The following is a 57,671-nucleotide window of genomic DNA, read 5'->3' as shown; positions in this document are numbered from 1 at the left end:
GGTATCAGCGATGACCAGTTGGCGGCAAGGATGAAGATGAACAGGCTGCCGATCAGCGCCCGGTATCGCTCCGGACTGCTCTGCATGGTGTCGCGAATCTGTCCGTCGAGGGTCTCGACCAGCAACTCGAGCAGGCTCTGCATCGCAGTGGGGCGAAGAGACAGGCGCCTGGTCAGCAGCCAGCTGCCGGTGGCCAGCACCAACATCAGCAGCCAGGTCACCGCCACAGCCGTGCTGACCCGCATCGGCCCGAGCTCAAACAGCAGTGCACTCTCCAGCGGGGATGATGGACTCATCGACTCTTACTCCAAGACTGATGCAGTGCCCGCTGCCGGGCCAGCACCACTCCGACGCCACCGGCGACCACCGCCCAAGCGCCGAGGCGCGCCAGAACGACCAGCACTGCCACCGTGGCGGCCAGGCGCGTCAGCTGCAGCAGCAGCGCCACTCCGGCGCGCCCCGAGAGAAACAGGCGCACGTTCAGCTCCAGCAGGCGGAAGTGCACAGCACCGGCAAAGGCGCCGGCCAGCAGACCACAGCCGATGTGCCAGAGCACTGTGAAAAGCGGCAAGCCGGTCATTGGCGGTGCATCCAGCGCCAGGCGGACCATAAACCAAGCGCCGCACCCAAGCAGAGCAGCGCTGCAGCAAAGGTCACGCCAGTGCCCAGCAGGCGGTCGACCCAGCGACCGATGAACAGCCCCAACAACAGCGGAAGCACGATGGCCCAACCCAGCACGCCTATCTGAGCCAGGCGCCGTGCCAGGGACGGTTCCGGATCCCGCTCGGCCTGCTCGGCGCGCTCAACCGCCCGCCGGGTCGCTTCGCGCAAGGCCTCACGCTGGTCTTTCATGCTGTCCTCCCAGCGGATCGAAGGGTGGTTCGATGCCCTGTGCCGGACGCAGATAGCGCACCAGCTGCCGCACCGCCTGGGTGTGCATGCGGACATGCTCCACGCGCGCCTGACGTCCGCTCTCGACCTGCGTTTGCTGCGCCCGGTGCACGCCCGCCTCAAGCTTTTCGAGCCGAGTGTCGACGATGCCGTCACGACAGGCTACACGCAGGACCTGCCGACTGAGACTGAGTACGCCACCCTGGACTGCGCAAAATCCCTGCTCGCCACTGGCTCGCCGCCAACGCAGCACCGTCGGCTGCAGCACGGTAAGAAAGTCCTCGTGACCGGCCAGCAGACCAAAGCACCCACTGGCATCCTCGCCGCGAAACGAGACCACGTCATCCAGCTCCAGCAGTAGCTGCTGTGGCGTGCTGATCTGCAGACGCAAGCACCGGGTCACGGTTTGCTCCCCGCGCCAAGACGCTCTTCCTTGGCTCTTGCCTGCTCCAAGCTGCCAACCATATAGAGCGAACTTTCCTGCCAGTGGTCGCACTCGCCGGCCAGGATCGCCCGGCAACCCGATAAGGTCTCGTCCAGTCTGACCGAGCAGCCTGGCATGCCGGTAAAGGCTTCGGTCACGGCAAAGGGTTGCGTCAGGAAGCGCTGCAGGCGCCGCGCTCGGCTGACGATCAGCCGGTCATCTACGCCCAACTCCTCGACGCCAAGCAGCGAAATTACGTCCTGCAGGCTGCGATAGTGCTCGATGCTGCGGCGTACCTCGATCGCGGTATCGACGTGCGCCTGACCAACGACCAGAGGATCGAGCATGATCGAAGACGAGGCGATTGGGTCCACTGCGGGGTACATGCCCTGAGCGGCCATGCTGCGTGAGAGGACGACCATGCTATCCATGTGCGCCGCCAGCGCGGTCACGGCGGGATCGGTGAAATCATCGGCGGGCACATACACCGCTTCGATGGCCGTCACCGCCACCCCGTTCACCGACACGATGCGCTCCTGCAGCGCCGCCACCTCATCGGCCAGGGTTGGTTGATAACCCACCCGCGACGGCAGACGCCCGAGCAACCCCGAGACCTCGGCGCCGGCCTGTACGAAGCGAAACACGTTATCCATCAGCAGCAGAACGTTCTGCCGGCGCTCGTCGCGGAAGTACTCGGCGATGCTCAGCGCAGTCAGCGGGACGCGCCAGCGCGCACCGGGTGGTTCGCTCATCTGCCCGTAAACCAAGACCGTCTGGTCGAGCACCCCGGAGTCGCGCATATCCTGCAGCAACTCGTGGCCTTCCCGGGAGCGTTCTCCGACGCCAGCGAATACCGAGATGCCCTGATAGCGCTCGGCCATGGCGTGAATCAGCTCCATTACCAGAACGGTCTTGCCGACGCCGGCGCCGCCGAACATCGCCGCTTTGCCGCCCTGCACCAGCGGTGTAAGCAGATCGATGACCTTGATGCCAGTGGCGAACAGTTCGCGGCCGACGCTTTGGGCTGCCAGCGGAGGCGGTGTGCGCAGGATCGGCCGACGGGGGACGTCGTCTGGCAGTGTTTCCCCCTTGTCACCGGGCCTCCCGCTGACGTCCAGCAGGCGCCCCAATACGGCCTGGCCCACCGGCACACTGAGCGGGCCCCCGCGCGACAGGACCCTGCCATCTCGCGGCAGCCCGGCGGTAGCGCCCAGTGCAATGCAGCGTACCGTGTGCTCGCTGAGGTGCGCCTGCACCTCAACCAACAGGGGCTCAGCGTCGTCCCGCATGACATCGAGCGCGTCGCCAATCGCGGGCAAGCCCGTGGTGAAAACCACGTCGATTACCGCTCCGCGCACTGTGCTGATCCGTCCCTCGAGCGACGCCGTCACATCGGTATCTCCGCAGCCATGCCTGTAACGGATGATTGCCAAGCCAGCCGGCAACCGCATCACTCTACTCGCTTGGTGCCTGCCCCGCCTGCCTAGGCATTTACTTTCCGGCGCCCCGTTTCGGTGCAGCGCGTTGGATCAGTGCCGGGACGGTCGCACGGCTCGCTCCTGGACCAGCACCCACGGCGCTACCACCACAGCCCATAACTGAGGATCGCGCGTCAGCCAGTCACGTGCCTGGCTTTCATCCAGCTTGGCCAGCTGGCCATTCGCCAGCCACTTGGCTACCGTGTCACGGTCGTCTTGAGTGACGGCCAGCGCCGCTTCGATGAGATCGGCCTCGCTGGCGACACGCAATAGCGCGCCACGAGCGAAGAACGGCTGCAGTTCCTGCCAGGTAATCGACGCGGTTTCGCCCAGTAGCTTGGCATAGAGAGTGCTTGAATCTTCGCTCATGAGACCCGCCCGTTCCCTTAAAGGGCGCAATGATAGCGCTCGGGTGAATCTCATCAACCGGATGGAAATCCTGACTGTGCAAACAGGTGCTGACGCTTCTACACTGTGCCGGTACAGTTGCCGTACCGTTTGGGGACGTTGAGCCCTTAACGACACTGCAGCCCGCAGGATCCAAACAATAATGATGCAAGTGGAGCACATATGAAGACCAAGCAGCGTCTTTCGAAACTATTCATGGCTATCGCTTTGACGGGTGCAGCGAGCTACACGCTGGCCGCCGACAACATCAAGATCGGCCTGGCCGGTCCGGTTACCGGGGCTGTCGCGCAGTACGGGGACATGCAGTTCATCGGTGCCCAGATGGCCATCGAGCAAATCAACAAGGAAGGGGGCGTCAACGGTCAGCAGCTTGAAGGTATCGTCTATGACGACGCCTGCGACCCCAAGCAGGCCGTAGCGGTTGCCAACAAGATCGTTAACGACGAGGTCAGCTTCGTCGTGGGTCACCTCTGCTCCAGCTCCACCCAGCCGGCGTCCGACATTTACGAAGACGAAGGCATTCTGATGATCACCGCGGCGTCGACCAGCCCGGACATCACGTCCCGTGGCTACGAGCTGGTTTTCCGTACCATCGGTCTGGACAGCCTGCAGGGTCCGACTGCCGGTAACTTCATCGCTGACACCGTCAAGCCGAAGAATGTGGCTGTCATCCATGACAAGCAGCAGTACGGCGAAGGGATCGCGACCGCGGTCAAGGAAACCCTGGAGAAGAAAGGCGTCAAGGTTGGCCTGTTCGAAGGCATTAACGCTGGCGACAAGGACTTCTCCTCGATGATTTCCAAGCTCAAGCAGGAGAATGTCGACTTCGTCTACTACGGCGGCTATCACCCAGAGCTGGGCCTGCTGCTGCGTCAAGCGAAGGAAAAGGGCCTGAATGTCCGCTTCATGGGCCCAGAAGGCGTAGGCAACAAGGAAATCTCCGCCATTGCCGGCCCGGCTTCCGAAGGCTTGCTGGTCACCCTGCCGAAGTCGTTCGATCAGGATCCGCGCAACCAGAAGCTGGTCGACGCATTCAAGGCAAAGAAGCAGGACCCGAGCGGCCCGTTCGTGTTCCCGGCCTACGCCGCTGTTCAAGTCATTGCCGAGGGTATCGAGAAAGCCGGCAGCACCGACACCGCCAAGGTGGCCGAAGCCCTGCGCAGCAACACCTTCGATACTCCGACCGGCAACCTTTCGTTCGACGAGAAGGGTGACCTGAAAGACTTCAACTTCGTGGTTTACGAATGGCACCAGGACGGCACCAAGACCGAAGCCAAGTGAACCTATAACCAACCGACCCAGAGCCCACGGCATCCGCCGTGGGCTTTGTTTTAGCTGATCGGAGCCAACCCGGCCACAAGCACGGGACGCCCAGCAACACTTTCAACCAAGCGAGTGGCCTGTAGAACTGGCCCGCCTCGACAGGTAGGTGCGTGATCCGCACCGAGTCCACGGCGCTGCATTCTCCCTGCAGCGTTTTCGAAGCAGGTCCGCATTGGCGGCAAGCACGGCTGCGGGTGTTCAGGAGAACGTAATGCCTGAGCTTTACCACTACTTCCAACAGCTGATCAACGGCCTGACCGTTGGCAGCACCTATGCCTTGATAGCCATCGGTTACACGATGGTCTACGGCATCATCGGCATGATCAACTTCGCCCACGGCGAGGTGTACATGATCGGGTCGTATGTCACCTTTATCGCCATCGTCGGGCTGACCATGATGGGGCTCGATTCGCTGCCAATCCTCATGATCGGCGCGTTCGCCGCCGCCATGATCGTCACCAGCGCCTATGGCTACAGCATCGAGCGGGTTGCTTATCGACCGCTACGGGGCAGCAACCGGCTGATCCCGTTGATCTCCGCGATCGGCATGTCGATCTTCCTGCAGAACGTCGTCCTGCTTTCCCAGGACTCCAAAGACAAGGCGATCCCCAACCTGATGCCCGGCAACTTCATCTTTGGTGAAAGCGCCATGAACGGGGTGGTGATTTCCTACATGCAGGTGCTGATCTTTGTCGTCACCATCATTGCCATGATGGGTCTGACGCTGTTCATCTCCCGCTCTCGCCTGGGCCGCGCCTGCCGTGCCTGCGCCGAAGATCTGAAGATGGCCAACCTGCTCGGCATCAACACCAACAGCATCATCGCCCTGACTTTCGTCATCGGCGCTGCGCTGGCGGCCGTTGCAGCCGTTCTGATCAGCATGCAATACGGCGTGATCAACCCGCACATCGGCTTCCTGGCCGGCATCAAAGCCTTTACTGCTGCGGTGCTTGGCGGTATCGGCAGCATCCCGGGCGCCATGCTCGGCGGTCTGGTGCTGGGTGTCGCCGAAGCGTTCGGCGCCGATATCTTTGGTGATCAATACAAGGATGTGGTCGCGTTCAGCCTGCTGGTACTGGTGCTGCTGTTCCGTCCGACCGGCATTCTCGGCCGTCCGGAGGTTGAAAAGGTATGACTCGCAATCTGCGCACCGCCTTTTTCAGCGCACTGCTGGTATTCGCTGTAGCGGTACCGGTGTTCGGCCTGAAACTCACCACCGTCGGCATTCGCCTCGAAGTTCATGGCAGCGACGCGACGACGTTCTGGATCATCGCGGCATGCGCCGTGGCCATGTTCTTCTGGCAGCTGTTCCGCCACCACGCGGCGGCCGGGTGGGCGGCGACCCCCAACCTGCCGAGCATACCGGCTGGTGCGGGCAACTTCCTGACCCTGCCATCGACCCAGCGCTACATCATCATCGGCCTGATTCTGCTGGCGCTGGTGTGGCCGTTCTTCGGTTCACGCGGCGCGGTGGATATCGCCACGCTGATCCTGATCTACGTGATGCTCGGCCTCGGCTTGAACATCGTGGTCGGCCTGGCCGGCTTGCTGGATCTTGGTTACGTCGGGTTCTATGCCGTTGGCGCTTATACCTATGCCCTCCTCTCGCATTATTACGGGATCGGGTTCTGGGTCGCGCTGCCGATTGCTGGTGCCATGGCCGCGCTGTTCGGTTTCCTGCTGGGCTTCCCAGTGCTGCGTCTGCGCGGGGATTACCTGGCGATCGTGACCCTCGGCTTCGGTGAGATCATCCGTCTGTTGCTGCGTAACATGACCGATCTCACCGGCGGTCCCAATGGCATCAGCGGCATCGACAAACCAACACTGTTCGGCCTCTCGTTCGACCGTCGCGCGGCCGAGGGCATGCAGACGTTCCACGAGTTCTTCGGCTTGGAATATCAGTCGATCAACAAGGTGATCTTCCTCTACCTGATTGCCGTGCTGCTGGTGCTGCTGACCCTGTTCGTCATTAACAGGCTGCTGCGTATGCCTATCGGCCGCGCCTGGGAAGCGTTGCGTGAAGATGAGATCGCCTGCCGTGCGCTGGGCATGAACCCCACCGTGATCAAGCTTTCCGCGTTTACCCTCGGTGCAACGTTTGCAGGCTTCGCCGGCAGCTTCTTCGCAGCACGCCAGGGACTGGTGTCACCGGAGTCGTTCACCTTCATCGAATCGGCCATCATCCTCGCCATCGTCGTTCTGGGCGGCATGGGTTCTCAGCTGGGGGTAATACTCGCCGCCATCGTGATGATCCTGCTGCCTGAACTGATGCGTGAGTTCAGCGAGTACCGCATGCTGATGTTCGGCGCCTTGATGGTGCTGATGATGATCTGGCGTCCGCAGGGGCTGCTGCCCATGCAACGCCCCCACATGGAGCTGAAGCGATGAGCCGCCCGATTCTCGAAGTAAGCGGCCTGACCATGCGCTTCGGCGGCCTTCTGGCCGTCAACGGGGTGGGCCTGACCGTACATGACAAACAAGTGGTCTCGATGATCGGCCCCAACGGCGCCGGCAAGACCACGGTATTCAACTGCCTGACCGGGTTCTACCAGCCCACCGACGGCAAGATCCTGCTCGACGGCGAAGCGATCCAGGGCCTGCCCGGCCACAAGATTGCCCGCAAGGGCGTGGTGAGGACATTCCAGAACGTTCGCCTGTTCAAGGACATGACCGCCATCGAAAACTTGTTGGTCGCCCAACACCGCCACCTGAACACCGGCTTTCTGTCCGGCCTGTTGAAGACCAAGGCGTTTCGCAAGAGCGAGCGCCAGGCAATGGATTTCGCCGCGCACTGGCTCGATCAGGTCAACCTGACCGACATTGCCAACCGCCCGGCCGGCACCCTTGCCTACGGCCAGCAGCGCCGTCTGGAAATCGCGCGCTGCATGATGACGCGTCCGCGCATCCTCATGCTCGACGAACCGGCGGCCGGCCTGAACCCGAAGGAAACCGAAGACCTGAAAGCGCTGATCGGCATGTTGCGTGACCAGCACAACGTGACGGTTCTGCTCATTGAGCACGACATGAAGCTGGTCATGAGCATTTCCGACCATATCGTGGTGATCAACCAGGGCTGTCCGCTGGCTGACGGCACGCCGGAGCAGATTCGTGACAATCCGGACGTGATCAAAGCCTATCTGGGAGAGGCGTAACCATGCTGTATTTCGAAAACGTCTCGACCTTTTACGGCAAGATCCAAGCGCTGCATAACGTCAACGTGGAAGTCCGCAAGGGCGAGATCGTCACCCTGATCGGCGCCAACGGCGCCGGCAAGTCGACCCTGCTGATGACGCTCTGCGGAACGCCCATGGCGTCCGAAGGCAGCATCCGCTTCGAGGGCGAGGAGCTGGTAGGCAAGCAAACCTTCGACATCATGCGCAAGGACATTGCCGTGGTACCCGAAGGGCGGCGCATCTTTGCTCGGCTGACGGTCGAGGAAAATCTGGCCATGGGTGGGTTCTTCACCAACAAGGCGGACTTCCAGGAGCAGTTGGACAAGGTGCTGTTGCTGTTCCCACGACTGAAGGAGCGTTTCCAGCAGCGTGGCGGCACCATGTCCGGAGGTGAGCAACAGATGCTCGCCATTGCCCGTGCGTTGATGAGCAAGCCCAAGTTGTTGCTGCTCGACGAGCCGTCGTTGGGGCTGGCACCGATCATCATTCAGCAGATCTTCGACATCATCGAACAGCTGCGCAAAGATGGCGTAACCATCTTCCTGGTCGAGCAGAACGCCAACCAGGCCCTGAAGCTGGCCGACCGGGCTTATGTGCTGGAGAACGGTCACATCGTCATGCAGGGCAGCGGTGAAGAGTTGCTGGTCAACCCCAAGGTTCGCGACGCCTACCTGGGCGGCTGAATCGAGGCAAACGAAGGAGCCGGGCAAATGCCCGGCTTTTTCATGCGCGCACGCAGGGGATGACAAGCGAGGGCCGAGCCTTTATCGTGCTCTGCGTCGCGTCTTTCCCGACACCCATCTGGGCGTCCCGACGAGACCCCTGGATCAGCAGACAGGGCATAACTGAGCTGGCTCATTTCTGAACTCAACTCAGGAGAAGCCGGCCATGACTGCCAGCCGTATCTGGATCAAGAACCCCCTCGCCCTCTACACCGCCAACGATCAGAAAGCCCCTGGCGGGCTGGTAATCGAGAGAGGCGTGATTGTCGAAATGCTCGACGCCGGGCAATCGCCCTCGACGCCTGTCGACAGCACCTTCGATGCCCGTGAGCACGTCGTGCTGCCAGGGCTGATCAACACGCACCACCACTTCTATCAGACCCTCACGCGAGCCTGGGGCCCCGTGGTCAATCAGCCCCTGTTCCCCTGGCTGAAGACGCTCTATCCGGTCTGGGCACGCCTGACGCCGGATCGTCTGGCGCTCGCCAGCAAGGTCGCGCTCGCCGAGCTGCTGCTTTCCGGCTGCACCACTGCCGCAGATCATCATTACCTGTTCCCGGATGGCTTAGAAAACGCCATTGACGTCCAGATCGACGTCGTTCGCGAGTTGGGCATGCGCGCCATGCTGACCCGCGGCTCCATGAGCCTGGGTGAAGCCGATGGCGGGCTGCCGCCGCAACACACCGTGCAGACGGCCGAAGCAATCCTTGAGGACAGCGAACGGTTGATCGGCCGCTATCACGAGCGCGGCGCCGGCGCGCAGATCCAGATCGGCCTTGCGCCCTGCTCGCCGTTTTCGGTTACACCGGAAATCATGCGCGCCAGCGCCGCTCTGGCTGAACACCACGACGTGCGCCTGCACACGCACCTGGCCGAAACCCTGGACGAAGAAGAGTTCTGCCTGCAGCGCTTCGGCCTGCGCACCGTGGACTACCTGGACAGCGTTGGCTGGCTGTCCAATCGCACCTGGTTGGCACATGGCATTCACTTCAACGAGGACGAAATTGCCCGCCTCGGCGCGGCCGGCACCGGCATCTGCCATTGCCCATGCTCCAACATGCGACTGGCCTCGGGCATCTGCCCAACCGTCGCGCTGGAAGCGGCAGGCGCGCCAATCGGGCTTGGCGTGGATGGTTCGGCCTCCAACGACGCCTCCAACATGATTCTTGAAGCCAGGCAGGCGCTATACATCCAGCGCCTGCGCTACGGTGCAGAAGAGATCACGCCTGAGCGGGCCTTGGGTTGGGCCACGCGCGGTTCAGCACGGCTGCTGGGTCGTCACGATGTGGGTGAATTGGCGGTGGGCAAGCAGGCCGATCTGGCTCTTTTCAAGCTCGACGAGCTGCGTTTTTCCGGTAGCCACGACCCGATCTCCGCGCTGCTGCTGTGCGGCGCTGACCGGGCCGACCGGGTGATGGTGGGTGGCCAGTGGCGGGTGGTCGACGGCCAGATCGAAGGCCTCGACGTGGCCGGACTGATCGCCAACCACAGCCAGGCCGCACGCGAACTGATCGCGGGCTAGTCCCAACGCCGAGGTTTCGCTCAAAGACTGGCGAGTCGTATGACCGGCGAGCAGCGACGCTCGCCGGCGTCCGGACGGAGCAGTCAGCTTCTCAGTTCTTCGATTCGCCAATCTTGAGCGCAAACACGCCCGTCAAAAGCAAACTGCCGCGCCAGGGCCGACGGCCAGTTTGCTCAGGCGCGACTAGGCATGCGGGGCTGGGCGCAGCGCCTTGGCCATGCATTGCAGAGCCTCACGCGGCCCACCGCAAATCAGCGTAGCGGGCACAGCCAGCATCAAGTTCACGGGCAGGTCGAACGCTTCCAGTTGCAGCCCATCGCAATCGAGACCGGACACGCCACAAAGCTGTGGATGCTGGCGCTGCAGACGCTCGGCATAGCTGCCCTCCCCGTCCAGATAGCCATAGATCGGCTTGCCCTGAGCGGTGGCATAACCGACTTCGAAACTGGTGCCGCTGTCCGGCTCACCACCGCGAAAGAAGTTCAGATCGGCAAGCACCGCATCGGCCTGACCGAGCAATTCCAGATTGGCCCGGTAGATCCAGGCCGCCTGCTCACGCGGCAACTCGATCTCGTTCGGCACCTGCTTATCCAGCGGATACAGACCGATGAAGCCGAACTCGGCACACAAGGCCTTGAGCCGCTCACCATGCTCAATGGCATCAGGCCGAAATACAGCGGGGCCAGCGAGATAGATGCGCAACGTCATTGAGGTTCCATCCTGCTGAGCGGGGTCACAGCCCGATCAGCGAAAGCATGATGAAGGTAGCGAACAGCACGAAGTGGGTCATGCCCTCGATCGCGTTGGTTTCGCCGTCGTTCAGGTTGATAGCCGCGACGATGATGGTGATCAACACCATGGTTGTCTGCACCGGCGTCATCGCCATCTGAAATGGCTGGCCACTATACAGCGCCATGGCCTCCATGATTGGGACCGTCAGGATCACCGTGGACAGCGAGGCGCCAAGCGCAATGTTGACCACTGCCTGCATACGGTTGGCCAACGCGGCGCGCAAGGCGGTCAGAATTTCCGGCGCGGCCGCGATAGCTGCCACCAACAGGGCTGCGAGCATAGGCGGTGCACCGGTTCCGACCAGGCTCACCTTCATCGTCTGCGACATCACCTCGGCCAGCGCGCCAATGATCACCACGCCGACACAGAGCATGGCGATCGATGGCCCGGCACTGCCTGACGCCTGGGTAGTTGCCGGGTGCTCGTTGCGGCGACGCTTCTTCTCCGGGTAGCTATAGCTGAAGAAGTAACTGTGCGCGCCAACCTGCATCCGCAGAAACACGCCGTACAGCAGCAGCATCGCGCCAATGGTAAAGGCCGAGTACAGACGCCAGTCTTCCTGCGGAATGAACTCAGGAACGACCATAGAGACGCCCATCGCGGTGAGGATCATCACGCTGTAGGTCCGCGCGGAATCGTCGTTGTAGGGTTGCTCGCCGTGCCGCAGCCCGCCCATCAGCGCAGCCAGCCCGAGAATGCCATTGAGGTCGAGCATTACCGCTGCGTAGATGGTGTCACGCACCAGGGTCGGTGAAGGCTCGTGCGACATCATGATGCCGAGGATGACGACCTCCACCAGCACGGCCGAAAGCGTGAGAATCATGGTTCCGTAGGGGTCACCGACCTTTTCGGCAAGCACTTCGGCATGGTGAGCGACGCGTACCGAGGCCAACACGATGACCAGCACAAGCACCGCCGTGCTGATCATCGCAATCGTGCGGCCACCGCGCAGAAGGCTCTCTTCAAACACGTACGCCAGCACTGCTACCAGGAGCGCGACGATGAGGTAGGTCTCGTCTTTGAGTCTCTGCAACATCTTGTAATTCTCTTGGGGCCTGAAGCTCCGACGCACCAAGCCCTGGCAAATATCCCCATCCGTGCGCCTAACCGGATCGGCGGCGACCAATACAGTTATTGAAGGCGGCCAGATTCTCAGGCAGCTTCGGTAGTTGTCCCATTGGTCAGCTTTTTGCATCCAATTTGGTGATGGTTGAACTTGGTGGCGTATGCGGCATAACGGAGGGCCGGTCGCAGCAGTCCATCCCAATAGCGCTCCCAGCTGCGCCGAATCCCACGCCTGTCGTCGCAAGCAGCAGGAGCAGCCAGCCTGAGCCACACTCTAGGCATGCTCGGCCCGGCTTTGTGGCGGCAATCGGGGTCAGTCAGGAACGGTCCATCGGACGCATTGACTTTTGAGTCAGTAATTTCTTGACCGAAAAGTCAGATAACGCTAATTTCCACCGCCAGAGCCCAGAACAAAAACGCCCCGGAGGCCCGCCTTGATCCAGTTTCTTCTCAATCGAGAACTGCGCCGTGAGCAGACACTCGATCCGAATACCACCGTGTTGGAATACCTGCGCGAATACCGCGGTAAATCCGGCACCAAAGAAGGCTGCGCTTCCGGAGACTGCGGTGCCTGCACCGTCGTGGTCGGAGAGCTGGACGGAGATCGCCTGCGCTACCGCACGCTCAATTCCTGCCTGACCTTCGTCTCCGCCTTGCACGGCAAGCAGCTGATCACCGTCGAAGACCTCAAGCACCAGGGCCAGCTGCACAGCGTCCAGCAAGCCATGGTCGATTGCCACGGCTCGCAGTGCGGCTTCTGCACGCCCGGCTTCGTCATGAGCCTGTTTGCCTTGCAAAAATCAGCGGATGGGTACGACAAGGCCGACACCCACGAAGCCCTGGCCGGCAACCTCTGCCGCTGCACCGGCTACCGCCCGATTCTGGAAGCCGCGGAGCAGGCCTGTTGCGGCAAGCAGCCGGACCAATTCGATGCGCGCGAAGCCGATACCATCGCCCAGCTGAAAACCATCGCACCCAGCGAAACCGCCGAGCTGAACAGCGGCGACAAGCGCTGTCTGTCGCCACTGACCGTAGGTGATCTGGCCGATATCTACAGCGCCAACCCGGACGCACGCCTGCTGGCCGGCGGCACCGACCTTGCGCTTGAAGTCACCCAGCTCCACCGCGAGCTGCCAGTGATGATTTACGTCGGCCACATTGCCGAGATGAAGAAAGTCGAGGTCACCGACAAGGGCATCGAGATCGGCGCAGCCACACCGCTGACCGATTGCTATGAAGTGCTGGCAGAGGAGTACCCCGACTTCGGCGAGCTGCTGCACCGCTTCGCCTCTTTGCAGATCCGCAATCAGGGCACCCTGGGCGGCAACATCGGTAACGCCTCGCCCATCGGCGATTCGCCACCCTTGCTGATCGCGCTGGGTGCGCAAGTAGTGCTGCGCAAAGGAGATAACAGCCGCACCCTGCTGTTGCAGGATTACTTCATCGACTACAAGGTCACCGCTCGCGAGCAAGGTGAATTCATCGAGAAAATCATCGTGCCACGCGCCCAGCCGAACCGAGTGTTCCGTGCCTACAAGGTGTCCAAGCGCCTGGACGATGACATCTCTGCCGTCTGTGCGGCCTTTGACCTGAAGCTCGAAGACGGCCTGATCGACGATGCCCGCGTCGCCTTTGGCGGTATGGCAGCCATTCCAAAACGCGCAGTGGCCTGCGAGCGCGCGCTGATCGGCGCGCCGTTCACCGCCGAGACCATCGAGCGGGCCTGTGAAGCGCTGGAGCAGGACTTCACGCCACTGACCGACTTCCGTGCCAGCCGCGAATACCGCCTGCTGGTCGCCCAGAACCTGCTGCGTAAATGCTTCCTTGAGCAACAAAGCCCGGAAGCCGAGACAAGGGTGACCGCATATGCATAAGCCCGGGGTCTGTCATCAGTTATTTCCCACGTTGCGACGGAGCCAGTTTGGACACAGAGCAAGGCGTGAGGAGAGAGGTTTGGTATTCCAAATGAACGACGAACAACGCAGCGCTGTGTCCAAACTGGCCCGTCCCTTCGGGTTGCGCCTGAAATCGCCCCAGCCGGCGTTGCAGCCTTCGATAAGGGAGTGGCCATTATCTTCAGGCTGCGCCTTGCCTGGGGCGATTTCAGACAGCAACGCAATCGGGGGAAATAACTGATGAAAGACCCTAAGTCCCAAGAAGAAATCGCCGCCCTGTTCAAGCAGGACCTGGTCACCGGCGTCGGCCGCAGCGTCAAACATGACAGCGCGCCCAAGCATGTCACTGGCGAGGCGGTGTACGTCGATGACCGTCTGGAATTCCCCAATCAGCTGCACATCTATGCCCGCATGAGCGACCGCGCCCATGCCCGAATCGTGCGCATCGACACGGCCCCTTGCTACGCCGTACCCGGTGTTGCGATCGCCATCACTGCGCAGGACGTGCCGGGTCAGCTGGACATTGGCGCAGTTATGCCCGGTGACCCGCTGCTGGCCGACGGTAAGGTCGAATATGTCGGCCAGCCGGTGATTGCCGTCGCTGCCGACAGCCTGGAAACCGCACGTAAAGCGGCCATGGCCGCGATCATTGAGTACGAAGATCTGGAACCGGTGATCGACGTCGTCGATGCCTTGCGCAAAAAGCACTTCGTACTCGACAGCCACACCCACAAGCGTGGCGATTCGACCAGCGCACTGGCGAGCGCCCCGCGTCGCCTGCAAGGCAGCTTGCACATCGGCGGGCAGGAACATTTCTACCTGGAAACCCAGGTCTCTTCGGTGATGCCCACCGAGGACGGCGGCATGATCGTCTACACCTCGACGCAGAACCCCACCGAGGTGCAGAAGCTGGTCTCCGAGGTGCTCGGCGTCTCGATGAACAAGATCGTAATCGACATGCGCCGCATGGGCGGCGGCTTCGGCGGCAAGGAGACCCAGGCCGCCGGCCCCGCGTGCATGTGCGCCGTGATCGCGCACCTCACCGGCCGGCCAACCAAGATGCGTCTGCCACGCATGGAAGACATGACCATGACCGGCAAGCGCCACCCCTTCTATGTCGAGTACGACGTCGGCTTCGATGATGACGGCCTGCTGCACGGCATCGAGATCGACCTGGCCGGCAACTGCGGCTACTCGCCGGACCTCTCCGGCTCCATCGTCGACCGCGCCATGTTCCACTCCGACAACGCCTATTACCTGGGCGACGCCACCATCAACGGCCATCGCTGCAAGACCAACCTGGCGTCGAACACCGCCTACCGCGGCTTCGGCGGCCCGCAAGGCATGGTCGCCATCGAAGAGATCATGGACACGGTCGCGCGGGAGCTGGGCAAGGACCCGCTCGATGTGCGCAAGCGCAACTACTACGGCAAGACCGAGCGCAACGTCACGCCTTACTACCAGACGGTCGAGCACAACATGCTCGAGGAAATGACCGCAGAGCTCGAGGCCAGCAGCGAGTATGCCAAGCGCCGCGAAGAGATCCGCACGTTCAATGCCAAGAGCCCGATCCTGAAGAAGGGTCTGTCACTGACCCCAGTGAAGTTCGGCATCAGCTTTACCGCCAGCTTCCTCAATCAGGGCGGCGCGCTGGTGCACGTTTACACCGATGGCAGCATCCACCTGAACCACGGCGGCACAGAGATGGGCCAGGGCCTGAACACCAAGGTCGCGCAGGTCGTGGCCGAAGTGTTCCAGGTCGACTTCGACCGTATCCAGATCACCGCCACCAATACCGACAAGGTGCCGAACACCTCGCCAACCGCTGCTTCCAGCGGCACCGATCTGAACGGCAAGGCGGCGCAAAATGCCGCGCAGACCATCAAGCAGCGGCTGATCGAGTTTGCCGCACGGCACTTCAAGGTCACTGAAGAAGATGTGGAGTTCAAGAACGGCCAGGTGCGCATCCGTGACCAGTACGTCTCCTTCGACGAGCTGATCCAGCAGGCGTATTTCGGCCAGGTCTCGCTGTCGTCCACCGGCTTCTACCGCACGCCGAAAATCTACTACGACCGCAGCCAGGCACGCGGCCGGCCGTTCTATTACTTCGCCTATGGCGCGGCGTGCTCGGAAGTGATCGTCGACACCCTGACCGGCGAGTACAAGATGCTGCGCAGCGACATCCTGCATGATGTCGGCGCCTCGCTGAACCCAGCCATCGATATCGGCCAGGTAGAAGGCGGCTTCGTCCAGGGCATGGGCTGGCTGACCATGGAAGAGCTGGTCTGGAACGACAAGGGCAAGCTGATGACCAGCGGCCCAGCCAGCTACAAAGTGCCAGCCGTGGCAGACATGCCGCTGGATCTGCGGGTCAAGCTGGTAGAGAACCGCAAGAATCCCGAAGACACGGTGTTCCATTCCAAGGCCGTCGGCGAGCCGCCGTTCATGCTCGGCATTTCGGTCTGGTGTGCGATCAAGGATGCCGTCGCCAGCCTGGCCGACTACAAGGCCCAACCGAAGATCGACGCGCCTGCGACGCCCGAGCGGGTGCTGTGGGGTGTGGAACAGATGCGCAAGTTGAAGCAGGCGACTGTCGCGGTCTCGACAACGGAAACCACGCCGGCCTGACGTAGGGTGGACACGCTTCGCTTGTCCACCTTCAGCGCAACATGATCGTTTCGGTGGAGCCGCTTTGCGGATCCACCTGGGAAGGACTGAACATGAGCAATACCGCCTGGATCGAAGCACTCGCCGACCTGCAGCAACAAGGCGAACCCTGCGTGCTGGTCACCATCATCGAAGAGCGCGGCTCGACGCCGCGCAATGCGGGCTCGAAGATGGTGGTCAGCCGCGAGCGCCTGTACGACACCATCGGCGGCGGCCATCTGGAATACAAGGCACAGGCAATTGCGCGGGAGATGCTTGAAAACCGCGTGCGTGATACGCGGCTGGAACGCTTTTCCCTGGGCGCGAGCCTCGGCCAGTGCTGTGGCGGCGCCACCGTGCTGCTGTTCGAACCCATGGGCCAACCGCAGGCGCATATTGCGGTGTTCGGTGCCGGCCACGTTGGCCGCGCACTGGTGCCGCTACTTGCCAGTCTGCCGTGCAAGGTGCGCTGGATCGATTCGCGCGAAAGCGAATTCCCGGCCCATATTCCTGCGGGCGTGGAGAAAGTGGTCAACGACGAGGTGGTCGACGAGGTGGCCGAGATGCCGGCAGGCAGCTACTTCATCGTTATGACGCACAACCATCAACTCGACCTGGAGCTGACCGCGGCCATCCTCGAACGCAACGATTTCACCTACTACGGGCTGATCGGCTCGAAGAGCAAGCGCGCCAAGTTCGAACACCGTCTGCGCGACCGCGGCTTCCAGCCCGACACCGTGCAACGCATGCGCTGCCCGATGGGTATTGCCGAGGTGAAGGGCAAGCTGCCGGTCGAAATTGCGGTATCCATCGCTGGCGAAGTGATCGCCACCTACAACGCCCATTTCGGTGAAAAGAGCGGTGAGAAAGCCGCGGACGGCGTGAAGCCGGTGCCCATGCTGGTGCCCGCCTCGCGCCGCTCGCAGAACGGCTGATCGTGCCGCGCCTTTTTTTGTGAGAAGCGCCCCCGCGTTTAGCCGAATACAGATCGGTTAAGCGCTCCGCCTCAATGCGGCCTTCCACATCGACGAATGTCCTCTACACAACGATTCCGAGACTCACCATGCCCCAAGCAAAAGCCTACCGTGCCGCCCTGCTCCACTGCCTCGCCGATCCGCGCGAGGTGGGTATCGAGCAATCTCACGAGTATTTCGAAGACGGCCTGTTGGTTGTCGAGGATGGAAAGATTGCTCAGATCGGCAGTGCTGCTGACCTGCTTCCAACCCTGAAAGCCGGCACCGAGGTGGTCGAATACCCGGACGCGCTGATCACTCCCGGTTTCATTGACACCCACATTCATTACCCGCAGGTCGGCGTCATCGGCTCCTATGGCGCGCAACTGCTGGACTGGCTGGAAACCTACACCTTCCCTAACGAAGGGCGTTTCAGTGACATGGAGCATGCTCGCCAACAGGCCGACCTGTTCCTCGGCGAGCTGCTGCGCAACGGCACCACCACCGCGCTGGTGTTCGGCACGGTGCACAAGCAGTCGGTGGATGCCTTCTTCGAAGCGGCAGAAAAACTCAATCTGCGGATGATTGCCGGCAAGGTGCTGATGGACCGCAACGCACCGGACTTTCTCACCGACACGGCCGAGTCCGGCTATGCCGACAGCAAAGCGCTGATCGAACGCTGGCATGGCAAGGGCCGCCTGCATTACGCCGTGACACCGCGTTTCGCCCCGACCAGCACGCCAGAACAGATGACGCTGGCCGGAAAGCTGTTTGCCGAATACCCCGACCTGTACATGCACACGCACATTTCCGAGAACAAGCAGGAAGTGGAGTGGGTCAAGGAGCTGTTCCCCGAGCGTAAGGGTTACCTGGACGTCTACGACCATCACGGTCTGATCGGCGCGCGCTCGGTCTTCGCCCACGGCATCCACCTCTGTGATGACGAATGCAAACGCCTCGGCGAGACCGGCTCGGCCGTGGCCTTCTGCCCCACGTCCAACCTGTTCCTCGGCAGCGGCCTGTTCGATCTGGCGAAGGTGGAAGGCTACGGCGTGAGGGTGGGTCTGGGCACGGACGTCGGCGGCGGCACCAGCTTCTCGCAACTGCAGAGCCTCAACGAGGCTTACAAGGTATTGCAGCTGCAGGGTCAGAAACTAGATGCGTTCAAGGCGTTGTATCTCGCCACACTTGGCGGGGCGCAAGCGCTGTATCTGGACGACAAGATCGGCAACCTGCAGCCCGGCAAAGATGCCGACTTCGTGGTGCTCGATTACAAGGCGACTCCCCTGATCGACTACCGCCTAAGCCAGGCCACGACGCTGCAGGAAAAACTTTTCGCCCTGATGATCCTCGGCGACGACCGCGCCGTGAAGGAAACCTACGCCGCCGGGGTTTCGGTACACCAAAAGGCATCGTGAACGGTAGATCACTGACGCGATGATCAATCGTCTCGCCAGCTACGCAACTGCGTGCTCTACCGCGTGGATCGATGAAGCGTGATCCACCCTACGGTCGAAGCCACCGCCGGCGCTCGTAGGGTGGATGTCGCTTTCTACATCCACCGACGGGATGGCGCGGGGCTAGATGAATACCGGATCGGTGACCTGTAATTCACCCCAAGGCTTGGAACCCACGCAGCTTTTCGTAGGGTGGATGTCGCTTTTTACATCCACCGCCGGGACGCTCAAGGCTTGATGAGCGTGCGGATCGGTGACCTGTAATACACCTCAAAGCTTGAAAGCCACGCAGCCATTCGTAGGGTCGATGTCGCTTTCTACATCCACCGCCACGTCGGCACCTAGCTCGATCAACGCGTGGATCGCGTGATCCACCCTACCGTTTCAGCGCTGCCATCAGGGTGCTGAGGTTGTGCTCGAACATGCCGAGATAGGTGCTGGCCGGCCCTTCGGTGGCGAGCGCATCGGAATAGAGGGTGCCGCCAACGGTGGCGCCGGCCTCTTCGGCGATTTGCTCGATCAAACGCGGGTCACGGATGTTCTCGACAAACACCGCTCGCACACCTTCGCTGCGTAGTTGACGGATTAACGCCGCCACCTCGGCCGCCGAAGGTTCGTCGTGGGTTGAAAGTCCCTGCGGCGCGATGAACTCCAGCTGCCAGGCTTGGCCTAGATAGCCGAACGCATCATGACTGGTCACGACCTTGCGCTGACTGGACGGCAAGCTCGCGATCTGATCATCGGCCCTCTTCAGCAAGGCATGCAGCCGGGCCAGGTAGGCGTCACGTCGCGCTTCATAGCCTTCGCGGTCATCCGGATCGAGTTGCACGAGCGCCTTGGTGATGTTGCGCACGTAGATCTCGACGTTGGTCAGGCTTTGCCACGCATGCGGGTCCGGTACTTTTTCGCCGTCTTCCTCCAGCATCAACGGAACGACACCCGCACTGGCGTTGATGCGTTTGCCAGCAGGCTCGCTGCTGGCCAGCAGCCGCTCCAACCAGGGTTCGAAACCGAGACCGTTGGCGACGATCAGGTCGGCCCGCAGCAGTGCTTTGGCGTCATCCGGGCTAGGTTCATAAACATGCGCATCGGCATCTGCGTCAACCAGGTTAGTCAGTTCAATCCGATCACCACCGACTTGCTGGGCAAGGTCAGCGAGAATGCTGAAGCTGGTGACGACATTGAGCTTTTCCTCGGCATGCAGTGAAAGCGGCAGCCACAGCGTGAGCACAAAAAACAGGTATCGCATGGTGAAACCTCAGACGGTGATGGGGAAAGCGCGCGAGCGCAGCAGGCCTTGAACAGGCCCAGCCACGACCGAAAATAGATAGAAGGCGCCGGCTAGCAGCACGATGCACGGCCCACTGGGCAGGCTGGCATAGAAGGAGAGCAGCAGCCCCAGCCATACGCACACGGCCCCAATCAGCGCGGCAAGCGGCAGCAGCACCGGCAACCGTCTGCTCCAGAAGCGCGCCGCAGCGGCAGGCAACATCATCAGCCCAACCACCATCAGCGCGCCGATGGCCTGGAAGCCAATGACCAGATTGAGCACAACCAGCGTGAGGAAGGCCGCGTGTGCCCACGGCCCGAAGCGGCTGACACTACGCAGAAACAGCGGATCCAGGCTGTCCAGCGCCAGCGCGCGGTAAGTCAGCGCAAGTACCAGCAGGCTGAACACAGCCGTGCCGAGCATGCCCACCAGTGTGGTCGTGTCGACCGCCAGTGCCGAGCCAAACAACAGGTGCAGCAGATCGAGCTTGCGACCCGCCAGTCCGAGCAGCAACACGCCACTGGCGAGCGAAATGGGATAGAGCGCAGCCAGACTGGCGTCTTCACGTAGGCCAGTTCGCCGACTGACCCAGGCCGCCGCGCCGGCCATTCCCAGCCCGGCGACGAGGCCACCGAGGGTCAGCGCCGGCAGACTCAAACCAAACAACCAGAACGCCAATGCCGCGCCGGGCAAGATGCCGTGGGCGATGGCATCTCCGATCAGGCTCATCCGCCGGAGGATGAGAAACACACCCAGTGGTCCGGCACTGCAGGCCAGCGCCACGCCACCGAACAAGGCGCGACGCATGAAGGCGAATTCAGCAAATGGCGACCACAACACATCGAGCGTCACGCGACCTGCCCGAGCCGTTGGCGGTCGGCCATGAACTGCTGGATGGGCGCGGCGATGCACTCATTGCGAGCGATCAGCAAGCCCTCGCAGCGCTTTTCGCTGAGACTTGTCAGGTTATGGCTAACCAAGATCTGCGTCCGGCCCTGAAGCCGCCAGCGCTCAATATGCTGCCAGAGCAACCGCAGCCCCACGTCATCTAGCGCCGCTTCTGGCTCATCCAGCAACAGCACCTGGGCGTCAGTCAGACTCAGACGCGCCAACAGCGCCCGCTGCAATTCCCCGCCGGACAAAGCGTGCAGGCCCTGGGTTTGCAAATCCAGCAGGCCCCAATCCGTCAACGCTTGTTTTAAGCGTGTCTGGCGTTCGGCACGACCGAGACGGCTACGCCAGAAACCGCCGCTGACCAGTTCGGCCAGGCGAATCGGAAATTGCCGGTCGACATGCTGCTGTTGAGGCAGATAAGACACTCCACCCAGAAGTGGCACGCCGATATCGACCCGCCCCGCAACCGGTCGATCAAGGCCGGCGATCACCTTGAGCAGACTGCTCTTACCGGAACCATTGCTACCGATCACAGCCGTCAGGCTTCCAGCCTTCAGCACCAGATCCAGCGGCGGCGTCAGCGCTCGCCCACCCGCGCCCCATTGCAAACCATGGAATTGAATCATCATCACCTCGGATATTCCGGCACCCGCAACACACCGTTCGACCGTACAAGCGGAAGCGCTTAATGTACTAGTTATAACATAACATTATGCGCATCGAGATCGTCCCGCACAACGGCGATATGCACCGCTAGAGATTGAGGCGCAGCTTGGCGAGCCCGGCAGCACTTAAAACTGGTAAACGGATAGCGGGCCGACCAGCAGCCTGCGCAGCCTCAAACAATCGAGGCAGAACTTGATGGGCTTTTGACTTAACGCTGGATGGCGGGACGGTTAGCGAAGCGCTGTCCGAAGGAGATGGAGCTCAGTGCAGAGCTGATAGAAAGGTGAGCGCGGACGCGAGAGCGGCGTCATCAGCGGCTCGGCCGCCAGAGACGCACCGAGCCAATTCCACTTGAAGCTGGACGGAACCTAGCGGACGGTACGCAGCTTTTTCTTGGCCAGGGCCAGGTGCGAAAACACCGCATGGAGATCATCCGACGCGCTGTCTTCATCGAGGTTGAGCTTGCTGTCGATGTGATCCATGTGATGCATCATCAGGCGCACCGCCTTTTCGCTGTCCCGGGCGGCGATGGCATCGATCAACTCGTTGTGCTCATCAAACGAGCAATGCGAGCGGTTGCCGCTTTCGTACTGCGCGATGATCAGCGAGGTCTGCGACACCAGGCTGCGTTGGAAGCTCACCAGCGGCGCGTTCTTCGCCGCTTCGGCCAGCTTCAGATGAAACTCCCCGGAAAGACGGATTCCAGCGCCGCGATCGCCGCGGGCGAAACAGTCCTGCTCGTCGGTCACCATTTGCCGTAGCTCGCTCAGCTGCTCAGCGCTGGCATGTTGCACGGCCAGCTCGGTAATCGCGCGTTCCACCATGCGCCGGGCAAAGAAGATCTGCCGCGCTTCATCGACGCTCGGGCTGGCAACTACCGCGCCGCGATTGGGCCGCAGCAGCACCACGCCTTCATGGGCCAGCCGTGACAAGGCGCGACGAATGATGGTGCGACTCACGCCGAAAATCTCGCCCAACGCCTCTTCGCTGAGCTTGGTGCCCGGCGCCAGGCGCTGCTCAAGGATTGCATCAAAGATATGGGCGTAAACGATGTCGTCCTGGGTCCCGGTACGGGCCTTGCCGCTTCGTGTCGGCTTTTTCAGAGGCTGCAACTGTTCGTTCATGGTGACTCGCGTCGGAATTGTCGGCAGATCGAACTTTACTGCCTTTCGTTACGCAGCTGGGAGTCGCCAACAGCGAAACAAGGAAATAAAGCGCATTTTATTGTGCACAATCAGTTAAGCCGAAAATATTCAAGAATTTCCATCAGACGCCCTACTGCGTGCTTTTTAACCTGAACATTGCCTGCCGTGAACAGCAGATACGCCAGTGTCACCGAAATGCCTGTTGCATTTCTTGTATACAAAAGCATAATCGCGCCAAGCCTTTCTGACCTTTCGGTCAACAAACCGAATGAAAGCGCCCCACCATCACCTGCCCTCGAGAGCACTGCTCTAGGTGATAGACAACAAGAACGATGAGGAACACCTTGTGGAAACCACCAAGCAGGAACAGCCGGCCCTCGGCCTGCAGCCGAAAAACCCCGGCTTGCTCGACCGATTCTTCAAACTCAGTGCTCACCGAACCACTATCAAGACAGAGTTGCTAGCCGGCCTGACGACCTTCGTCACCATGGCTTACATCATCTTTGTCAACCCGAACATCATGGCCGATGCGGGTATCGACCACGGCGCCGCATTCGTCGCCACCTGCATCGGGGCGGCCCTCGGTTGCCTCCTGATGGGCCTGTACGCCAACTGGCCGGTGGGCCTGGCACCGGGCATGGGCCTCAACGCGTTCTTCACCTATACCGTGGTCGGTGAGATGGGCTACAGCTGGGAGATCGCGCTTGGCGCGGTGTTCATCTCCGGCATCCTGTTCATGATCATGAGCCTCTCCCGCCTGCGCGAATGGTTGCTCAACAGCATTCCAATGAGCCTGCGCTTCGCCATGGGCGCCGGGGTCGGGTTGTTTCTCGGGCTGATTGGCCTCAAGACCGCAGGCATCGTTGTCGACAGCCCGGCCACCCTGCTGACCATGGGTTCGTTCGGCGAGCCCACTGCCCTGCTCGCGGCGGTGTGCTTCCTGATGATCGCAGTGCTCAGCCACCGCAACGTCTTCGGTGCCATCCTGCTGAGCATGCTGGTGGTGACCGGCATCGGCTGGGCAATGGGTCTGGTCGAGTACAACGGCGTGGTGTCGATGCCGCCCAGCCTGGCGCCGACCTGGCTGGCGATGGATATCGCCGGCGCGCTGAATGTCGCGATGGTCAGCGTGATTCTCGCGTTCCTCTTCGTGAACATGTTCGACACGGCCGGCACCCTGATGGGCGTCGCGCACCGTGCGCACCTGGTGGATGAGGACGGCAAGATCCAGAACCTCTCCCGCGCGCTGAAAGCCGACAGCACGTCCAGCGTCGTGGGTGCCTTCGTCGGCTGTCCGCCGGTGACCAGCTATGTGGAAAGCGCTTCAGGCGTTGCCGCGGGCGGACGCACCGGTTTGACTGCGGTGACCGTCGGCGCGCTGTTCCTTATCGCGATGTTCTTCGCGCCGCTGGCCGGCATGATCCCTGCCTATGCCACTGCGGGGGCGTTGATTTACGTCGCGATGCTGATGATGAGCGGTCTGGCCAATATCGACTGGAAGGATCACACCGACACCATTCCGGCTATCGTCACCGTGGTGATGATGCCGCTGACCTGCTCCATCGCTAATGGCATCGCGCTGGGGTTCCTGACCTATGCGACGCTCAAGCTGCTGACCGGACAGCGCGACAAGGTTTCGATCAGCCTGTACGTGTTGTGTGTGATCTTCATCGCCAAGTTCGCCTTTCTTTAATCAGGCGAACCAGTGGCCCCACCGTTCCGGCGGTGGGGCTTTTTGACGTTTTGAAGCCCGCGGATTGCGGTTGGAAGAACTGTAATGATGCAACCTGATCCACCCCCGCAGCCGCGTGGTAGCCCAATCCACGCTACCTATATTTTCTAATTGCTACCGAGGAGTGCCGAAATGAGCCTGGAAACCTGGTTGTTGTTTGCGAGCGCGGCGCTGGTGGTCATCCTGATCCCCGGCCCGCTGTCGCTGCTGATGATCAGCAACAGTCTCAACTACGGACTCCGCCGTTCCTGGCCGGCCTTCGTCGGCGGGGTCAGCGCCTCGATCTGCCTGCTCTGCGCCTCGGCGTTGGGGCTCGGGGCGCTGCTGCTGGCGTCGGAGCAGGTATTCAGCGTTCTGAAAATCATCGGCGCCTTCTACTTGTTCTATCTGGCCTGGCAGAGCTGGCAGGAATCGCGCCGCCCCGCCAACGCGCCCAGTGTGGCGACCGCTGAGGTCAGCCCGCGCTTTCGCCAGCTGTTCTGGCGCGCGTTTGGCCTGGGCGCCAGCAACCCGAAGGACATCCTGTTCTTTGCGGCCTTCCTGCCGCAATTCCTCAGTGCGGATCGTCCCTTCATGCCGCAGCTACTGGTGATGATCCTGACCTGGGCGGTGCTGGACCTCTGCTGCAAGCTGGCGTACGGGCTGGGGGCGCATGGCGCGGCGCGCTACCTGCGCACCGGGAAGGGGCAGGTTTGGTTCAACCGAACCAGCGCTGCGCTGTTTGGAGGCGCGGGCGCGGCTTCCTTGATGAGTCGATGAGGGTTCCATGAAGCGGTGGGTAAGCTTCGCGTTACCCACCCTGCCGGCTTGACCCAACAGCGGTCAGACACCACCGAACGCCCACCTCAAAAAAAACCCGCCATAGAGGCGGGTCGGGGACTCAGGGGAGTCAAGGTTTCACGCATGGGAGAGGTAACCGCCGTACCGATAACAGCACGGCAGGTGCCATCAGCTGCCTCGATAGGTCGAGTAGCTGTACGGCGAAATCAGTAGCGGCACGTGGTAATGATCCTGCTCGGCGCTGATGCCGAAGCGCAGTACCACCACATCGAGAAAAGCCGGCTCGGGCAGCGTTACGCCGCGTCCGCGGTAATAGTCGCCCGCCGAGAACTGCAGCTGATAGACGCCGGAACGATAGTCGTCACCGTCCAGCAGAGGTGAGTCGCAGCGGCCATCGCTGTTGGTCTGGCGCGTGGTCACCAGCTCCAGGCGTTCGCCTTCAACGCGATAGAGTTCAATGCGGATATTGCTGCCTGGGCAGCCGTGAGCGGCATCCAGTACATGAGTAGTCAAACGTCCCATAGATTCCAGCATCAGCGATTGGCCGCCAATGCCCGCCTCCTCTTGGTGTGTGAGTGGTGGAGTGAGTCGAGCATAGCATCCCGCAAGAAAAAACAAAGACAGTTTCTGCAAAAATTGTACACAATTTATAAATCCTCACCTTGGCTCAGTTCCTGCTGGTCAGCATCGGATGGCAAGGCTCTGGCCGGCAGAATATGCAATGAACGCTATGAGGTGAATGCCAAGACCCCAGGTTCAGACGGTCGGCTTGTCGAGATTTTTGATTTACAAACTGCAAAACGTTTTGTATACAATTGAGCCATGACGGTTGCCTGCACTTTACAGCGGCAACCCGCGGATCAAACAAGGAATAACAACAGTGAGCGCAGACTACCCTCGCGACCTCATCGGCTATGCCGAGAATCCACCCCATCCGCAATGGCCGGGCAATGCCCGTATCGCCCTGTCGTTCGTGCTCAACTACGAAGAAGGCGGCGAGCGTTGCGTGCTGCATGGCGACAAGGAATCCGAAGCCTTCCTGTCCGAGATGGTTTCAGCCCAGCCCCTGCAGGGCGTGCGCAACATGAGCATGGAGTCGCTCTACGAATACGGAAGCCGTGCCGGGGTGTGGCGCCTGCTCAAGCTGTTCCGCAAGAACGACATTCCGCTCACGATCTTCGCCGTAGCGATGGCCGCGCAGCGTCACCCGGACGTAATCAAGGCCATGGCCGCCGACGGGCACGAGATCTGCAGTCATGGCTATCGCTGGATCGACTACCAGTACATGGATGAAGCGCAAGAGCGCGAGCACATGCAGGAAGCCATCCGCATCCTTACCGACATCACTGGCGAGCGTCCGCTGGGCTGGTACACCGGCCGCACCGGGCCGAATACTCGCCGGCTGGTGCGCGAGGAAGGCGGCTTCCTCTATGACTCCGATACTTATGACGACGACCTGCCCTACTGGGACCCGGAATCGACGCCCGACAAGCCACACCTGGTGATCCCCTACACGCTGGACACCAACGACATGCGTTTCACCCAAGTGCAGGGCTTCAATACCGGTGACGACTTCTTCAATTACCTGAAGGATGCGTTCGACGTGCTCTATGCCGAAGGCTGTGAAGGCGCGCCGAAGATGCTGTCCATTGGCATGCACTGCCGCTTGCTGGGCCGTCCCGCACGTCTTGCCGCGCTGCAGCGCTTCATCGAGTACGCCAAGGGTCACGAGCAGGTGTGGTTCGCCCGCCGTGTCGACATAGCCCGCCACTGGCACTCGACTCACCCGCTTACTCAGGAACGCAGCCTATGACCCCGTTCAAGACCATCAAGCCGTCCACCCTGGACCGTGACGCCTTTATCTCGACCTTCGCTGATGTCTACGAGCACTCGCCGTGGGTCGCCGACACTGTTTATCAGGCCGGTGTGGACGAGACGCTGGACTACGTCGAGGTGATGCACACCCGCATGTCGCAGGCCATGTTGTCGGCTCACCACGACACCCAGCTGGCACTGATCAACGCTCACCCGGACCTCGCCGGCAAGGCAGCCGTACGCGGCGAACTGACCGCATCGAGCACCGCCGAACAGGCCGGTGCCGGGATTCATGAATGCACGGCTGAAGAGTTCGCCCGCTTTACCGAACTGAACGATGCCTACAAGGCCAAGTTCGGCTTCATCTTCATCATGGCCGTCAAGGGCAGTAACCGGCACCAGATCCTGGCAGCCTTCGAGGAGCGCATGAATAACTCCCCGGAACAGGAATTCGCCCGCGCCCTGGCCGAAATCAACAAGATCGCCCTGTTCCGTCTGCAGGCGATGTAAGCAAGCACCATCAGACGACACGAAGAGAAGAACAACGTATGAAAAGCTACGCCGTACCTTTCGAAAAATACGTCAACCTGGCCGACGCCCGCCTGGGCACCAAGGCCATCTCCGTCACCGACGACTGGTTCGCCGACGTCAACCGGCTGTTCCAGCCGACGCCGGCCGTATGGAAGGAGGGCGTTTTCGATGACAACGGCAAGTGGATGGACGGCTGGGAGTCGCGCCGCAAGCGCTTCGAAGGCTACGACCACGCGGTCATTCGCCTCGGCGTGCCCGGCTCGATCAAGGGCGTCGACATCGACACCAGCTTCTTCACCGGTAACTTCCCGCCGTCCGCCTCACTGGAAGCCTGCTTCCTCGCCGAAGGCGACCCGGACGACACCACCCAGTGGACTGAAATCCTTCCCGCGGTAGAGCTGCAAGGCAACAGCCATCACTACCACGAGATCGCGTTCGACAAGCCGGTCAGCCACCTGCGCTTCAATATCTACCCGGACGGCGGCGTCGCCCGTCTGCGCGTGCACGGCATTCCGTACCGCGACTGGAGCACGGTTGGCGACAACGAGCAGCTCGACCTGGCCTCGGCACTCAATGGCGGCCGCGCACTGGCCTGCTCCGATGAGCATTTCGGTCGCATGAGCAACATCCTCAACCCGGGTCGCGGCATCAACATGGGCGACGGCTGGGAAACCGCCCGCCGCCGCACGCCGGGCAACGACTGGGTCATCGTCGCGCTGGGCACCCCTGGCGAAATCGAGCGCATCGTCGTCGACACCCTGCACTTCAAAGGCAACTACCCAGACAGCTGCAACATCCAGGCGGCCTTTGTTAAAGGCGGCACCGACAGCCAGATCGAGACCCAGAGCCTGTTCTGGCGTGAACTGCTGCCGAGCCAGAAGCTGGAAATGCACGCCGAACACGAGTTCAGCGAGCAGATCGCCAAGCTCGGTCCGATCACCCACGTGCGCCTGAACATCTTCCCCGACGGTGGCGTCAGCCGTCTGCGGTTGTTCGGCAAGGCAGTGAAGTAAAAACTCCTGTAGGAGCGAGCTTGCTCGCAAGCTCGCTCCTACATAAACACCAAACAGAGCAGTCCCTATGCGCACACTCAAGATCGAACCGCTGACCAAGGAAGCCTTTGCCCCCTTCGGTGATGTCATCGAAACCGAAGGCAGCGACTACTTCATGATCAATAACGGTTCCACCCGCCGCTATCACAAGCTGGCGTCGGTCGAGACCGCGCAGCCGGACGACCAGGCCATCATCAGCATTTTCGCCGCCGACGCGCTGGAAATGCCGCTGGTCATTCGCATGCTCGAAAGACACCCGCAGGGCAGCCAGGCTTTCATTCCGCTGCTCGGCAACCCCTTTCTGGTCGTGGTCGCGCCACCTGGCGATGCACCTGTACCGGGTAACGTCCGCGCCTTCCGCAGCAACGGCAGGCAGGGCGTCAATTACCACCGCGGCGTCTGGCACCACCCGGTGCTGACGATCGAAAAGCGGGATGAATTCCTGGTGGTCGATCGCAGCGGTTCTGGCAACAACTGCGACGAGCATTTTTTCACCGAGGACGAGCAGCTTCTCCTCGACCCCCACCGGGACTCCGGCCAGGCAACCGATTGATCAGCGCGGGCATGACCGGCGCGGCTGTGGACTAGCCGACACCAGACATGCGTGCTTCAGAACAAGCGGAACACTTGCGACGAGTCGAATAAGAAGAAACAACGGTTGGCGTGCCAGCCGTGCAAGAGGTAATTATCGTGGAAGCACATCTGACCGAATGGCTGAACCTTACTGTTCGCTGGATTCACATGATCGTCGGCATCGCCTGGATCGGTGCGTCGTTCTATTTCGTCTGGCTGGAAAACAACCTTAACCGCGCCAACCCCCGCGACGGCCTGTCGGGCGATCTCTGGGCGATTCACGGCGGCGGCATCTACCACCTGGAAAAGTACAAGTTGGCACCGCCTCAAATGCCGGACAACCTGCACTGGTTCAAGTGGGAGGCCTACACCACCTGGCTGTCGGGCGTGACCCTGCTGATGGTGGTCTACTACCTCAACCCTTCGCTCTACCTGATCGCGCCTGGCAGTGATCTGGCGCCGGCCATGGCTATTGCCATCGGTTTCGGCTCGCTGATCGTCGGCTGGTTCGTCTATGACCTGCTCTGCGACTCGCCGCTTGGCAAAAAGCCCGCACTGCTCGGTCTGATCCTGTTCGTCCTGGTGATCTTCGCTGCGTGGGCCTATTCGCAGGTCTTCAGCGGACGTGCGGCCTACATCCACACCGGCGCGCTGATCGGCACCATCATGGTCGGCAACGTGTTCCGCATCATCATGCCGGCACAACGTGCGCTGGTCGCTGCCATCGAGCAGAACCGTACGCCGGACCCATTGCTGCCCGCCAAGGGCCTGCTGCGCTCGCGCCACAACAACTACTTCACCTTGCCGGTGCTGTTCATCATGATCAGCAACCACTTCCCGAGCACCTACGGCAGCCAGTACAACTGGCTGATCCTTGCCGGTATCTCGGTATTGGCTGTGCTGGTGCGTCATTACTTCAACACCCGTCATGACAGCAATCGCTTCGCCTGGACACTGCCTGCTGCTGCGGTTGGCATGATCTGTCTGGCGTTCGTCACCGCGCCGAACCGCCAGGGTGGCGTGCCCAATGCGGTGCCAACCAGCCCGCGCGAGCAAAGCCTCGAAGCCCAGCAGGCCGCTGCGGTAGCGCCGGCAGAGCAGGCTGGAAACAGCGAGTTCGCCGCGGTTCATCGGGTGATCAACGAGCGCTGCACCGTTTGCCACGCCGCAGCGCCGAGCAGCCCGCTGTTCAGTGCAGCACCCGCGGGCGTGATGTTCGATACGCCTGAGCAGATCCGCCTGCAGGCTGCGAAGATTCATGCGCAAGCCGTGGCCAGCCAGATCATGCCGCTGGGCAACATGACCAACATGACTCAGGAAGAGCGCGACCTGCTCGGAGCCTGGATCGACAAGGGCGCGCCGATCGACTGATCGGCGCTCACCAGCCGCGCTTTCGAGCGCGGCTTTTTTTCACCTCTTCAACGCTCAAAGCCACGCTGCACCAGGCGAGGCCTCAGCTCAACCCGAAATCAAGCCCAGCGGACGGCGACAGCCGAAACCCCGAGCACCCTATACCCGGCCCCGCTCGTTCGGCGGGGCCACCGCGACCATCCAATAACAAAAGCGTCCGAGGTGTTTTTGCATGAACGATGTGACCGAGCGGGAGACCGCACCCGCCACAGAGAAGCGGCTGCCCTTGCTGCAGATGCTGCTGGTGAGTTTCCAGCACGTGCTGCTGATGTATGGCGGCGCGGTTGCCGTCCCGTTGATCGTGGGCCAGGCAGCAGGGCTGTCTCGTGAGGAGATCGCCTTCCTGATCAACGCCGACCTGCTGGTAGCGGGCATCGCCACGGTCGTGCAATCGATGGGCATCGGGCCGGTGGGCATCCGCATGCCGGTGATGATGGGCGCCAGCTTCGCGGCGGTCAGCAGCATGGTAGTGATGGCCGGCATGCCCGGCGTGGGCATGACCGGGATTTTTGGCGCAACCATCGCAGCCGGCTTCTTCGGCCTATTGATTGCGCCGTTCGTGTGCAAGATCGTACGGCTGTTTCCGCCGCTGGTGACGGGCACGGTGATTACCGCCATCGGCCTCTCGCTGTTCCCGGTGGCGGTGAACTGGGCGGGTGGTGGCAGCGGCACCGGTCAGTTCGGCGCCCTGCCCTACCTCGGCGTGGCGGCAGCTGTGCTGGCGGTGATTCTGCTGATCAATCAGTTCATGCGCGGTTTCTGGGTCAACGTTTCAGTCCTGGTGGGCATGGCCTTGGGCTATGTGCTGGCCGGCAGTCTGGGCATGGTCGACCTGTCCGGCATCAGCGCTGCACCAGCATTTCAGGTGGTTACGCCGAATCACTTCGGTGCGCCGCAGTTCCTACTCGCACCGATCCTGTCGATGTGCCTGGTGGTGGTGATCATCTTTGTCGAGTCCGCCGGCATGTTTCTCGCACTGGGCAAGATCACCGGTCAGGAAGTGGACCCCAAGCAACTGCGCCGCGGTCTGCTCTGCGATGCCGGGGCGACCTTTCTCGCCGGTTTCATGAACACCTTCACCCACTCCTCCTTTGCCCAGAACATCGGCCTGGTGCAGATGACCGGCGTACGCAGCCGCTACGTCACGGCGATTGCCGGGCTGTTCCTGATCAGCCTGAGCCTGCTGCCCAAGGCCGCATTCATGGTGGCTTCGATTCCGGCGGCGGTGCTGGGCGGCGCCGGAATCGCCATGTTCGGCATGGTCGCGGCCACTGGTATCAAAATTCTTCAGGAAGCTGACATCGGTGACCGTCGCAACCAGCTGCTGGTGGCGGTGAGCATCGGCCTCGGGATGGTGCCGGTAGTCCGCCCTGAGTTCTTTGCGCATCTGCCGCATTGGATGGAGCCGATCACCCACAGCGGTATCGCGGTGGCGACGCTCAGCGCGGTGACCCTCAACCTGCTGTTCAACGTGCTTGGTGGCGCCGAACGCCAGGCGCTCACAGGCGCTGCGCATCACTGACGATACCGTCCCAAATAAGCCCCCAGGCCCGCCATGTGCGGGCCTTATTTTTTCTGCCTTGCTTTATTCTCCATCCGCCCGACACTCGACAAGCACCGCACCACCGTTAAAATGCCCGGCCGTCCTATCCCCGCCCGCCCGAACGAGAAGGTCTGACCCATGATCGAAGCAACCTGGATCGCCTTCGCATTCATCCTCGGCCTTGCGACACGCTCGATCGGGCTGCCACCCCTGATTGGTTATCTGGCCGCTGGCTTTGCCCTCGCCGCCTTTGGCGAACATTTCGGGGTTGGCCCGACCGACAGTGTGATTCTCGAGCACCTCGCGCACCTGGGCGTGCTGCTGCTGCTGTTCACGGTCGGTCTCAAGCTCAAGCTGAGCAACCTGGTGCGCCGCGAAGTCATCGGCGGCAGCCTGCTCCACTTCGGCATATCCAGCCTGGTGGTACTGCCGGCGATTCTGCTGTTTCTCGACACCAGCTGGCGCGACAGTCTGTTGCTGGCGATCGCCCTGTCGTTCTCCAGTACCGTACTGGCCGCGAAAGTGCTGGAAGGCAAACGCGAGCTGCGCGCCTTTCATGGCCGTGTCGCCATTGGCGTCCTGATCATTCAGGACCTGATCGCCCTGGTGGTGATGAGCATCGCCAGCGGAAAGGTGCCGTCAGCCTGGGCGCTGCTGGTGTTCGGCTTACCATTACTTCGCCCGCTGCTGTTCCGCCTGCTCGATCACAGCGGCCACGAGGAACTGATGGTGTTGCTGGGGCTGATGCTGGCGCTGGTGGCCGGCGGTCTCGGCTTTGAATATGTGGGCCTGAGCTCCGAGCTGGGCGCGCTGGCCTTCGGTGCGATGCTGGCCAAACACAAGCGCGCCACCGAGCTGTCCAATTCACTCTGGGCAATCAAGGAAGTCTTCCTGGTCGGGTTCTTTCTGCAGATCGGCATCGGTGGCCTGCCGGACATGAACGCCATGCTCTTTGCCGGCGCAGTAGCACTGCTGTTGCCGCTCAAGGGTGCGCTGTTCTTTTTCCTGTTCCTGCTGTTCCGCCTGCGCGCGCGCAGTGCCTTTCTCAGCGCTGCAAGCCTGACCAACTACAGTGAGTTCGGCCTGATTGTCGCCAGCGTGGTGCTGCCGCAATGGCTTACCCCACTGGCCATCACCGTGGCCCTGTCGTTTGTTGTCTCTGCCCAGCTCAACCGGATTTCACACCCACTCTACGACCGCTTTGCCAGACGCCTGATCCCTCTGGAGCGCAACACACGCCACCCAGACGAACAGCCGGTGTCGCTGGGTGACGCGCAGATCCTGATCATGGGTATGGGCCGCACCGGCCGCGCCGCCTACGACCATTTGCAGAATCAGGGCTGGCGATTGATCAGTCTCGATTCCGACCCGGTAACCGTAGAAAAGAGCAGCGAGAAAGGCCGCCACGTACTGTTCGCTGACGCCGAAGACCAGATGTTCTGGGAGAGCCTGGAGATGAACAAGGTCGAGGCGGTGATCCTGGCGATGAACGATGCCGAAGCCAAAATCATCTCCACGCGCAAGCTGCGTGGCAAAGGTTTCGATGGGCTGATCGTCTCCCACGCGATGTACGAAGACATCGCCCAGCAGATCGAGGAGGCCGGCGCGGATCGCACTTACCTGACCATGAGCGAAGCCGGTGCCGGCCTGGCAGAGAACGTCGCGCGGGAGCTGCAGCCAAACCGCTGACTGACGTTGAACCAAGCCCACCCAGCGGACAATCACTGCTCCGCCAGCACAATTGTGCACAATCGTTAAATTAATTGTTTCAACAGCTGTTCACAGGTTGTTATAGTCGAGCCCAACCTGACCGAACGAACAGCTTTTCGACGGTCAGGCTACGAGGTCCGTGCAGCCTCGGAAGCCCATGACCGAACAATAACGAATGGCAGGCTTGACTCATGACCGCAACCGAATCCAGGAGCGGTGACGCTCCCAACCAGGACCTGATCTATCAGCTCGAAGATCGCCCGGGTCCGATCCCCGCTACATTCGCCGCAATACAGCACGTACTCGCCAGCTTTGTCGGCGTCATCACACCGACCCTGATCATCGGCAGCGTGCTGGGGTTGGGCGACTATGTCCCCTACCTCGTGAGCATGGCGCTGTTCGTCTCAGGCCTCGGCACCTTTATCCAGGCCAAGCGAATCGGTCCGATCGGCGCCGGCATGCTTTGTCTGCAGGGCACCAGTTTCGGCTTTCTCAGCGTGATTCTGGCGGCCGGCTTTATCGTGAAGAATCGGGGTGGCAGCCCGGAAGACATCCTAGCCACGCTGTTCGGCGTCGGCTTCTGCGCGGCCTTCGTCGAAATTGCCGTCAGCCGCTATATCGATAAACTGCGCCGAATCATCACGCCCGTGGTCACCGGCACCATCATCAGCCTGATGGGCCTGTCACTGATCAAGGTCTCGATGACCGACATTGCCGGTGGCTATGGCGCCGAGAACCCCGGAGCGCTGCCTAACCTTGCGCTGGCCGGGTTGGTCCTCGGCACCATCATCGTCCTCAACCGCTTTGGCCTCCCCTTGCTGCGCTTGTCGGCGGTAATCGTGGCGCTGGTGGTGGGCTACGCGGCCGCTTGGATGATGGGCATGGTGGATTTTTCCAGCCTGGCCGCCTTGCCGGCAGTCAGCGTGCCGCAACCGTTCAAGTTCGGCTTTGCCTTCGACTGGATGGCCTTCATCCCCATCGCGGTAATCTTTCTGATCACGCCGCTAGAGACAGCGGGTGATTTGACCGCCAACTCGATGATCTCGCGTGAGCCGGTCAAGGGCCCGCTGTACATGAAGCGCATCAAGGGCGGCATTCTCGGCGACGGTTGCAGCTCGCTGCTGGCCGCGACCTTCAACAGCCTGCCGATGACCACCTTCAGCCAGAACAACGGCGTGATACAGCTGACCGGCGTCGCCAGTCGCCATGTGGGTCTGTATATCGCCGGCATCCTGATCTTGCTGGCGCTGTTCCCGGTGGTCGGTGGCGTGTTGCAGCTGATGCCCAAGCCGGTACTCGGCGGCGCCACGCTGATCATGTTCGGCACAGTCGCGATCGCAGGCATCAAGATCCTCGCCGAAGCCGGCCTCAACCGTCGCAACATGCTGATCGTGGCAATCTCGCTGGGCCTGGGCCTGGGCGTAGCCGCCGTACCGGATGTGCTGACCAACCTGCCCGACGTGCTGAAGAACATCTTCGGCTCACCCATTACCATCGGTGCGTTCAGCGCGATCCTGCTCAACTTCTTCCTTCCGCGCGAGCCGGAAGAGATGGATGACTATGATCCGGACAACCTGATCGAGGACACAGTCGGCACCAATACCTTGGCCGTCAATATTCCCGATTACTCCAAGGTCCATCCGAAAGCCACCACCACCGACCCATCGGCCCAGCTGACGCCTACGGGCTGACGGCTCCGGCGCCCGGCCTACGCGCCGGGCGCCTCACCTGCATTCATCACAACAACAAAACCAAAGGGTATCAACATGACCTTCAAGCGCACTTCACTGTCGCTGGCGATGGCCGGCTGCCTGCTGTCCGCCCCGGCCTTTGCCGATGGCATGCTTCACTGGCAGAACAACAGCCTCAGCTATCTCTATGGCCAGGATTTCAAGGTCGACGCCGGCGAGATCCAGCAAACCGTGACCTTCGAGCACGCCAGCGGCTGGAGCTGGGGCGACATGTTCCTGTTCGTCGATAACAAGTGGTACAACGGCCTGTCAGGCGAGGAAGGACACACCTACTACGGCGAATTCAGCCCGCGCCTGTCGCTCGGCAAACTGAGCGGCCAGGACGTGAGCTTCGGCCCGGTGAAGGATGTGTTGCTGGCAGCCACCTACGAGCGCGGCGAAAGCAGCGCCGGCCGGCCCAATCAGACCTATCTGCTAGGCCCGGCTGTCGATCTCGATGTGCCCGGCTTCGATCGTCTGGCCATCAACGTGTACTACCGCAAGCCCGACGGCACCACCCGCCGCGCCTCCGGCCAGTGGCAGGTCACGCCGACCTGGGCGATGACCTTCCCGGTCGGCAAGTCAGACATCCTGTTCGACGGATTCATCGACTGGGTGGTCAACGACGCCGGCTCGGAAAGCAGCGGTGATTTCATGTCGAAGAACCTGCACATCAACCCGCAGATCAAGTACGACCTGGGCAAGGCGCTGGACGGCGAGCCAGGCAAACTCTACGTCGGTATCGAATACGACTACTGGTCTGACAAATACGGCATCGAAGACGGTGGCTTTGTCAGCGATCTGGTCGGGGGCACCAACCAGAACACCGCCAGTCTGCTGGTCAAAGCGCACTTCTAAGCCAGCTGGCGCAGGATGTGGGACAAAAAAGCAGCCGAAAGGCTGCTTTTTTATTGGTCACGTTTTCAAGGGGCGTCGTTATGGCGTGTCCCGATATGCACTGAGTCGCGCACGGTTCGATAGCTAGCCCGCCCTTGGAGCGATCGGCGAGCGTATCGCTGAAGCATTATCGCAATACAGCGCGCCACCGCCCAGGGAGCGGGGCGCGCCGCTCAGGTCACAGCTTGAAGCTGCCCATCTGCCGACTCAAATCGTCTGCCAGGCGGCTCAGCTCATGGCAATCTTCTCGACAGCCCTGCACATCACTGGCGGTGGCCTGGGCTAGGTCGGCGATGCCCTGTACGTTGCGGGTGATCTCCTCGGTCACGCTGCTCTGCTCTTCGGTCGCTGCCGCCACCTGTGTGTTCATGTCGCTGATCGCTTCGACTTGCTCGGTGATTGCACTGAGCGACTGTCCGGTGCGCTGACTGGCCTGTACACCAGTACCAGTCGCAGCCTGTCCTGCATGCATGGAATTGACTGCGTTTTCAGCACCGCTCTTGAGACCCTGAATCATCTGCTGGATCTCGTCGGTGGACGTCTGAGTCCGGCTGGCCAGGGTCCGTACTTCGTCGGCAACCACCGCAAAACCACGGCCCATCTCCCCGGCGCGTGCAGCCTCGATGGCCGCATTCAGGGCCAGCAAGTTGGTCTGCTCGGAAATGCTGCGGATCACCGCCAGCACCTTGTCGATGGATGCCACCTGCTGCGCCAGATCGGTAACCGACTCCGCGGCGTGGCCGATATCACCCGACATCTTTTCGATGTGCGCAATCGAATCGCCGACGACTTTCCGTGCAGTGATCGCCTCGCTACGCGCCCCTTGCGAGGCCTGTGCGGCGTTGCTGGCGTTGCGTGCGATCTCCTGCACGGTCAGGCCCATCTCGTGCACGGCGGTGGCGACCATGTCGGTCATTTCATGCTGGCGACCCGCACGGGTCGCGGTGTTGTCCACCACCTGGGCGACTTGTCCCACAGAGCTGCGCAGTTGCTCGCTGGTGCTCAGCACATCACCGATCAAACCGCGCAGGCTACCGATGAAGCGGTTAAAGCCACGGGCCAGATCACCCAGCTCATCAGCCCGACTTTCATCCAGACGACGGGTGAGGTCACCACCACCGCCACCGATTTCAACAAGTGCATTGGTCACCTGACGAATAGGCTTCACCAGCCCGCGCGCCAGCAACACCACGAGACCGAGGAAGAACAGCGCGATACAGGCGCCGATCAGGCTGATGGTCCACAAGGTGCGGCGTGCCTCGGCGAAGATTTCCGCTTCCGGCACTTCACTGACCAACACCCAGCCCAGGCTTTCCAATGGCTGAGCGACCGCCAGAAACGCCTCGCCATCGCGTTCGAAGCGCACCGCGTCGGTTGCGCCGTCGAGGAGTTTCTGCGCCGCTTCACTACCGGTCAGTGCGGCAAGCTCGATCTGATCGTTGTTCTCGGTTTTCGGATGCACCTTGACGCGACCGCCGCCGCTGATCAGATATACCTCTCCACGCTCGCCGAAGCGAAAGTTGCTGATCAGTTCGGACATGCTCTTCAAGCTGAAGCCAAGCCCAGCCACCCCCAGGGTCCTACCGCCCGCCTCGATGCGCTGGTTGATGAACAGGGTGGGCTGGCGAGAGGCCTTGTCGATGTCGATCTCGAAGCGCCGTTTGGTGCCGCTGTCGATCAGGCTGTAAAACCAGCCGTCGCCGGGAGCATTGCGATTGAGGGTGCGTGAGAGCCCTGCTTCCGAATAGTAATTACCGCTATCGAGCACGGCGATGGAAGTCGTCAGCGCATTCTGCTGAGCCTTGACGCCCTCCAGGTATCGGCCCATCGCCTGCGCCTGGTCGGTGCTTTCACCGTACTGCAGCCAGTCCTGAACCAGCGTATTGCCGGCAATCCCGGCCGTGGCGGTGATCGGCGCCGCCAGAGTGCGCTCGATGTCATTGCGGATTGCGGAAATGTTGGCAGGCAGCGCCTGCCCCACCAGATAGCGCTCGGCCAGGCGGTTGACTGCCGACGAATAGACCAAAATGACAATCAGGATACTGGCAAGCAGAGCCGCCCCCATGCTGACGATCAATTGCCATTGAATACTGCGTTGCATGAAAGGCATGTGTGTGACCTCGGTTGTTTTGTATTAAACGTACACAACCTTGATATCAATGTGTATACATAAATTATGATTGACGCCAATATCCTATCGGTCAAAACGACCAAGGCTTGATGACCGTTTGGCGGACTGCTGTAGCCAGATCGATTTCCAGTGCTGCGAACAGGCGTGCTGGGCTATGACGTGTGCAGGCGCGACCCCTGACCAGACAGCCGCGCGTTACAACCCAGCGCTCTGGCTCCCCTCGCATCAAGCCCGCCTCTTGCCTTGAGGCTGTTCGGAAGCCGGTGCTAGGATGCGGCGGCAGGCCACCAGGCTGGGTGGTCATGAATCGAACAGGCCCTATGTCCAGTATCCGCGAGCGCAATAAAGAACTGATCCTTCGTGCTGCCAGCGAAGAATTCGCCGAGAAGGGCTTCGCCGCCAGCAAGACCAGCGACATTGCCGACCGCGCCGGACTGCCCAAGCCCAACGTCTACTACTACTTCAAGAGCAAGGAAAACCTCTACCGCGAGGTGCTGGACAGTATCGTCGAGCCTCTGCTGCAGGCATCTGCTCCGTTCAATCAGCCCGGCGAACCGGCAGACGTGTTGCGCGCCTATATCCGCACCAAAATTCGCATATCCAGGGAGCACGCTTGCGCGTCCAAGGTGTTTGCCAGCGAGATCATGCATGGCGCACCCCATCTACCGGCCGAGCGTGCCGCACAGCTCAATGCCCAGGCCGCCCACAATGTGGCCTGCATTCAGGGCTGGATTGACAAGGGATTGATGGCCGCCGTCGACCCCCATCACCTGATGTTCAGCATCTGGGCAGCGACCCAGACCTACGCCGATTTCGATTGGCAGATCTCCACCGTAACAGGCAAGACTGCGCTCGATGATGCCGACTATGAAGCCGCGGCCGAAACGATCACACGGATGGTCATCAAAGGCTGCGAGGTAAAGGAAGCGAATCCTGTTGGCTGACGCTGCAATCAAACCGCAATGGGACCTGTGGCATAGCCTTGCGGCGTCGCTTTCCGGTTCAATCTCGATTCGATCAAGGGGGCGGCAGGACACCCGCCAATCTGATACGTTCTGCTTCGCGCCCGCAGCCCGCGTCTTTGACGCATCACACACGACAACCAATACTTGCGCTGGCCACCGGCTCGGAAGAAGGAAATTCTATTGACCGCATTGCGCAACAGTCTGTCCAGAACACTGCTCCGTATCGTCCTGCTGTCCGCGCTTGCCGTTGGCCTGGTACTCAGCTGCGCGCAGATCATCTTCGATGCCTACACGACCCGCCAGCTGATCGATGCCGAAGCTCAGCGAATCCTGCGCATGACCCGCGACCCGTCCACTCAGGCGATCTATAGCCTGGACCGGGAAATGGGTGCCCAGGTCATGGAAGGCCTGTTCCAGCACGAGTCGATTCGCAAAGCCTCGATTGGCCTTCCCGGCGAAGCACCGCTGGCGGCCAAGTCCCGCCCGCTCATGTCGCACTCCTCGCGCTGGTTGACCGACCCGATACTCGGCCGCGATCAGGAGTTCTCGATCCCGTTGATCGGCCGCCCGCCTTATAACGAATACTACGGCAATCTGCGCATCACGCTCGATACCGCCCCCTATGGAGACGCCTTCCTCAGGAGCTCGGTGGTGCTTTTCGTCGTCGGCATACTTCGCGCGCTGGTGCTGGGTTTCCTGCTGTACCTGATCTATGAGTGGCTGCTCACGCGACCGCTGACCAAGCTCATCGAGCACATGTCGCGCATCAACCCGGGCCGCCCCGGCGAGCACTCGCTGCCAATGCCAAAAGGGCATGAGCGCAATGAACTGGGCCTCTGGGTCGAGACGGCCAATGGTCTGCTCGCCTCCATTCAGCACAACATGCAGTTGCGGCATGCGGCCGAAAGCAACCTGCAACGCATGACCCGGTATGACTCGCTCACCAACCTGCCCAACCGCCAGCAGTTGCAGCAGCAGCTGGACAACATCCTGAGCGAGGCCGCCAGATTGCAACGCCGCGTGGCCGTACTTTGCCTCGGACTCGATGATTTCAAGGGCATGAACGAGCAGTTCAGCTACCAGAACGGCGACCGGCTGCTGGTGGCGCTGGCCGATCGGTTACGCAGTCAGAGCGGGCGCGTCGGGGCGTTGGCGCGGCTGGGCGGTGATCAATTCGTCCTGGTGCTGGTCGGCTTCGAACAGCCCTACGAGGCGGCCGAACTGGCGCAGAAGGTGCTCGACGACCTGGAGCGTCCCGTCACCCTCGATGAGCAACACATACGTTTGCGCGCCACCATCGGTATCACCCTGTACCCCGAAGACGGTGACAGCACTGAAAAGCTGCTGCAGAAAGCCGAACAGACCATGACACTGGCCAAGAGCCGCTCACGCAATCGCTACCAGTTTTATGTAGCCAGCATCGACAGCGAAATGAGGACCCGCCGGGAACTGCAGAATGACCTGGCCGAAGCGCTTCCCCGAGGCGAGTTCCATTTGGTCTATCAACCACAGATCGATTACCGCCTCAAACGCATTACCGGTGTCGAAGCCTTGCTGCGCTGGTCTCACCCGAGCGGCAAGATGGTTCCGCCCGACATCTTCATCCCCCTCGCCGAACAGAACGGCAGCATCATCGCCATAGGCGAGTGGGTGCTCGACCAGGCCTGCCGACAGCTGAGCGAATGGCATCAGCAAGGCTTCAGCGACCTGCGCATGGCGGTCAACCTCTCCACCGTACAACTTCACCACGCCGGACTGCCGAAGATGATCAGCAACCTGCTCAGCAGTCACAAGTTGCCACCCGAGACGCTGGAGCTCGAGGTGACTGAGACGGGTCTGATGGAAGACATCGCCGCAGCCACCCATAACCTGCACTGCCTGCGTCGCTCCGGTGCGTTGATCGCCATCGACGATTTTGGCACCGGTTACTCATCGCTGAGCTACCTGAAAAGCCTGCCGCTCGACAAGATCAAGATCGACAAGAGCTTCGTTCGCGACATGGCGGCTGTCGAGGGCGACACGACCATCGTTCGAGCCATCATCCAGCTCGGCAAGAGCCTGGGCATGCTGGTGATCGCCGAAGGGGTGGAAACGGCCGAGCAGGAGCGCTACCTGATCGACGAAGGCTGCAACGAAGGCCAGGGCTACTACTACAGCAAACCCATTCCCGCAGCGGAACTGACCGCTTTGCTCAGCCAGTCGCTGCGGTTCGAGCGTCGACTTAACTCCGAACACCTGTAAGTGTTGTTTGCCGTGCCGCGCTTCAACCCCGCCCCTCCAATTTCAACCCAAGAGCGTCACCGATGAAGCGTTTTGTACTGATCGACACCGCCGAGATTCCGGATGGCGGCGGTGCCCTGTGCCTGTTCGAGTACGGTGACGATTTCGTCATCAAGATTCAGGGCGGCAACGGTAACCAGCTGATGAACACCCGCACACACGGGTCCGAAGATGCGCTGGCAGAAATACCCTGCCGAAAGATCGCGCATCGGCCACAACCGCGTGTGCTGATCGGCGGCCTGGGCATGGGCTTCACGCTCGCCTCGGCGCTCAGGCATCTGGGCAAGGATGCCGAGGTTCAGGTCGCCGAGTTGGTGCCCGGCGTGATCGACTGGAATCGCGGCCCGTTGGGCGAGAAATCCGGCATGCCGATTAACGATCCACGTACCCGCGTGCTGCGCAAGGATGTCGCCGAGGTTCTGAAGAGCGAACCGCAGGGCTATGACGCCATCATGCTCGATGTGGACAACGGTCCCGAGGGGCTGACGCGCAAGAGCAACAGCTGGCTGTACTCCTCAACCGGGCTTGACGCCTGCGCCAGAGCGCTGCGTCCCAAGGGCTTGCTTGCCGTCTGGTCGGCCAGCGCCGATCAGGCGTTCTCCCAACGCCTCGCCAGATCAGGGTTCATCGCCGAGGAGGTCCAGGTGTTCGCTCACGGGAATCGCGGCACTCGACACACCATCTGGATTGCCGAAAAACGTAGCTGAAAGCCAAACCGTGGGCGGTAATAGCTTATCGCCATCTATGCCGCTATCGGCTTCAGTGGGGCTCCACTACACTCAAGGCTGACCACACCGATACGTCCCTATACCGCGCAGTAACCAAATTGGTACGTACGATGAAAACCGAATCCCGTCCTTCTCTGGAAACTGTTCTGGATCTCATGCTCGACGCGGTCTGCGTCGTCGATGCCGAGGGCCATTTCGTGTACGTCAGTGCGGCATGCGAAAGCATATTCGGCTATACGCAGGAGGAGATGATTGGTCGCCAGATGATGGAGCTGGTAGCGCCTGAAGACCGCGAACGCACCCTGCTGGCGGCACAGCAGGTGATGTCAGGCCAGCCTAGCCTGCACTTCGAGAATCGCTACATCCGCAGGGACGGAAAACGGGTAGACATCATGTGGTCGGCCCGCTGGTCCGAAGGTGATCAGCTGCGTGTCGGCGTAGCGCGCGACGTCACCGGCCGCAAGCGGTCTGAATCGCTGCAAGAGACGGTCTATGCAATATCCGAGGCGGCCCACAACACCGCAGATCTGACTTCACTGTTCGAACAGGTCCATCAGATCACCGGCCGACTTATCCCGGCGCCGACCTGTTTTGTAGCCTTGAACGCCCCGGATCGGGGCCGTCCGACATTTCCTTACTGCAGAACCGGTGGCGATCCGGCACGGCTTCCCCTCGAGCCGGCGGCGGCGCTGTGTGCGGAAGTCACTCGAACCGGGCGAGCGCTACTACTGACAGCGAATAGCGAGGGGGTCTGCGACAACCTCAAGGCATTGGCCGCCACGGACAGCTTCTGCTGGTTGGCAGCGCCCCTCGCCACCGCCCAGGGCTGCATCGGCGCGCTGCTGCTCAACGATACGGCAGAAAACGCGACCTATTGCGAGCAGGACATAGACCTGCTGCAGTTCATCGCCAACCAGGTCGCCACCGCCATCGAACGCAAACAACTGCAGGCTCGCCTTGAGCGGATGGCGCAGTACGATGAACTTACCGGCCTGCCCAACCGCGCGTTCCTCTTCGACCGACTTAAAACCGCCCTGGCACGGGCGCGGCGCAACGACGAGCGCTTAGCGGTGCTGTATCTGGATCTCGACGGATTCAAACAGGTCAACGATGGTTATGGCCACAGCGTCGGCGACCTGCTGCTGCAGGCCTTCGCCCAACGGCTGACGCAACACATCCGCGAAACCGACACGGTTGCGCGGATGGGCGGCGACGAGTTCGTCATGTTGTTGGAAGGCAGTCCCACAGCAGCCGATACGGCGGTGGTGGTCACGCACATCCTTGCCGCGATGCACGCGCCCATAGAACTCGCCGGCTTGGCGCTGGCGATTCGGCCGAGCATTGGCGTGGCCTACTTTCCCGAGCACGGAACTGACGAAGCCTCGCTGCTCAGACGAGCCGATGAGGCGATGTACCAGACAAAGTCAGCAAGCGCCCGGCAGCGCTGCAGCAGCCCTCTGGCCGTCGATACCTTGCTCGATAAAGATCAGCGCTAAGCAAAACGCGGAAGACTCACTGGATGTCGCTGCGGCTCAACCCGCTACCCGAGCCGCCAGCAACGCCGCACCGAACAAACATAGCATCGCGCCGCCAGCCGCTTGCCAGCGATAGCGCCTGACGAGCACTTCTTCGCCATGACTGGACAGCACGAACGGCAAGCCCTCGCCAGGGCGCACCAGTTGGTGCAGTGCTTGTCGGCTACTGGCCAGCCGGTGGCGCCGCTGTGCTTCGAGGTCCGCGGCCAGGCGCACACGGTTCCACTCCACCTGGTCGAGCTGGCCGTCTCGATTGTTGTCGAATCGCTGCAACAGCCCTGCGTAGTCTTCTTTCCATTCCCGCACCACCTGGCCTTGGGCGGTCGGTAGGTCGAGGCCCTGCCGACCGCCGCCGGAGGTACGAAAATCACCGATCGCGTACAGCGGCTCATCGGCATGCAACCGCTCTTCGGTGTAGCGGTACTGCCGATGGCCAGTCAGCCAGGCCAGTACGCCACCGGGCGGCGCACTTCTAGGGCGGCGCTGGTTACCGGTCCAACGGTCACGCCGCGCGGGAAGCACTTCCGCGCCTCGCGGATCGATCAGACAGTCTCCAGTCGCATCGAACAGCCGCAACAGCTCCTCGCTGCTGCCCTGCTCAAGCACTTTCCAGCTGCCGCGCTTGCCCCCGGATTGATACTCCTCGATACGGTAGCGCCACCAGAGGCAGGGTGTGGCGGTCAACGGTGCCATCAACGGCGGCAGGTCAGGGAGGCCTCGCAGTACGCCGGCCAGCTCGACGTAGCCTTGCGCCGCCGAGCGGATCCGCGACGTCGGTGTATCCAGCAGGTGACGCAGTTTCGACCAGCGAGTGATCCACAGCCAGCCGCCAACCAGACACATCGCCACGCCTGCAGCGCTAAGCAGCATTCCGCCCCCGCTCAACCGAACAGCGGTTTGAGGTCGAGATCGGCTTTCTCCGCCTCACTGAATTGCAGCAAGGCTGCCTCGCGAAACCCGAACGCACGAGCCAGCAACACATCGGGAAACTGCTCGACGCGCACGTTATTCAGATTGACCGATTCGTTGTAAAGCTCACGGCGATCGGCGATGCCGCTTTCCAGCCCGCTGATGCGTTGCTGCAGATGACGAAAGCTCTCGTTTGCGCGCAGTTCCGGGTAGCTCTCAGCCAAGGCGAACAAACGCCCCAGCCCTGCACGAAGCCCGGTTTCCGCTTGGCCAAGTGCGCCGACATCGCCCTGCTCGCGGGCGTCGGACACCGCAGTGCGCGCTCTGATCACCTGCTCCAGGGTGCTGCGTTCGTGCTGCATGTACTGCTTGCAGGTTTCCACCAGCTTGGGCAATTCATCGTGACGCTGGCGCAACAACACGTCGATGTTCGACCAGGCCTTGCTTACGCCGTGCTTAAGTCGCACCAGGCCGTTGTAGAGAACCACGGCATAAGCCGCGGCGAGAAACAGCAGGACACATGCAACGGCGGCACTCAGGCTCATCAGGGCGACTCCATAAGATGACCAGACTTCAGAGGGGGCATTCTAGCTGCGCCGGCGGAGGGGATACGCGACCTGTCGCACGCATTTTCTTTGCACAAAATGCAAATCTTTCGCATTATGTTCTGCATCCGTTTGTCGCAGCCCTGCTGCCGACTCACTCACACCACCCTGCAAGCAAAGGAACCCGCCATGCTACGCACTCCCGTCTGGGCTACCGCCAGCCTTCTGGCTGTCGCCATTTCACTCGCTGGTTGCGGCGAAGACAAAGCTCCGGCCGAACAGGCCGCTGCCCCGCAAGCCGCCACCACCCAGAGCGAACCGGCACCGGCTGCCCAAGAGACCGTGAACAGCGAAGCCGCGCAGGCCGTGGTCGAGCACTACGCCGATATCGCCCATGCTGTGTTCAGCGATGCGCACACTGCCGCTCTGAAGCTGCAGGATGCCGTTGACGCGCTCCTGGCCAATCCGACCGAAGAAACCCTGCAAGCGGCCAAAGCGGCCTGGATCGCCGCCCGCGTTCCGTATATGCAGAGCGAAGTATTCCGCTTCGGCAACCCGGTCGTCGACGACTGGGAAGGTCAGCTCAATGCCTGGCCGCTGGACGAGGGCATGATCGACTATGTCAAAGGTGACTATCAGCACGCCCTCGGCAACCCTGGCGCCACGGCCAACATCATTGCCAACAAAGAATTGCAGATTGGCGAAGACAAGATCGATGTCAGCGAGATCACCGGCGAGAAGCTGGCCAGCCTGAACGAACTGGCCGGCTCCGAAGCCAACGTTGCCACCGGCTACCACGCCATTGAATTCCTCCTTTGGGGCCAGGACCTGAACGGCACCAATGCGGGCGCCGGCGAACGCCCGGTGAGCGACTTCATCGAAGGCGAAGGCTGCACCGGCGACAATTGCGACCGCCGTCGCGCCTTCCTCAAGGCCGCCACTGAACTGCTGGTCAGCGATCTCGAAGAAATGGTCGGCGAGTGGAAAGCCGGCGTTGCCGACAACTATCGCGCCAGCCTGGAAAAAGAGTCGGCCGAAAATGGCCTGCGCAAGATGTTCTTCGGCATGGGTAGCCTGTCGTTGGGCGAGCTGGCTGGTGAGCGCATGAAGGTCGCGCTGGAAGCCAACTCGCCGGAAGACGAACACGACTGCTTCAGCGACAACACGCACAACTCGCACTACTACAACGCCAAGGGCGTCCGTAACGTCTATCTGGGCGAGTACGAGCGCATCGACGGCACCAAGATGACCGGCCCAAGCCTGGCATCGCTGGTGGAAGGCACTGCGCCTGAGGTCAACAGCACACTGAAGACCGACCTGGAAACCACCGAAGCCAAACTGCGCGTGCTGGTCGAAAGCGCCGAAAATGGCGAGGCCTTTGATCAGTTGATTGGCCCGGACAACAGTGAAGGTCAGGAAAAGGTTCGCGCTGCTATCGGCGCGCTGGTCCAGCAGACCGGCTCGATCGAAAAGGCAGCTGCCGCTCTGGGCATTAGCGACCTGAACCCGGACACCGCTGACCACGAGTTCTGATACACCCGCCTGGGGAGCGGCGCAATGCCGCTCCCTCCGGCACCGATGCACCCTCCCCCCGAGCTTCATTGCTCGATTGGCCAATCGGCCTACCGCCAAATGCAAATTGCTCTTATTCAACCACCCGTAGCCTGCTAAGATTGCCGACCTTTGAAAGGCTCTGGGCTACCGATGCGTCCGTTCTACTTCCCTGTCGTTGCACTGCTGCTGGCCATGGGCCTGACCGCTTGCGACGAAAACCCGCCGCGCTTTGAACAGGCAGAACCGGGCGAGGCGCTTTCCGGTGGCAGCACCACGGTCATCAAGTCCGACCAGAATGCCTTCTCGATGCCCTCTGCCAACCTGTCACCGGTGCGCCGACTGGACTTCAGCGTCGGCAACAGTTTCTTTCGCAACCCCTGGGTTATCGCCCCTTCGTCGACGACCGCACGCGACGGCCTTGGCCCACTGATCAACACCAACGGCTGCCAGAACTGCCACATCAAGGATGGCCGTGGTCGTCCGGCGGAAGCCGAGCGCGGCAACGCTGTCTCAATGCTGGTGCGCCTGTCGATTCCGGCAGGCGAAGAGCACGCTGAAGTGGTCAATCAGCGAGGCATCGCGCCTGAACCCACTTATGGCGGCCAACTGCAGGACATGGCGATTCCCGGCGTTGCGCCGGAGGGCAAAGTACGCCTTAGCTACAGCACCCATACCGAACGCTTCGCAGACGGCTTCGAAGTAGAACTGCGTACGCCGCAACTGAAAATTACCGACCTGGGCTACGGCCCGATGCATCCCGACACGCTGTTCTCGGTCCGCGTGGCCCCGGCAATGGTAGGCCTCGGCTTGCTGGAAGCGATTCCGGAGGCGGCGATACTCGCCAACGCCGATCCGGACGACAGCAGCGGTGATGGCATCTCCGGGCGCCCGAACCGAGTGTTCGATCAGGTAACCCGCGAAACCACCTTGGGCCGCTTCGGCTGGAAAGCCGGACAGCCGACTCTGAACCAGCAGAACGCTGACGCTTTTTTCAACGACATGGGCCTGACGACCAGCCTGCTGTCCGGCAGCAGCTGCACGCAAGCGCAGACCGAGTGCCTGGCGATGCCCGACGGCGGCGAGCCCGAAGTCAGCGACCATATCCTGTCGCTGGTGCTGTTCTATTCGCGCAACCTGGGCGTGCCGGCTCGGCGCAACGTGGACGACCCACAGGTCCTGGCCGGCAAGACACTGTTCCATCGCGCAGGGTGCCAGAGCTGTCACATCCCGAAATTCACCACCGGCGAGGCCGCCGAACCGGAACTCGCGAACCAGGTGATCCGCCCCTACACCGACCTGCTGCTGCATGACATGGGCGAAGGGCTCGCCGATCACCGCCCGGAATTCGAGGCCAGCGGCCGTGAATGGCGTACTCCGCCGCTGTGGGGCCTCGGCATGACCGAGGCTGTCAGCGGGCACACCCAGCTGCTGCATGACGGTCGCGCCCGCAATCCGCTCGAAGCCATACTTTGGCACGGCGGCGAAGCGGAGCGTGCCAAGCAGGCCGTGCTTGGCTTTGACAATAACGAGCGCAGCGCCCTGCTGGCCTTTCTCGGGTCCCTTTAAATGCCCAACCATACGCACCCTTGCCCAGTCCTGAGGAGCAACATGTACCGCAACCAGATTTTTCGCGCCGTCACGGCCACTGCACTGGGTTTGCTTTTAGGCGCCTGTACGCCATCCGACCCGTATCAGGAAACAAGCCAGGCACTGACCGACGAGGTCCTGCTACCGGCCTATACCGACTGGGCTGAAGCCAACCGCCGTATGGCAGCCAGCGGCATCGCCTTCTGTGCAGGCAATGAAGAGCTGAAGGATGGGCGCCAGGCGTTCATGCAGGCGCAACTTGCCTGGGCGGGATTGCAGCCGCTGCTGATCGGACCGATGGGTGAAGGCAACCGGGCGTGGCAAGTACAGTTCTGGCCTGACAAGAAGAATCTTGTCGGTCGACAGGTCACCGCACTGCTGAAAAGGAAGCCCCAGCTGACCCAGGCCGATCTGGAGAACGGCAGCGTCGTCCTGCAGGGCCTGTCTGCTTACGAGTACGTGCTTCATGACAAAGCCGTCGACCTCAGCGAAAGTGCGACCAAGGCGCGTTATTGCCCGCTGCTGATAGCCATCGGTGAGCATCAGCAAAAGCTCGCAGCCGACATGCTGCAAGCCTGGAAGGCAAAGGACGGCATGGCTGCCCAGTTGAGCGAATTCCCCAACGAGCGCTACGCCGAATCGACCGAAGCGATCGCCGATTTGCTTCGCGTTCAGGTTACCGCCCTCGACGGTCTGAAGAAAAAGCTTGGCGCACCGCTCGGTCGCCAGAGCAAGGGCTATCCTCAGCCCTTCCAGGCCGAAGCCTGGCGCAGTGACGCTACGCTTCCCAGCATCGATGCCGCACTCGCTGGCGCCCAGCGGCTCTGGCTTGGTACCGATGGAAACGGCTTGAAGGCGCTGGTCCCGGCCGAACAGGCTGATCTGGCCAAGCGCATCGACGTTGCCTACGAAACCGCACGTCAGCATCTGGTGGACATCATGCTGCCCTTCAGCGAGCTGATCGCTGACGAAGCCGGCCGAGCACGACTTGACGCGCTGTATCAGGACATCGACGCCTTGCACCGGCTGCACCAGACCGAACTGGCGCGCGCTCTTGGGGTGCAGATCGGCTTCAACGCCCACGACGGAGACTGATGATGAAACGTCGTGCTTTCCTGGGCCTAGGCAGCGCACTGGTGGCCGCTTCAGCCGTCGGCGGCTGGACGTTGACGCATCACACCGAACAACCGTTGCTGCTGTCGGCACGTAACGATGCCGATGGTCGCCACTATGCGGTTGGCTATCGCCTCGACGGCAGCCAGGTTTTCGCCACGCCCGTCGCCGAGCGCTGTCACGATGTCTACGCGCACCCGCACCTGCCGCTCGCCGTCTTCGTCGGACGCCGCCCGAGCCGTGAAAGCTATCTGATCGACAGCCGTGACGGAACGCTGCTTCAGGTACTGGCGTCACCGCCGGACCGCCACTTCTATGGGCACGGCGTCTTCCACGCCAGTGGCGACTGGTTCTACACAACCGAGAACGATACCGCCGAGGCCGGCCGCGGCGTTCTCGGGGTCTATCGTGTCGAGGGTCGTCAGCTGGTGCGCAGTGGTGAGCATTCCACCCACGGCATCGGCCCGCATCAGCTGCTGTGGATGCCGGATGGCGAGACACTGGTGATCGCCAATGGCGGCATCCGCACCGAGGCCGACAGCCGGGAGATGATGAATCTGCAGGCCATGGAACCCAGCCTGGTGATACTGCGCCGTGACGGCACGCTGCTCAGCAAGGAGCAGTTACCCGAGCAGATGAACAGCGTGCGTCACCTGGCGGTGGCGGCTGACGGCACGGTGGTGTCGGGCCAGCAGTATGAAGGCGACCCAATGGATCAGGTGCCATTGCTGGCCATCAAGCGTCCCGGCCAAGCCTTCAAAGCCTTCCCGCTAGGCGAAGCGCAGCGCCAAACGATGAACCAGTACACCGCCAGCCTGGCGATCAACGATGCCCTTCGCCTGCTGGCCGTGACGGCTCCGCGCGGCAACAAGGTATTCATCTGGGACCTGGACACAACGGCTTTGCGCGAGGAAATCCACCTGCCGGACTGTGCCGGCGTCGCGGCAGTCAAAGAAGGCTTTGTCGTCAGCTCCGGCCAGGGCCGCTGCCGCCACGTCGACTGCACGGGCGTAGAGTTCGTCAGCACCCCGCTACAGCTACCCGCAGGGCTCTGGGACAATCACCTGCGACTCGTCTGAAACCGTTCAAGTATCGAAGCGCCAGGCCGAAAAACCGGCGACGAGCAGTCAGCCTGACTACTCGTTGCAGGCTTGTTTATGCAAGCGCATCCCCTTCGATACGAGAACGCCCAGATGTTCCTGAAAAAATCCCTGCGTGGACAGTTGCTCGCGCTGATCGGCGGCAGCTTGCTGTTGATGCTTACTATCGCGCTCGCCAGTTTTTCGTTTCTCTCCGATGAAATCACGGCCTACCAGCGTCTTCTCAAGGGACCGATCGAAGCCTCGCGCCTCATCGACCAGTCCAACCTCGAGTTCAAGGTGCAAGTTCAGGAGTGGAAGAACGTATTGCTACGCGGTAAGTCTCCGGAAAATCTGGCCAAATACTGGCAGAGTTTCGAGGAGCAGGAACGCAAGGTACAGACGCTGCTTGGCACGCTGATACAGCAAAGCCAGGGCGACCCGGCATTGGCTGGCCAGACTAAAAGCCTGCGTGACGAACACCTTAAGCTTGGCACGGCCTATCGCGTGGGCCGCGACGCGTTCATCGCGGCTGGCGGTGACCCGGTTGTCGGCGACGCGGCCGTCAAAGGCATCGACCGCGCCACCAGTGAGCAGCTCAGCGCCTTGGTAGTGCAGCTACGCGAGTCCGCGCTTGCCAATTCGGCGACCATCAGCCAGGCCGCAGACCGGACCATTATCGTCGGCTCGCTGATCATGCTTGCCGCTGGCGTGTTGATTGGCCTGCTCAGTGCCTGGCTGGTCAACCGCAACCTGATCAACCCGATCCGCCACCTGATAGACCATGTTGCGAACCTCAGCCAAGGCAATTTCAAAGAACGTGTCGATACCAGCCGCGCTGACGAGCTGGGCCGCCTTGCGGTAGCGGCCAATGTGCTGCGCGATTTCCTAGCCGACACCTTTACCCGCCTGCAGCGCAGCACATCAGATCTGGACACCGCCAGCGGGGAGCTCAACGCCATTGCGGCCCTGATGGGCCAAGGCACCCGCGAGCAGTTTTCCCGTACCGATCAGGTCGCCACGGCGATGCATGAGATGTCTGCCACCGCGCAAGAGGTCGCGCGTCATGCAGCGGACGCTGCACATGCCGCAGACGCCGCCGACCAGTCGGCGCAACAAGGCGAAGCCATGATGCGCTCGACGATCGAAACGATCACCCACATGCGCGGCGAGATCAGTAACACCGCCAGCGTGATCCGCCGGCTGGAGGCCGACAGCGGCCGTATCGGCAAGGTGCTGGAAGTGATTCGCGGCATTGCCGACCAGACCAACCTGCTCGCGCTGAACGCTGCCATCGAGGCCGCCCGCGCCGGCGACGCTGGGCGCGGCTTTGCCGTGGTGGCGGACGAGGTGCGCACGCTGGCCAAACGTACTGCGGATTCCACGGCGGAAATCCATCAGATCATCGACACGGTACAGACGGGGGCGGTGGATGCGGTACGGGCCATCGAAAACGGCCAGGCCCGTAGCGACGTCGGCGTTGAGCAGGTCACTGAAGCGGGCGGCATGCTCCAGCGCATCACTCTGGAAGTAGAAGCCATTCGTGACATGAATCGCCAGATCGCGACCGCTGCAGAAGAACAGACATCTGTTGCAGAGGACATCTCACGCAACCTGATCGAGATTACCGCCATCGCCACCACCAATCAGGACAATGTAGAGCGCACCGAGAAGGCCAGTCACAATTTGCACGGGCTGTCCGCTCAGCTCAGCGAAGTCACCCATCGCCTGGCTGGCTGACCTCAAATCAAATGCAAGGCCCTGCCCACGTGGGGCCGTAAGCGCATTCGACACAGCGGCCTGGCGCGCGAAGCGCGCTGTTGACGCCCTCTTCCTGATCCTCAGGCAGCGCCTGATATCTCGCTTTACTTGCACTCGGTTCGCAGCTAACGTCCATTCTCCCTCTCCTACAGGGCCGAATCACGACGCCATGGTTGGTGCATAACTGCGCTGGTCGTGGCTTGCGCATTCGATACGGCTGCGTCGTTGCATAGCCATGGTCAGCCGGCTCATTACTCCAAGGAATACGGAAAATGTTGCGCCGCATGCTGCTGATGCTTGGCGCGGTGATCGTCGTGGTATTGATCCTTGCCGCCCTCAAGTTCAACTCGATCTACACACAGATTCAGCAATTCAAGGCACCGAAGCCGCCGATCAACGTGGAGGTTGTCGCCTCCAGTCAGGAGCCATGGCAAAGCCGGCTTCCGGCGGTTGGCACGCTCACCGCCTCGCAGGGCATCGACCTTTCGGTAGAGATCGCCGGCACCATCAGCGATGTGCAGTTCCGCTCGGGTGAAAAAGTGCAGAAGGGTCAGCCCATCGTTCTGCTGGACAGCGAGATCGAACAGGCGAGCCTGGCAGCCGCGGAAGCGGACCTGCATCTGGCAAAGGTGGAATTCCAACGAGCACGCAGCCTGATCGAGGGAAAGGCCATTTCTCGCAGCGAGTTCGATCGGCTCAACGCCCAGTCGAAAAAAGCCGACGCCACCGTCGCTCAGCTGAAGGCCGGCCTGGCGAAAAAGCGCATTCTCGCCCCCTTCTCCGGAACCATCGGGATCCGTCAGGTAGATGTCGGTGACTTCGTCGCTGCCGGCACACCGATTGCCACGCTGCAGGACCTGTCGACGCTGTTCGTCGATTTCTACCTGGCTGAACAGCAAGTGCCTCTGCTCGCCATCGATCAGCCCGTGCGTGTGCAGGTAGCCGCTTTCCCCGGTGAACAGTTCGAGGGCCGTATCGTCGCCCTGAACCCCAAGGTTGAGGTCACCACCCGCAACGTGCAGGTTCGCGCGGAGCTCGCCAACCCTGGCGAGCGCCTGCTGCCCGGCATGTTCGCCAATCTGCAGGTGCTGCTGCCCAGCGAGCAATCCAGGATCGTGGTACCGGAAACCGCGATCACCTACACCCTGTATGGCAATTCGGTACTGGTGGTGAAGGAGGGTCAGCCTCCCGAACCCGAGGAAGGCACCATGGCGACCGAGACCGACGAACCCTACCTGGTTGTCGAGCGGCGCTTCGTCAAAACGGGCGAGCGGCGCGACGGACGCGTGGTAGTTCTCGAGGGACTCGAAGCCGGCGAGCAGGTGGTCGTTGCGGGGCAGCTCAAGCTGGACAGCGGCGCCCACGTCGCCATTGCCGAAAAGCGCACCCTCGAGCTCAAGCCCGAAGCCCGCTGAGACGCCTATTGAAGGGACATAGACCACATGGCTTTTACCGATCCATTCATTCGCCGTCCGGTGCTGGCCAGCGTGATCAGCTTGCTGCTGGTGTTGCTTGGCTTCCAGGCCTTCAACAGCCTGGTGATCCGCCAGTATCCGCAAATGGAAAGCGCGCTGATCACGGTGACCACCGCTTATCCCGGCGCTAACGCAGAGACGATCCAGGGTTATATCACCCAGCCCCTGCAGCAGAGCCTGGCCAGCGCCGAAGGCGTGGACTACATGACGTCGGTCAGTCAGCAGAACGTTTCGGTCATCTCGGTCTATGCGCGTATCGGGGCTGACACGGATCGCCTCTATACCGAGTTGCTTAGCCAAGCCAACTCGGTCAAGAACCAGCTGCCTCAAAATGCAGAAGACCCGGTACTGAACAAGCAGGCGGCCGACTCCACGGCGCTCATGTACATAAGCTTCTATAGCGAGCAGCTGAGCAATCCGCAGATCACCGATTACTTGTCGAGGGTCATCCAGCCAAAGCTGGCCACCCTGCCAGGCATGGCCGAGGCTGAGATTCTCGGCAATCAGGTGTTCGCCATGCGCCTCTGGTTGGATCCGGTCAAGCTCGCCGCCTACGGACTCTCGGCCGGCGACGTAAACGAGGCCGTACGCAAGTACAACTTCCTGTCCGCCGCCGGTGAGGTGAAGGGGCAGTACGTAGTTACCAGCATCAACGCCGATACCGAGCTGAAGACCCCCGAGGCTTTTGCCGCCATCCCCCTGAAGACTCAAGGCGACAGCCGTGTGCTGCTGGGTGATGTGGCGCGCGTCGAGATGGGCGCAGAAAGCTACAACGCGATCAGCTCGTTCGACGGGATCCCGTCGGTCTATATCGGCGTCAAGGGCACGCCGAGCGCCAACCCGCTGGATGTCATCAGCGAAGTGCGAGCAGTAATGCCCCAGATCGAATCGCAATTGCCGCCCGGCCTCAAGGTCACCATCGCCTATGACGCGACGCGGTTCATCCAGGCCTCCATCGATGAGGTAGTCAAGACCCTCGCTGAAGCGGTGGTGATCGTCATAGTCGTGGTCTTCCTGTTCCTCGGCTCAGTACGCTCAGTACTGATCCCGGTGGTGACCATCCCGCTCTCGATGATCGGCGTGTTGTTCTTCATGCAGACCATGGGGTATTCGATCAACCTGCTGACGCTGCTGGCGATGGTGCTGGCGATCGGCCTGGTCGTGGATGACGCCATTGTTGTGGTGGAAAATATCCATCGGCATATCGAGGACGGCAAAACGCCCTTTCAGGCAGCGATCGACGGCGCGAGAGAAATCGCCATGCCTGTCGTCACCATGACCGTCACCCTCGCCGCGGTCTATGCACCGATCGGCTTTCTGCAAGGCCTGACGGGCGCACTGTTTCAGGAGTTCGCCCTGACCCTGGCCGGCGCTGTGCTGATTTCCGGCGTGGTCGCGCTGACCCTGTCGCCGATGATGTGCTCGCGCCTGCTACGTCACGAAGAGAACCCGAGTGGCCTGGCGCACCGCCTGGACCAGCTCTTCGACCGGTTGAAGGCGCGTTACCAGCGCGCCTTGCACGGCACCCTGGACACGCGGCCGGTGGTACTGGTATTCGCATTGATCGTGCTCGGGCTGATTCCGCTGCTGCTCAAGTTCACCGAAAGCGAACTGGCTCCGGAGGAAGACCAGGGCATCATTTTCATGATGGCAAGTGCGCCGCAAACGGCGAACCTCGATTATCTGAATGCCTACACCGATCAGTTTCTGGAGATCTTCAAGTCGTTCCCCGAGTACTACTCCTGGTTCCAGATCAATGGCTTCAACGGCGTACAGAGCGGGATCGGCGGCTTTCTGATGAAACCCTGGGATGAACGGGAGCGCACCCAGATGGAGGTGCTCCCCGAGGTGCAGGCCAAGATCGATCAGATCCCGGGCCTGCAGGTCTTTGGCTTCAACCTGCCCTCGCTACCCGGAACCGGCGAAGGCCTGCCGTTCCAATTCGTCATCAATACCGCCAACGACTACGAGTCGCTGTTACAGGTTACCGAGCGAATCAAGGAAAAGGCCCAGGCTTCCGGCAAGTTTGCGTTTCTCGATGTAGACCTGGCGTTAGACAAACCGGAAATCGTCGTCGACATTGACCGGGACAAAGCGGCCCAAATGGGCGTCACCATGGAAGACCTCGGCCTGACCCTGGCCACCTTGCTCGGCGAAAGCGAGATCAACCGCTTCACCATCGAAGGACGCAGCTACAAGGTCATCGCCCAGGTCGAGCAGGCCTACCGGGATAATCCAGGCTGGCTGAACAACTACTACGTCAAAAACGAGCAGGGCGACATGCTGCCGCTGTCGACCCTGATCAGGGTTCATGACCGCGCCCGACCGACCCAGTTGTCCCAGTTCCAGCAGCTTAATGCAGCGACCATCCAGGGCTTCCCGATCGTCAGCATGGGCGAAGCCATCGAGACACTGCGCAGCATTGCGATGGAGGAGGCGCCGCAGGGTTACACCTTCGATTACGCAGGCGCATCGCGCCAGTACATCCAGGAAGGCAATGCGCTGTACACGACCTTTGCGCTCGCGTTGGCGATCATCTTTCTCGTGCTAGCGGCACAGTTCGAGAGTTTCCGCGATCCGCTGGTGATCCTGGTAACGGTGCCGCTTTCCGTCTGTGGTGCGCTGGTCCCCCTGTTCCTCGGCCTGTCGAGCATGAACATCTACACCCAGGTGGGGCTGGTGACGCTGATCGGGTTGATCAGTAAGCACGGCATCATGATCGTCGAGTTCGCTAATCAGTTACGTCGAGATCAGGGGTTGAACCGTCGTGAAGCGGTCGAGGAAGCCGCTGCGATCCGACTCAGACCTGTCTTGATGACAACCGCGGCGACGGTATTCGGCATGGTTCCGTTGATCCTGGCCAGCGGTGCGGGAGCGGTCAGTCGCTTCGATATCGGCCTGGTGATCGCCACAGGCATGACCGTCGGCACACTGTTCACCCTGTTCGTGCTACCGGCTGTGTACACGGTGCTGGCAACCCCGGACCAGGCGACAGCAGTGGCCACAAGCGCGCGGCCGTCAGAGGGCTATTGAGCAGAGCTCGGAATACGAGAAAGTTGCTCAGCTGCGCCCTACCAGGCTCTGGGAAAGCCCGTACATGAGCAACAGCAAGTCCTGATCGGGGCGCGCCTCTGATACAGAGGCGCCGGCAACACGCGGCACCGCGCAATGGCTGCTGAAATCGCTCCTCGCAACCACCTTCGCGTCAGGCTCACTCCATGCCGCAGCACACAGCGATGCAACACCCAGTGAACCGACAAGAAACAATCCTCGAGCGATTTCAAGTTTCATTGCGCAAGCCCTTGTTATTTGGCGATTCGAGAAAATCACCATAGTCGAGCAATTGACCCGGCGCCGAGAAATATGACCGATGGTCGATTTGAGCCCGGAGCGAGTTCATGCGCGCTTCGGCTTTTCGACCCATGACAGCGCGACGCGATCGAGTAGGAGGCGGATTCACATCCGCCGTCCTCTCACACCACCGTACGTACGGTTCCGTATACGGCGGTTCA

General features: G+C 61.4%; 49 protein-coding genes (1 of these 49 running past the window's edge). 32 read left to right on the top strand and 17 right to left on the bottom strand.

The window, feature by feature from the left end; genetic code table 11:
- From ACSSNI_RS18900 to ACSSNI_RS18875, 6 genes are all read right to left on the bottom strand, one after another.
- Positions 1 to 296: the 5' end (the start) of a F0F1 ATP synthase subunit A gene (locus ACSSNI_RS18900; RefSeq protein ID WP_200637459.1), read on the bottom strand. 367 nt of this gene lie to the left of the window's left edge; 296 of the gene's 663 nt are visible here — the first part of the coding sequence; it begins with the start codon at positions 294 to 296; its stop codon lies off the left edge, out of view.
- Positions 293 to 580: an N-ATPase subunit AtpR gene (locus ACSSNI_RS18895; protein ID WP_200637456.1), complete on the bottom strand. Its 288-nt coding sequence runs from the start codon at positions 578 to 580 to the stop codon at positions 293 to 295. Before ACSSNI_RS18895 ends, ACSSNI_RS18900 begins: the two co-directional genes overlap by 4 nt.
- Positions 577 to 852 (bottom strand): AtpZ/AtpI family protein, encoded by a 276-nt coding sequence (locus tag ACSSNI_RS18890; protein WP_102834995.1) that lies wholly within the window; start codon positions 850 to 852, stop codon positions 577 to 579. The genes ACSSNI_RS18895 and ACSSNI_RS18890 overlap by 4 nt, the downstream gene beginning before the upstream one ends.
- Positions 836 to 1,294: a F0F1 ATP synthase subunit epsilon gene (locus tag ACSSNI_RS18885; RefSeq protein ID WP_200637453.1), complete on the bottom strand. Its 459-nt coding sequence runs from the start codon at positions 1,292 to 1,294 to the stop codon at positions 836 to 838. Before ACSSNI_RS18885 ends, ACSSNI_RS18890 begins: the two co-directional genes overlap by 17 nt.
- Positions 1,291 to 2,766, bottom strand: coding sequence for a F0F1 ATP synthase subunit beta (atpD, locus tag ACSSNI_RS18880; protein ID WP_200637450.1), 1,476 nt, complete (start codon positions 2,764 to 2,766; stop codon positions 1,291 to 1,293). The genes ACSSNI_RS18885 and atpD overlap by 4 nt, the downstream gene beginning before the upstream one ends.
- Before the next feature lie 78 nt (positions 2,767 to 2,844).
- Positions 2,845 to 3,162 (bottom strand): DUF2288 domain-containing protein, encoded by a 318-nt coding sequence (locus tag ACSSNI_RS18875; protein WP_148924539.1) that lies wholly within the window; start codon positions 3,160 to 3,162, stop codon positions 2,845 to 2,847.
- 201 nt (positions 3,163 to 3,363) lie between these two features.
- Here ACSSNI_RS18875 and ACSSNI_RS18870 point away from each other — a divergent pair, with 201 nt between their 5' ends.
- The 6 genes from ACSSNI_RS18870 (at position 3,364) to ACSSNI_RS18845 (ending at position 9,941) form a co-directional block, all read left to right on the top strand.
- A complete protein-coding gene (locus ACSSNI_RS18870; protein ID WP_102834999.1) occupies positions 3,364 to 4,482 on the top strand; it encodes a branched-chain amino acid ABC transporter substrate-binding protein in 1,119 nt (372 codons plus the stop codon).
- Between the two features lie 253 nt (positions 4,483 to 4,735).
- Positions 4,736 to 5,659 carry a high-affinity branched-chain amino acid ABC transporter permease LivH gene (gene livH / locus ACSSNI_RS18865; protein WP_045425061.1) on the top strand — a complete coding sequence of 308 codons (924 nt, stop codon included), beginning with the start codon at positions 4,736 to 4,738 and terminating at the stop codon, positions 5,657 to 5,659.
- The gene (locus ACSSNI_RS18860) at positions 5,656 to 6,912 is read left to right on the top strand and encodes a high-affinity branched-chain amino acid ABC transporter permease LivM (RefSeq protein ID WP_148924537.1); all 1,257 of its coding nucleotides are present in this window, start codon (positions 5,656 to 5,658) and stop codon (positions 6,910 to 6,912) included. Before livH ends, ACSSNI_RS18860 begins: the two co-directional genes overlap by 4 nt.
- Positions 6,909 to 7,676 carry a high-affinity branched-chain amino acid ABC transporter ATP-binding protein LivG gene (gene livG / locus ACSSNI_RS18855; protein WP_148924536.1) on the top strand — a complete coding sequence of 256 codons (768 nt, stop codon included), beginning with the start codon at positions 6,909 to 6,911 and terminating at the stop codon, positions 7,674 to 7,676. The genes ACSSNI_RS18860 and livG overlap by 4 nt, the downstream gene beginning before the upstream one ends.
- A 2-nt stretch (positions 7,677 to 7,678) precedes the next feature.
- Positions 7,679 to 8,380 (top strand): ABC transporter ATP-binding protein, encoded by a 702-nt coding sequence (locus ACSSNI_RS18850; RefSeq protein WP_200637448.1) that lies wholly within the window; start codon positions 7,679 to 7,681, stop codon positions 8,378 to 8,380.
- 205 nt (positions 8,381 to 8,585) lie between these two features.
- The gene (locus tag ACSSNI_RS18845) at positions 8,586 to 9,941 is read left to right on the top strand and encodes an 8-oxoguanine deaminase (protein ID WP_200637446.1); all 1,356 of its coding nucleotides are present in this window, start codon (positions 8,586 to 8,588) and stop codon (positions 9,939 to 9,941) included.
- A 183-nt stretch (positions 9,942 to 10,124) separates the two neighbouring features.
- Here the strand turns inward: ACSSNI_RS18845 and ACSSNI_RS18840 are convergent, their stop codons facing one another.
- The gene (locus ACSSNI_RS18840; RefSeq protein ID WP_448259954.1) at positions 10,125 to 10,649 is read right to left on the bottom strand and encodes a nucleoside 2-deoxyribosyltransferase; all 525 of its coding nucleotides are present in this window, start codon (positions 10,647 to 10,649) and stop codon (positions 10,125 to 10,127) included.
- Between the two features lie 25 nt (positions 10,650 to 10,674).
- The gene (locus ACSSNI_RS18835) at positions 10,675 to 11,769 is read right to left on the bottom strand and encodes a calcium:cation antiporter (protein ID WP_448259952.1); all 1,095 of its coding nucleotides are present in this window, start codon (positions 11,767 to 11,769) and stop codon (positions 10,675 to 10,677) included.
- 463 nt (positions 11,770 to 12,232) lie between these two features.
- Between ACSSNI_RS18835 and xdhA the strand changes: the two genes are divergently transcribed.
- The 4 genes from xdhA to guaD all read left to right on the top strand — a co-directional run bounded on the left by xdhA (position 12,233) and on the right by guaD (position 18,710).
- Complete coding sequence (xdhA, locus tag ACSSNI_RS18830) at positions 12,233 to 13,672, top strand: xanthine dehydrogenase small subunit (RefSeq protein WP_448259950.1); 1,440 nt, start codon at positions 12,233 to 12,235, stop codon at positions 13,670 to 13,672.
- 261 nt (positions 13,673 to 13,933) lie between these two features.
- Positions 13,934 to 16,321, top strand: a complete 2,388-nt coding sequence (xdhB, locus tag ACSSNI_RS18825; RefSeq protein ID WP_200637438.1) for a xanthine dehydrogenase molybdopterin binding subunit — start codon at positions 13,934 to 13,936, stop codon at positions 16,319 to 16,321.
- 92 nt (positions 16,322 to 16,413) lie between these two features.
- Positions 16,414 to 17,274 carry a xanthine dehydrogenase accessory protein XdhC gene (gene xdhC, locus ACSSNI_RS18820; RefSeq protein ID WP_200637435.1) on the top strand — a complete coding sequence of 287 codons (861 nt, stop codon included), beginning with the start codon at positions 16,414 to 16,416 and terminating at the stop codon, positions 17,272 to 17,274.
- Positions 17,275 to 17,402: 128 nt separating this feature from the next.
- Positions 17,403 to 18,710, top strand: a complete 1,308-nt coding sequence (gene guaD / locus ACSSNI_RS18815; RefSeq protein WP_200637433.1) for a guanine deaminase — start codon at positions 17,403 to 17,405, stop codon at positions 18,708 to 18,710.
- A gap of 415 nt (positions 18,711 to 19,125) precedes the next feature.
- Here guaD and ACSSNI_RS18810 read toward each other — a convergent pair whose 3' ends face one another.
- The 4 genes from ACSSNI_RS18810 to ACSSNI_RS18795 form a co-directional block, all read right to left on the bottom strand.
- The gene (locus ACSSNI_RS18810; RefSeq protein WP_200637430.1) at positions 19,126 to 19,998 is read right to left on the bottom strand and encodes a metal ABC transporter substrate-binding protein; all 873 of its coding nucleotides are present in this window, start codon (positions 19,996 to 19,998) and stop codon (positions 19,126 to 19,128) included.
- A 9-nt stretch (positions 19,999 to 20,007) separates the two neighbouring features.
- Complete coding sequence (locus ACSSNI_RS18805; RefSeq protein ID WP_200638152.1) at positions 20,008 to 20,826, bottom strand: metal ABC transporter permease; 819 nt, start codon at positions 20,824 to 20,826, stop codon at positions 20,008 to 20,010.
- A gap of 41 nt (positions 20,827 to 20,867) precedes the next feature.
- Positions 20,868 to 21,539, bottom strand: a complete 672-nt coding sequence (locus ACSSNI_RS18800; protein ID WP_200638151.1) for a metal ABC transporter ATP-binding protein — start codon at positions 21,537 to 21,539, stop codon at positions 20,868 to 20,870.
- Positions 21,540 to 21,947: 408 nt separating this feature from the next.
- Positions 21,948 to 22,703, bottom strand: a complete 756-nt coding sequence (locus ACSSNI_RS18795; protein ID WP_200637427.1) for a GntR family transcriptional regulator — start codon at positions 22,701 to 22,703, stop codon at positions 21,948 to 21,950.
- Between the two features lie 367 nt (positions 22,704 to 23,070).
- On the opposite strand from ACSSNI_RS18795, the gene ACSSNI_RS18790 reads away from it, so the two are divergent.
- Complete coding sequence (locus ACSSNI_RS18790; protein WP_448259948.1) at positions 23,071 to 24,417, top strand: NCS2 family permease; 1,347 nt, start codon at positions 23,071 to 23,073, stop codon at positions 24,415 to 24,417.
- A gap of 171 nt (positions 24,418 to 24,588) precedes the next feature.
- Positions 24,589 to 25,215 (top strand): LysE family translocator, encoded by a 627-nt coding sequence (locus ACSSNI_RS18785; RefSeq protein ID WP_200637425.1) that lies wholly within the window; start codon positions 24,589 to 24,591, stop codon positions 25,213 to 25,215.
- 189 nt (positions 25,216 to 25,404) lie between these two features.
- Here ACSSNI_RS18785 and uraH read toward each other — a convergent pair whose 3' ends face one another.
- Entirely contained in the window at positions 25,405 to 25,758 is a 354-nt protein-coding gene (gene uraH, locus ACSSNI_RS18780; RefSeq protein WP_102838056.1) for a hydroxyisourate hydrolase, read from the bottom strand.
- A gap of 358 nt (positions 25,759 to 26,116) precedes the next feature.
- On the opposite strand from uraH, the gene puuE reads away from it, so the two are divergent.
- From puuE to ACSSNI_RS18735, 9 genes are all read left to right on the top strand, one after another.
- Entirely contained in the window at positions 26,117 to 27,049 is a 933-nt protein-coding gene (gene puuE, locus ACSSNI_RS18775; RefSeq protein WP_102837958.1) for an allantoinase PuuE, read from the top strand.
- Entirely contained in the window at positions 27,046 to 27,561 is a 516-nt protein-coding gene (gene uraD, locus ACSSNI_RS18770; RefSeq protein WP_200637424.1) for a 2-oxo-4-hydroxy-4-carboxy-5-ureidoimidazoline decarboxylase, read from the top strand. Before puuE ends, uraD begins: the two co-directional genes overlap by 4 nt.
- A 38-nt stretch (positions 27,562 to 27,599) precedes the next feature.
- Positions 27,600 to 28,595, top strand: coding sequence for an allantoicase (alc, locus tag ACSSNI_RS18765; RefSeq protein WP_159967384.1), 996 nt, complete (start codon positions 27,600 to 27,602; stop codon positions 28,593 to 28,595).
- A gap of 67 nt (positions 28,596 to 28,662) precedes the next feature.
- The gene (locus tag ACSSNI_RS18760; RefSeq protein WP_200637422.1) at positions 28,663 to 29,187 is read left to right on the top strand and encodes an ureidoglycolate lyase; all 525 of its coding nucleotides are present in this window, start codon (positions 28,663 to 28,665) and stop codon (positions 29,185 to 29,187) included.
- Positions 29,188 to 29,324: 137 nt separating this feature from the next.
- Positions 29,325 to 30,578, top strand: a complete 1,254-nt coding sequence (locus tag ACSSNI_RS18755; RefSeq protein ID WP_200637420.1) for a urate hydroxylase PuuD — start codon at positions 29,325 to 29,327, stop codon at positions 30,576 to 30,578.
- 211 nt (positions 30,579 to 30,789) lie between these two features.
- Positions 30,790 to 32,139 (top strand): nucleobase:cation symporter-2 family protein, encoded by a 1,350-nt coding sequence (locus ACSSNI_RS18750; protein WP_200637418.1) that lies wholly within the window; start codon positions 30,790 to 30,792, stop codon positions 32,137 to 32,139.
- 159 nt (positions 32,140 to 32,298) lie between these two features.
- Positions 32,299 to 33,849 carry a cation:proton antiporter family protein gene (locus tag ACSSNI_RS18745; RefSeq protein WP_148924516.1) on the top strand — a complete coding sequence of 517 codons (1,551 nt, stop codon included), beginning with the start codon at positions 32,299 to 32,301 and terminating at the stop codon, positions 33,847 to 33,849.
- A 212-nt stretch (positions 33,850 to 34,061) separates the two neighbouring features.
- Positions 34,062 to 35,561 (top strand): nucleobase:cation symporter-2 family protein, encoded by a 1,500-nt coding sequence (locus ACSSNI_RS18740; RefSeq protein ID WP_102837965.1) that lies wholly within the window; start codon positions 34,062 to 34,064, stop codon positions 35,559 to 35,561.
- Between the two features lie 75 nt (positions 35,562 to 35,636).
- The gene (locus tag ACSSNI_RS18735) at positions 35,637 to 36,458 is read left to right on the top strand and encodes an outer membrane protein OmpK (protein WP_148924514.1); all 822 of its coding nucleotides are present in this window, start codon (positions 35,637 to 35,639) and stop codon (positions 36,456 to 36,458) included.
- Between the two features lie 217 nt (positions 36,459 to 36,675).
- Here the strand turns inward: ACSSNI_RS18735 and ACSSNI_RS18730 are convergent, their stop codons facing one another.
- Positions 36,676 to 38,607: a methyl-accepting chemotaxis protein gene (locus ACSSNI_RS18730; RefSeq protein WP_102837967.1), complete on the bottom strand. Its 1,932-nt coding sequence runs from the start codon at positions 38,605 to 38,607 to the stop codon at positions 36,676 to 36,678.
- Positions 38,608 to 38,948: 341 nt separating this feature from the next.
- Between ACSSNI_RS18730 and ACSSNI_RS18725 the strand changes: the two genes are divergently transcribed.
- The 4 genes from ACSSNI_RS18725 (at position 38,949) to ACSSNI_RS18710 (ending at position 44,097) form a co-directional block, all read left to right on the top strand.
- Complete coding sequence (locus tag ACSSNI_RS18725) at positions 38,949 to 39,572, top strand: TetR/AcrR family transcriptional regulator (RefSeq protein ID WP_102837968.1); 624 nt, start codon at positions 38,949 to 38,951, stop codon at positions 39,570 to 39,572.
- Between the two features lie 201 nt (positions 39,573 to 39,773).
- The gene (locus tag ACSSNI_RS18720; RefSeq protein WP_200637415.1) at positions 39,774 to 41,834 is read left to right on the top strand and encodes a putative bifunctional diguanylate cyclase/phosphodiesterase; all 2,061 of its coding nucleotides are present in this window, start codon (positions 39,774 to 39,776) and stop codon (positions 41,832 to 41,834) included.
- Between the two features lie 62 nt (positions 41,835 to 41,896).
- Entirely contained in the window at positions 41,897 to 42,580 is a 684-nt protein-coding gene (locus ACSSNI_RS18715) for a spermidine synthase (protein ID WP_159967379.1), read from the top strand.
- Positions 42,581 to 42,711: 131 nt separating this feature from the next.
- A complete protein-coding gene (locus ACSSNI_RS18710) occupies positions 42,712 to 44,097 on the top strand; it encodes a diguanylate cyclase domain-containing protein (RefSeq protein WP_200637412.1) in 1,386 nt (461 codons plus the stop codon).
- A gap of 36 nt (positions 44,098 to 44,133) precedes the next feature.
- On the opposite strand, the gene ACSSNI_RS18705 is transcribed toward ACSSNI_RS18710, so the two are convergent.
- Complete coding sequence (locus ACSSNI_RS18705; RefSeq protein ID WP_418952660.1) at positions 44,134 to 45,021, bottom strand: GIDE domain-containing protein; 888 nt, start codon at positions 45,019 to 45,021, stop codon at positions 44,134 to 44,136.
- Positions 45,018 to 45,590, bottom strand: a complete 573-nt coding sequence (locus tag ACSSNI_RS18700; protein ID WP_148924508.1) for a LemA family protein — start codon at positions 45,588 to 45,590, stop codon at positions 45,018 to 45,020. Before ACSSNI_RS18700 ends, ACSSNI_RS18705 begins: the two co-directional genes overlap by 4 nt.
- Before the next feature lie 189 nt (positions 45,591 to 45,779).
- Between ACSSNI_RS18700 and ACSSNI_RS18695 the strand changes: the two genes are divergently transcribed.
- The 7 genes from ACSSNI_RS18695 (at position 45,780) to ACSSNI_RS18665 (ending at position 57,192) form a co-directional block, all read left to right on the top strand.
- Positions 45,780 to 47,123 (top strand): imelysin family protein, encoded by a 1,344-nt coding sequence (locus ACSSNI_RS18695; RefSeq protein ID WP_200637402.1) that lies wholly within the window; start codon positions 45,780 to 45,782, stop codon positions 47,121 to 47,123.
- A gap of 171 nt (positions 47,124 to 47,294) precedes the next feature.
- On the top strand, positions 47,295 to 48,710 hold the full coding sequence (locus ACSSNI_RS18690) for a di-heme oxidoreductase family protein (protein WP_200637400.1): 1,416 nt from the start codon (positions 47,295 to 47,297) through the stop codon (positions 48,708 to 48,710).
- A gap of 42 nt (positions 48,711 to 48,752) precedes the next feature.
- Positions 48,753 to 49,826, top strand: a complete 1,074-nt coding sequence (locus ACSSNI_RS18685; protein WP_200637398.1) for an imelysin family protein — start codon at positions 48,753 to 48,755, stop codon at positions 49,824 to 49,826.
- 2 nt (positions 49,827 to 49,828) lie between these two features.
- The gene (locus tag ACSSNI_RS18680) at positions 49,829 to 50,923 is read left to right on the top strand and encodes a DUF1513 domain-containing protein (protein ID WP_200637396.1); all 1,095 of its coding nucleotides are present in this window, start codon (positions 49,829 to 49,831) and stop codon (positions 50,921 to 50,923) included.
- Positions 50,924 to 51,037: 114 nt separating this feature from the next.
- Positions 51,038 to 52,663, top strand: a complete 1,626-nt coding sequence (locus ACSSNI_RS18675) for a methyl-accepting chemotaxis protein (RefSeq protein WP_200637394.1) — start codon at positions 51,038 to 51,040, stop codon at positions 52,661 to 52,663.
- A 293-nt stretch (positions 52,664 to 52,956) separates the two neighbouring features.
- Positions 52,957 to 54,099, top strand: coding sequence for an efflux RND transporter periplasmic adaptor subunit (locus ACSSNI_RS18670; RefSeq protein ID WP_200637392.1), 1,143 nt, complete (start codon positions 52,957 to 52,959; stop codon positions 54,097 to 54,099).
- A gap of 27 nt (positions 54,100 to 54,126) precedes the next feature.
- Positions 54,127 to 57,192, top strand: coding sequence for a multidrug efflux RND transporter permease subunit (locus ACSSNI_RS18665; RefSeq protein WP_200637390.1), 3,066 nt, complete (start codon positions 54,127 to 54,129; stop codon positions 57,190 to 57,192).
- A gap of 27 nt (positions 57,193 to 57,219) precedes the next feature.
- Here ACSSNI_RS18665 and ACSSNI_RS18660 read toward each other — a convergent pair whose 3' ends face one another.
- Positions 57,220 to 57,450, bottom strand: a complete 231-nt coding sequence (locus tag ACSSNI_RS18660; RefSeq protein ID WP_148924500.1) for a hypothetical protein — start codon at positions 57,448 to 57,450, stop codon at positions 57,220 to 57,222.
- Positions 57,451 to 57,671 lie beyond the last annotated feature (221 nt).

The sequence above is a fragment of the Stutzerimonas tianxiuensis genome (assembly GCF_053470365.1).
Note: the sequence above shows the minus strand (reverse complement) of the source record. Positions and strands in the feature narration are given on the sequence as shown.

Bases quoted from the DNA above. Each gene is read 5' to 3' on its own strand.
- uraH (WP_102838056.1), bottom strand. From the start codon at position 25,758: ATGGGACGTTTGACTACTCATGTACTGGATGCCGCTCACGGCTGCCCA.
- ACSSNI_RS18715 (WP_159967379.1), top strand. From the start codon at position 41,897: ATGAAGCGTTTTGTACTGATCGACACCGCCGAGATTCCGGATGGCGGC.
- guaD (WP_200637433.1), top strand. From the start codon at position 17,403: ATGCCCCAAGCAAAAGCCTACCGTGCCGCCCTGCTCCACTGCCTCGCC.
- ACSSNI_RS18735 (WP_148924514.1), top strand. From the start codon at position 35,637: ATGACCTTCAAGCGCACTTCACTGTCGCTGGCGATGGCCGGCTGCCTG.
- uraD (WP_200637424.1), top strand. From the start codon at position 27,046: ATGACCCCGTTCAAGACCATCAAGCCGTCCACCCTGGACCGTGACGCC.
- ACSSNI_RS18695 (WP_200637402.1), top strand. From the start codon at position 45,780: ATGCTACGCACTCCCGTCTGGGCTACCGCCAGCCTTCTGGCTGTCGCC.
- ACSSNI_RS18675 (WP_200637394.1), top strand. From the start codon at position 51,038: ATGTTCCTGAAAAAATCCCTGCGTGGACAGTTGCTCGCGCTGATCGGC.
- ACSSNI_RS18740 (WP_102837965.1), top strand. From the start codon at position 34,062: ATGACCGCAACCGAATCCAGGAGCGGTGACGCTCCCAACCAGGACCTG.
- ACSSNI_RS18810 (WP_200637430.1), bottom strand. From the start codon at position 19,998: ATGCGATACCTGTTTTTTGTGCTCACGCTGTGGCTGCCGCTTTCACTG.
- ACSSNI_RS18845 (WP_200637446.1), top strand. From the start codon at position 8,586: ATGACTGCCAGCCGTATCTGGATCAAGAACCCCCTCGCCCTCTACACC.
- ACSSNI_RS18800 (WP_200638151.1), bottom strand. From the start codon at position 21,539: ATGATTCAATTCCATGGTTTGCAATGGGGCGCGGGTGGGCGAGCGCTG.
- ACSSNI_RS18875 (WP_148924539.1), bottom strand. From the start codon at position 3,162: ATGAGCGAAGATTCAAGCACTCTCTATGCCAAGCTACTGGGCGAAACC.
- xdhC (WP_200637435.1), top strand. From the start codon at position 16,414: ATGAGCAATACCGCCTGGATCGAAGCACTCGCCGACCTGCAGCAACAA.
- ACSSNI_RS18805 (WP_200638152.1), bottom strand. From the start codon at position 20,826: ATGCGTCGCGCCTTGTTCGGTGGCGTGGCGCTGGCCTGCAGTGCCGGA.
- ACSSNI_RS18745 (WP_148924516.1), top strand. From the start codon at position 32,299: ATGATCGAAGCAACCTGGATCGCCTTCGCATTCATCCTCGGCCTTGCG.
- ACSSNI_RS18850 (WP_200637448.1), top strand. From the start codon at position 7,679: ATGCTGTATTTCGAAAACGTCTCGACCTTTTACGGCAAGATCCAAGCG.
- xdhB (WP_200637438.1), top strand. From the start codon at position 13,934: ATGAAAGACCCTAAGTCCCAAGAAGAAATCGCCGCCCTGTTCAAGCAG.
- ACSSNI_RS18835 (WP_448259952.1), bottom strand. From the start codon at position 11,769: ATGTTGCAGAGACTCAAAGACGAGACCTACCTCATCGTCGCGCTCCTG.
- ACSSNI_RS18870 (WP_102834999.1), top strand. From the start codon at position 3,364: ATGAAGACCAAGCAGCGTCTTTCGAAACTATTCATGGCTATCGCTTTG.
- livG (WP_148924536.1), top strand. From the start codon at position 6,909: ATGAGCCGCCCGATTCTCGAAGTAAGCGGCCTGACCATGCGCTTCGGC.
- ACSSNI_RS18680 (WP_200637396.1), top strand. From the start codon at position 49,829: ATGAAACGTCGTGCTTTCCTGGGCCTAGGCAGCGCACTGGTGGCCGCT.
- ACSSNI_RS18700 (WP_148924508.1), bottom strand. From the start codon at position 45,590: ATGAGCCTGAGTGCCGCCGTTGCATGTGTCCTGCTGTTTCTCGCCGCG.
- ACSSNI_RS18795 (WP_200637427.1), bottom strand. From the start codon at position 22,703: ATGAACGAACAGTTGCAGCCTCTGAAAAAGCCGACACGAAGCGGCAAG.
- alc (WP_159967384.1), top strand. From the start codon at position 27,600: ATGAAAAGCTACGCCGTACCTTTCGAAAAATACGTCAACCTGGCCGAC.
- ACSSNI_RS18730 (WP_102837967.1), bottom strand. From the start codon at position 38,607: ATGCCTTTCATGCAACGCAGTATTCAATGGCAATTGATCGTCAGCATG.
- ACSSNI_RS18670 (WP_200637392.1), top strand. From the start codon at position 52,957: ATGTTGCGCCGCATGCTGCTGATGCTTGGCGCGGTGATCGTCGTGGTA.
- atpD (WP_200637450.1), bottom strand. From the start codon at position 2,766: ATGCGGTTGCCGGCTGGCTTGGCAATCATCCGTTACAGGCATGGCTGC.
- ACSSNI_RS18750 (WP_200637418.1), top strand. From the start codon at position 30,790: ATGAACGATGTGACCGAGCGGGAGACCGCACCCGCCACAGAGAAGCGG.
- livH (WP_045425061.1), top strand. From the start codon at position 4,736: ATGCCTGAGCTTTACCACTACTTCCAACAGCTGATCAACGGCCTGACC.
- ACSSNI_RS18685 (WP_200637398.1), top strand. From the start codon at position 48,753: ATGTACCGCAACCAGATTTTTCGCGCCGTCACGGCCACTGCACTGGGT.
- ACSSNI_RS18710 (WP_200637412.1), top strand. From the start codon at position 42,712: ATGAAAACCGAATCCCGTCCTTCTCTGGAAACTGTTCTGGATCTCATG.
- ACSSNI_RS18665 (WP_200637390.1), top strand. From the start codon at position 54,127: ATGGCTTTTACCGATCCATTCATTCGCCGTCCGGTGCTGGCCAGCGTG.
- ACSSNI_RS18725 (WP_102837968.1), top strand. From the start codon at position 38,949: ATGTCCAGTATCCGCGAGCGCAATAAAGAACTGATCCTTCGTGCTGCC.
- ACSSNI_RS18760 (WP_200637422.1), top strand. From the start codon at position 28,663: ATGCGCACACTCAAGATCGAACCGCTGACCAAGGAAGCCTTTGCCCCC.
- ACSSNI_RS18890 (WP_102834995.1), bottom strand. From the start codon at position 852: ATGAAAGACCAGCGTGAGGCCTTGCGCGAAGCGACCCGGCGGGCGGTT.
- ACSSNI_RS18860 (WP_148924537.1), top strand. From the start codon at position 5,656: ATGACTCGCAATCTGCGCACCGCCTTTTTCAGCGCACTGCTGGTATTC.
- ACSSNI_RS18785 (WP_200637425.1), top strand. From the start codon at position 24,589: ATGAGCCTGGAAACCTGGTTGTTGTTTGCGAGCGCGGCGCTGGTGGTC.
- ACSSNI_RS18840 (WP_448259954.1), bottom strand. From the start codon at position 10,649: ATGACGTTGCGCATCTATCTCGCTGGCCCCGCTGTATTTCGGCCTGAT.
- ACSSNI_RS18690 (WP_200637400.1), top strand. From the start codon at position 47,295: ATGCGTCCGTTCTACTTCCCTGTCGTTGCACTGCTGCTGGCCATGGGC.
- ACSSNI_RS18660 (WP_148924500.1), bottom strand. From the start codon at position 57,450: ATGAAACTTGAAATCGCTCGAGGATTGTTTCTTGTCGGTTCACTGGGT.
- ACSSNI_RS18895 (WP_200637456.1), bottom strand. From the start codon at position 580: ATGACCGGCTTGCCGCTTTTCACAGTGCTCTGGCACATCGGCTGTGGT.